The organism is Methylomonas sp. MgM2, from assembly GCF_054172045.1.
This window is the reverse complement of the sequence record NZ_JBSYXO010000020.1, coordinates 57,672-99,999: the sequence shown is the minus strand read 5'-3', so window position 1 is coordinate 99,999 and position 42,328 is coordinate 57,672. Positions and strand designations below refer to the sequence as shown.

The following is a 42,328-nucleotide window of genomic DNA, read 5'->3' as shown; positions in this document are numbered from 1 at the left end:
TGTTGAGCAACCCCATTGAGCTATTGGCCGGATTTGATGAGCAACCTGGCAACAAAGCGATGGGGATAGACGGCGTCAGCAAAGCGGCGTATGCGATTGATGTGGTAGAGCGGATCAAAGCGCTATCTCAAAGCCTGCGTAGCCTGAGCTACCGACCGAAACCGTCGCGGCGGGTGTACATACCCAAAAGCAACGGCCAGGTCAGGCCGCTAGGCATACCGAGCTTCGAAGACCGAATCGTACAACAGCAGCTATCTAAGATACTGCAGGCAATTTGGGAGCCGGAATTTCGGAACTGCTCCTATGGTTTCAGGCCACGGCGAAATGCCCATCAAGCGCTGGCCCGACTGGGCGATGTCATCCGCGATGAAAACACCCAATGGGTGGTTGAAGCGGACATCAAAGGCTTCTTCGATCATGTCAACCACGACTGGCTGATGAAATTTCTGGCTCACCGGATCAAAGACCCGGTGTTCCTGAGGATCGTCAAACGCTTTCTCAAGGCTGGCGTGATAGAGGATGGGCTATGGCGGCACGAAGACAGCGGAACGCCACAGGGCGGGCTGGTGTCGCCCGTGTTGGCCAACATCTACCTGCACTATGTGCTGGATATCTGGTTCGAAAAGAAATTCGCCACGACCTGTCGGGGTCACGCTCGACTGATCCGCTACGCGGATGATTATGTCGCCTGCTTCAATCGCGAGGAAGAAGCCAAGCGCTTTAGGGTGGAAATGCAGGCGCGGCTAGCGCAATTTGGCCTGGAAGTCGAACCGAGCAAAACGGCTGTCATACGCTTTGGTAGTCAAGCCGCCAAGGAATGCGGCAAAGATGGGCTCAAACGCCCTGCGACCTTCAACTTTCTGGGGTTCACTCATTATGTGGGTAAGAGCCGTAAGGGTTGGTTTAAGGTAGGGCGTACGACACAGCGAGAACGCATAACCAAGAAGCTCAAAGAGGTCGGTCGGAAGTTGGCAGCGCTTAGGGTACAGGGAGGCAAAGCCATGATGGGCTATGCACGGCAGCACTTACGCGGGCATCTGGCCTATTATGCTGTCAGCGGTAACACGAGGCAGATCGGCAACTACGCGCGATTGATAGGGAGCCTACTGTTCAAAATGGTTGAACCGAAGAAGTCAGAAGCGAAGTTGCAACTGGAAGAAATTCTGCCAAGTACTAAAAGCCTGGATGCCGTCTCTCAAGGTGCAGCATTACTTGTACCCTAAACCTTTGTGAATGACTTGAACTGGGAGCCGGATGGTGTAACGCTCCAAGTCCGGTTCTGCGAGGGTCGCGACGAGCAAGCGTCGCGACTACTCTCCAATCGCACGAATGTTACGAATTTCGTAGCTCCCATTATGCTCTCGCTAATCGGAGCTACGAGCTAGAAATAAGTCAATTGTTCTGGCCTTAACTTCAATTGAATCTAGCTGCCAGGAATTAACTTAGTTCGACACTGAATATAAATTATGGTATTAACAATCAATGCATGAGTGTAGGTCTAATTTGCCATTTCTACTATTTAATGGATACGAATATGTCTAATTTCGACGAAGATGAAAATAATAAAGTAAATTATGTTGTGATCTTCCTTATTGGTATATTAGGCTTATTCCTTTTAAAAAGTTGTATTGGAACCCCAAGTACAGGTCCTCGATTCGACCAAGAACTTAATGATCAACAAACGCTGAAAATTTTGGAAACGGAGCGGAAGCGAAGTGAGGATTTTTAGTCCGCGACAGCCATAGCACCGAGCGGGGTTTCATAGCGAAGCTGAGAAAACCCGCCCAAGCCATCGCGACACAACCTCAAGGTATGTGGAATCTACGTTCCAACCTCTTTGCTGGGTCGGAACGAGGTGACACGGACGAATTGGAGTCGCCGAATGAAATAATGGCCAGCTAATTGTTCGCGCTGAAATCGGATGGCACACCATTTCGACTTTATCGAAAAATATTGGTGCCCCCTGTTGAATAACTTAATTAGTAAATTTATTTATGCTGTATGTGAGTTTCCATGAAACTATTATCAGACTTTCTAAAAGATTATTACGAATTTAGTGGCATCGCCAGCAATGTTTCTAGGCAAGCAGCTTATGCTGCTATTGCAATAATATGGATATTTAATACCGACAAAACTATTCTACCAAAAGAATTATTATTGCCATCTTTATGTACGATAATTTGTCTAGCATCTGATTTACTCCAGTATGTTTGGGCTACAGCCGCTTGGGGTATTTTTCGTAGACTCAAAGAAATAGAATTAAATGGTAGGGATGAGCCTGTAGATGCACCACCACATTTAAACCTTCCAACATTATTTTTCTTTTGGAGTAAAATATTTTCAATAATTATAGCTTATTATTTGTTAATCCAATACGTATATCATGAAATAACTTTTATCGATTAGCGGGACAACGAGTCCCAATACAATTCAATTAAGCATTTAGCAGGTTAGATTAGACGTTTGCAAGCTATAATACGGAAGGCCGCGATAAATTAAGGAGACAAGATGCTGCGAACGCAGCTTTTACCGGTAAACAACCTTGCTATTGATTTACAGAACTTTCGCACCGTTCCACAGAAAAACGAAGTCGAAGCAATCAACGCCATGATTTCTATAAGCCCCGATTACTTTTGGGGACTCATGGAAAGTTTGCTTGACGATGGATATCTTCCAACGGAAAACATCATTGTTCTCGACGACCCTACAAACGGTTATCAGGTCAAAGAGGGAAACCGGCGCGTCGCGTCCTTGAAAATTATATTAGGTTTAGTTGCTGTAACCGATTTGGAACTTCCCGCGAAAGTCGTCGAACGTATCGGGCAACTTTCCGCGGATTGGGTTAGCTCGAATACTAAAATTCCTTGTACCATCTATCAATTATCCGAAGCGGCCGTTGTCGATAAAATCGTTACTCTTACGCATGGCAAAGGCGAAAAAGCGGGTAGAGACGCTTGGGAATCAGTCGCTCGCGCAAGGCATAACAAGGTCGTGAATCGCGCATCGGAACCCGGACTGGAATTGTTGGAAAAGTATTTAGTACATGGAACCAATCTTACAGACGAACAGAAGCTACGCTGGGCCGGAAAATACTATGTGACCGTTCTTGACGAAGCCATCAAAAAAATAGCCCAACGCTTAGGGGCGAGTTCAGGTGTCGAGCTGGCGAAACTATATCCCAAGATTTCTCATAAGAAACCGCTTGACGAAATTCTGTATGCCATCGGGACGGAGTCACTCGGTTATCGGGCAATTAGAGAGTCAACAGACTTTGCGTTGAGATTTGGCGTTCCGCCATTACCTCCTCCTTCGACCGGGCAAAATCCCACTGCAAGTTCCTTAAATGGAACAAGTGGAAGTGGAGGGGCACCAAATGCTGGCAGCAGTTCGGGAACGCAAGCCGCCACAAATCCTACGGCTAATCCGGTTAACACCGGAGGCCAGACTAATCCTAGCCCAACCACCCAGGGCAGCAGCACATCGACTACGGGGCGCAAACCATTAGCTGCGGCCACCAATAACGAGCAATCAGTAAGAAAGGCTTTACGTTCGCTAAAGCTCTATGGCACAAACCGGGACAAAGTTGTGACGCTGCGCAATGAAATTCTGAAATTAAAATTGAAGGATAATCCCATTGCCTTCTGTTTTCTGCTTCGCAGCATGTTCGAGATTTCGGCAAAAGCTTATTGCCAAGATCATGCTTCAGAACAGAATGCTCCAAAGTATTTAAAAAATGACGGTAGCGATCGGACTCTTGCTGATATTCTTCGAGACATTGTAAGTCATTTAACTCAAAACAAAACAGACAAACAAATGGTAAAATTACTGCATGGACCACTTACTGAAATTCAACGCCCAGACGGTATTTTGTCTATTACTTCAATGAATCATTTAGTCCACAATCCTAAATTTACAATCTTACCGAGCGATATTCCTACCTTGTTTTCGAATATTGTTCCGTTACTAGATCAAATGAATAAATAAGCGAATATTATCGATGGCTCAAAATCGCACACCGCTCCGCTATCCAGGAGGAAAACAAAAGCTGACTCCATTTATTTTGGAGATCATCTTGGCAAATGGTTTGGAAGGCGGCCATTATATCGAGCCTTACGCGGGCGGGGCCGGTGTTGCGATGGAATTATTGGTTGACGGGCACGTTGACCATGTACACTTAAACGATTCGTCCTATCACATATATTCCTTCTGGCAATCGGTATTAACACAGACTGAGGCGTTTTGTTCAAAAATATCCCGGTCGCTTGTTAATGTTGAAGAATGGCTTGGCCATCGTGAAATTCTTCGCCATCCAGATGAACACAGTCTTCTCGAAGTTGGTTTTGCGACGTTTTATTTAAACCGTACCAATCGATCCGGCATTCTTAACGCCGGTGTTATTGGCGGGTTTAAGCAAAATGGTAGGTGGAAAATCGATGCTCGTTTCCCAATGAATGACCTGATTAGAAGAGTTGAACTTATTGGATCGCTACGGGACCACATTACTGTGTGTAATTTGGACGCAGAACAGTTTTTTTTGACTCACTTTCCAACGCTACCAGAAAATAGTTTGGTTTATTGCGACCCTCCTTATTTCGAAAAGGGAAGTCGGCTTTATCTGAATCATTATAAACAAGATGACCACGAACGAATTTCTGAACTGATTCAGGGTTTAGATAACATTAAGTGGATAGTATCTTATGACGGTGCAGAGGAGATATTAGCGTATTACGCGGATCGCCGAAAATTTCTTTACGACCTTCAATATAATGCGTCTAGAGTTTATAAAGGGAGCGAGGTTTTTATATTCTCGGATGAGCTAGTTATTCCACGCATATCATCTGTGCCGTATATATCCCACGCTCTTAAATTAAACTCAAATTTATTGCATTCTGGGCTGCCAGAAACACGGGCTGGATTAGCATAATCTGGAATATTACGGTTATCGTTTTTCTGACTCGAACGCGCATGTTAACACCCGAAGTTCAACAAATATTTTTTACCATTGAGAAATTCTCTTCATCTCGGCGTAGCCCCATATTCGGAGAATCACGGCCCGAACGAATTCTATTAGCATTAGTTGTAATGTCTTTCGTTGCAACATTAAGCTTACTGTTCTACAAGCCTTTGCAGTTTTGGGCAATTGTAAGTGGCTTAGTTTTCCTTCTATCAATAGTATCGTTGGCCGTTGTCCAAGGCGTTTCTACACTGAATACTTTACGTACTCCGTTGAGAGGTTACGCGTCTAGATTAGAATCGAGGTTGAAGCACCGGATCGAGTACATTGAAAATCTCGCGGCCTTTAGCCCTGAGAGCTTACAAGTAGCCTGGCAGGCTCTTGAAAGCGACGCTACAAGAATACAGAAACGACTATATGGTTTAGTGGGGGCCGTGGACAAAGCGGGTATCATTCCGGCTGGACTAGCATTGTATTTCGCAGCAACAAAAATTGTCGCAGGAGCCTCAGATTTTTCGACTAACATATTTACAGCATTCATATTCGGATTATATGCAGGTGCCTTTGTGGGTCATCGTACTGTTGAGCTATTAGCTGTAAACATTAACTGTCTGCAGGAAGCCTATGACATTGCCAAGCGCCGGAGTGAGTTAGGAAGATCTAAATGACGACAAGCAAGTCAGCGTAGGGTGCACTTGTGATAGCAAAAGGTAGCTAATAATTGTTGCCTAGAACGTTGATTTATTCCGTCTGAATTGTGGCAATAAAAATCAACATGCCGCGAAAATGCTACCCATCCGCCACCTCCTCCACGCACCTTTCCCCGTCATTCCCGGGTTTGTTCACCCAACCGCTCACCGGCGTGGCTGTCATACCGCCGTATGCTTCATTAGCCAATAAGGCGAAAGCGGCGTCCGGGTCGGCGGTTTTGTCCAACCAGCTTTGGTAGCTTTGCGGCGGCGGGCGAAGGCGGCGCGGAACGAGGGCTTTTCCCGCACGGTTTCCATGCGGGCGTTGATCAGTTTCCAGCCGATTTTAACGTCCTTGGCCCACGACGGCACCAGGCCCCAGTGCAGATTGGTGCCTTTGCGCGAGCCGTCTTCCCGCTCGACGATGGTCAGTATCTTCCGCCCCGGGGCGATGTTGTAGCTGCGCTCGTATTTGGGCGCGCGCTGCAACGCAAAGTACTCGATTATTTGCTCGGCGTTGGCGGTTAGGTCGAAGCGGCCGCACATGATGAGTTGTGAAGGTTGGTTTCTGTCATCGTCATAGCCTAATACGCCCGCCGATAAAAACCAATGTCCGGCCCCGATTTATTGGCTGGACACGATCCTTTTTAACTTGTTTCCGCTTACCTGAAAGACGGAAAATCCCGCAAAAACGGATTGAAAGCCGGGCCCGCTAAATTCGCCGATGGTGACGGCATAGTCGCCGTCGACTAATTCCCTGACGAATGGCGACGGGTTCAGGCCGTTGGCGATCAAATGCACATGATGTCGTGCCCGCGTCAGAGCCACGTAAAACAGGCGGCGTCGGCATGTGCGAAGGCCTCGGCCTGAGGCAGCAATAATTCAAGCAAGGGAGGAGTGGCTTTTTCCGTCCTTATTTTCAAACGCCTTATAAACAAACCAGTGATTTTCGCTGAATAGTTACTAAGCTGGAATCGATTTTCCGTCAAATCGCCTCGTGCCTCTGGCCGCTTTTTAACCGTGAGGTCTAATGCCATTTCAACTGCTTCATTGGAATAATGGCTGCCCAATCCCTAAAGCCAGATCGAAATCCATGAACGGTCGGCTTCGGCTTTGGAAGCCATGCGCTTTAGTATAAGCTACAATCCGTGCTATAGAGGGGGGGTTAGTGATTGCGAGAATCGTATTTTTGATCTTGTTTTGGGGTTGGGATAGCGCTGTCGCTGTGATCGGCGGCGGCGACAGAATCGACTTAGTCCCGTTGCCCAACGAGTTTTGCAATAGCGATAGTATCCGCAAGCAGAACGAATTATTGAAAAAATTCCCTGAAGACGAAGGGATCATCAAGATTTACGCGCTTTATATCGGCTTGTGCCGCTTAGTCGACGACGGCAAGATCTCGGAATATACAGCGAATATTTTGTGGAGCGAACAGCGCAACAAGCTGATTAACGAAAGGAAAGGAGCACGCTGAATTGACTTTGATGACGGCAAGCAGGCTTAATTCCGGCTAGGATGACAAAAACGGAGCCCAGGCACCGCCTCTCTTGGCTTGGAACATGTTTTAATCGATTTCGGAGTGATTAAATCAATGCTTGTGAGATTTATTGTATTGTTATTGATCAGTCAATTGTGCGCCTGTGTCGGCCCATTGGCTGTGGGTGAATTTGTCATCCATGCCACCGCCCACCCGGCAACATTTGAAATCGCCCGGTTCCGCGATCAGACCACCGCCGTGCTGCCGTCCGTCACGCCCACCGCACAAATAGGTTATGCGCCCGACGTGGCCTTGGCGCTGGATAGAGCCATAAAGGATTCTTCCCGTGCCTTGCGCTATATCCCGCCGCACGTCTCCATTTCATTATTGAATCGGTACAATTTGACGGAAAGCTATAGTCAAATGATCAACGGCTACCGAAATGTAGGCATATTGAATAAAGCCGCTTTAAAGGCAATTGCTGAGGCGCTGAATGCCGATTATGTGTTGTTACCCGTGCTGGCAGGGTTTTCCCAACAGACGAATGACCGTTTGTCGCAAGCAATTACTTTAATCAGGACCTATAGTACCCAGGTCAATTTAACCTTGCAGTTATGGGATGCGCGTAGCGGCGAACTCGTTTGGCAAGCCTCTGGCCAGGCAACGTTGGCCAGCGAGAACATTGCGGCAATACCGGTGGCGTTTACCGACACCGTACATAGTTTGTGCAAAGGTATGCTGGAAGACTTATTCGAAGGAAGAATGAATTCGCGCTACTCTCCAGCCGCTGATTTCGTTGGCCTGCATTGAGCCGATTCCGCTCGGGACGAAAAGCCCGCCCCACCCTGCCCGACTGCGAAGGCTTGAACTCATTCGCCTGTTCGCCCCAGATACTTATCAAAGAACGAAAGTATCTTCCGCTCATAGGCTGCCGGGGCATACCGGTGAAAATTCTGATGGTGAGCGCCTTGAACCAACCATAGTTCTTTCGGTTCCGGCGCGGCCTGAAACAATCGCTTTGATTCCTCGGTCAATGTGTGTCGATCATCCGTACCTGCAATAATCAGTATCGGCGCTGGAAGTTCGCGTATAGCGGCGACCGGCGTCAATGATTCAGGCTCTATGCCCAAGCGCGGTTCAATCTGCCACACCAGCAGAGGTGAAAGCAGGCGGCCCGCCTTCCCGAATCGGATGGCCAATCGATTTTGGATGGCCTCTTGAATTGAGGTGTAAACGGCCTCCAATACGAAGGCGTCGGCAGCAATAGGCGCATCGCCTAGCAGTGCCGCCGCGCCGCCCAAAGAAACGCCAATTACCCCAACCTTTTGTCCATGCATTCGTGTTTTGAGATAATTCAGCGCGGAACCGGCATCGATAGATTCGCGGTAGCCAAAGGTGATTCGTTCGCCTGGCGTTTCGCCGTGCGCTTGCATATCGATCAATAGCAATGAATACCCCGCCAGATGCAAAAACTCCGCGCGCCCGATCATTTCCGAACGATTGGAACGGAGGCCATGCAGAAGCAAGATACCCGGTTTTCCGGCTTGTCCTTGAACGAACCAGGCGGCTATCCAATCGCCTTCTCCTTTCGGAATTCGGACTGATTCCAACTGAAGGCCCGTTGCAGGTTTTACAACGGCTCGCTGCTGGGGAGCCGTAAGGGCGCCGCCCAGAAGCAAAACAGCGAAAAACCCCAGGGCGGCAGCCGCCGGAAATATCCAAAGGAACATGCGTGACATGTTTGTGTAAGCGCCGGGACCATCCGGCTTCCCGGAAAGTTGATTCAAAAACATGACCTGGGCAAATCCGGGTTTGCTTAGTGTTCCGCCGGCAGGTATCCGATACCGGATATTACGGCAGAAACAAACAAAACCTGGCTCCGCCCAGGCGGCTTTGGTTGTCGATTCGAACTAAGCCGACTTTATCCCGATTCTTATGGAAACCGGCAATTGACGCGACAAAATAAAGGCCCAAACCCGTATTGCCGCTAATCCAATCCAGATCGGCCGGATCGTTTAAATCCGCGTTAAGTAAGGCCGCCGGATATCCTTCACCGTCGTCTTCGACGCAGAATTTTAGATAACCTTCCTCTTCATCGACCGAGATCACTATCGATTCCTTGGTGTAACGATGCGCATTATTTAAAATGTTGCCGATGGCATTACTGATTTGTTGATAATCGCAATAGCACATTAAGTCGGCGGCACATTCAACTTGCACGTTGATGTTACTGGTTTGCAACAGCCTATCCTGCTGCGCGACAGCCTCGTTGACCACGTCGATTGCGGGATATTCGTCCACGACCAAACCGAATTTATGGCTATCGATTTTATACATAACCAACAGTTGTATCAGGCTATGATTGATGCGATTAGCCTCGAATTCGAGCTGCCGCGAGATATCGCCATGTTCGGCCAACTGATTCAGCGACAAACCGTGAATCAACTCCAGCAGGGTACCGAGGGAATTCTTGATGTCGTGTACCGTTGACGCCAATATCATTGGGAACACACCGTCCTTCTGCCGGGTGCTCATCCGTTAACCTCGTTTGCGTTTTGCCGCAACGCCTTGGAAAACTCCATTTGCAACACGCCCAACTTATGTTGATCGACACCAATTTGCCTCGCGTATTTGAACAAACCTTGTAGTCTTAGTAATTTCTCTTCGCTGAGCTCATTGCTCTTTAATTCGTGGATCAAAATCTTGAGCATGTTAATGACGATGGTTTTATTGTCCGGCATCACGGCCATGGCCTTTTCAAACAACGCCATGGCCTCCTGAATCTTGCCCTGTTTAAATAACGCTACGCCTTTATTATTGGTCGCGACCAATGCGCGTTTGGTATTCTGAATGAGTTCCTCGGTGTGATTTTCCATCCCGATCTCGGTCTGCATACGTCGAATTTCGTTTAAGAAGCCGTCGTCCTCGATATGGGTTTTGATCAGTCCATTCAAGATTTGTTCGGCTTGACCGGTCCGATTTTGTAAAAAGCAGCTGCGCGCAATATCCAGCTGTAAGTCCTTAGGGGTCTTGCCGCCCAATTCCCCGTTCAGCGCCAGTACTTTTTGCAAACATTGATTTGCCGATTCATCGTCGCCGGCCTTCTTATGCAACTCCGCTTCAAGCGTGACGGCTCTCAATTCGGCTTCCGGGTTATTAGGGAACTCCCTGCGCATCTCTTTTAGCATAGCGAGAGCCTGCGCCGATGCATTGGTCTTGGCATAAAGTTTAGCCAAGTTGGTAAAATCGGCGCTCGATTTATAGATCGAATGCTTACTTAAGGTCACCGTGGCCTTGTATGCCTTTTCGGCCAGCTCGATATCGCCATTTTTTTCCGCGGTTTGAGCCAGCTTTTTTTGGCGTAGTATCGATTGCGGAGATAAATCGACCGCTTGATTCAACACTTGTTGCACCTCCTGCGGCTTATGTTGCGCCTCGTAAGTTTTCGACAGCCAATCGTAACCTTCCAAAAACATGGGGTTGTCTTTTAATAACGCTTCGAGAATGGCAACCGCACCGTCGAAGTTTTGTTGTCTATATTCGATGATGCCCAGTCCCAAACGCGCCCATGGCAAATCGCGTTGCTGTAGAATTTCCCGGTAGATTTTTTGACCGGTATCGAAATCGCCGACTAAAACCGCCAACTCCGCCCGCTTTTTCAACAAATGGGTACGGATCTTCTTGTTATCGCCGTTTAGCAATTGATCGCAAACGTGCACGGCCCGTAACAGGTTGCCTCGCCGGATTTCTTTTTCGATGCTTTGCATTTTTCGCTTGCGAATAAGATTACGTTCGATTCGGCTAAATAGTTGCTGAGCGTTAAACGGCTTGGCTAAATATTCATCCGGTTTGCTGTCCATCGCGCCCAAAACCATGCCGACACTTTGTTCGGCTGCGATGATGATAAAAATGCAACTATCCTTGATCAAACCGCGATGACGGGCTTCTTCCAAAACCTGCTGACCGTTCCGGCCGCTGCCGAGATTGTAATCGCATAGCACAATATCGAAATGAGTATTGGCCATTGCATTGATTGCGTTGGTTCCGTTATCCGCCTCGACTATCGAATCCGCTTCCAGCGAATACAGCATGTCGCGTATAGTCTTACGCATAGCCGGATAATCTTCCACGATCAAAATGTTTTTGCCTGCCAGAATCGACTTCATTATGTCTATCGGTCCTAAGCCAAATACAAAGATGCCGGTCTGAAAAATGTGTTAGCAGCGTTATTTTTCATCATGTTCCGCCTTGAATTTCAAAATCTCCGGTAAGGCTTCAATAAAAAGCGGTGTCAATTGCGGATCAAAATGTTCACCGGAATACTTTATTAACCAGTTTACCGCGTCTTCTACCGGCCAAGCTTCTTTATACGGGCGTTTGGAGGTTAAGGCGTCAAACACGTCGGCGATGGCTACGATACGGCCGACTCTGGGTATTTCTTCCCCCTTTAAATTTTTGGGATAGCCTTTTCCGTTCCATTTTTCATGGTGAGTCAGCGCGACTATTTTGGCCAACTGCAACAATTCCGATTCGTCATCGCCGATGATCTGCGCGCCGATTTCACAATGCATCTCCATGACCTTATATTCATGCGGATCCAGCTTGCCCGGTTTTTTTAATATACTGTCCGGTATACCAATTTTGCCGATGTCGTGCATCGGCGCGGCGTTCATCAACATGTCGGCTTGATCCTCACTCATGCCGGCGGCCAGACCGAGAATACGGGCGTAATAACTCATACGGATAACGTGCAACCCGGTCTCGTTATCCTTATATTCCGCGGCGCGGCCTAAGCGTTGAATAATTTGTAATCGAGTCTCATGCAGTTGTTTTGTCTGGACTCTGACTTTTCTATCGAGCTCCTTATTTTGGTCGTACAAAGCAAGCTGCGTTCTCACTCTGGCTTGCAAGATCGGCGGGCTTATCGGCTTGGCAATGTAATCAACCGCTCCCAGTTCCAGCCCTTTCAGCTCATCTTCCACGCTAATTTTCGCGGTAATGAAGATAATCGGAATATGCCTGGTCGTGTAATCGGCCTTGAGGCGCCGGCAGACTTCATAGCCGTCAATGCCCGGCATCATGATGTCCAGCAATATGATATCGGGAGGCCCGGCCCGGACTACTTTAAGGCCCATTTCACCGCTAATGGCCGCCTTGACGTTGTAATCGTGTTTGAGTGTTCCAACCAATACATCGATGTTCTCAGGCTTGTCATCGATCACCAGCACTGTTGGTTTTGTATCTGCCATTATCCCTTCTCCCACTTGATAAAGGATGATCCATTTGCAAACCCCGCTCGCTCGGAAATAAGGTGTTTTCACCGGTCGCTTGCGGCCCTCGCTTGAGCGGCCAAAAGCTGTTCGTTGCTCGGTCTAAGCGCATCGCCGCGGCTTTAAGTCCTGCGCCGGCATCAAATCCGTTTGGCCATAACCCGTGATCCGCCCCATGCAGCGTCCGACCTTGGTCCGAGGACGCCGAGGTTCCGGGTAATGCTTTCTTTTTGGTTTCACGCTGCTTGACTAGGTTTGAATGCATCCGGACCGAGGTGTTGTCTTGGACCAAGTCGGGTCCAAGTATAGTCGACTCCACAAACAGGTCGGATCATCGCTTAACCGTCAAGAAAAGTGCGCATTTTAGCCAGAGCGGCGGCGGCGGCTTCAAAGTCATACGCCTGCAGCGACTTTTCCAACAGCTTGAAGTAGGATTTTAATTGCCCGGCCGATAAGAAGCGGTAATGTCTATCAAGCGTCTCTAGCGCCGCCGTATCGTATTGACTGATCTGTTCAGACAACTTATCCAACACCTCATTGATCGGAATGCCCGCCGCCGTTTCTTCGGTCGATCCGGCCTGAATCCTATTCATGACGGAAACGGCCGCAATGACACGTTCAAGCTCTTCGCGAACGGTCTCGATAGCCGCCGCCCCTGCCGATCGGGTAATGGTTTGAGCCTCGAGATCCTCGCAAGCGACCTGAAGCGCGGCCGCGCCTAAATTACCGGCTATGCCCTTGAGGTTATGCACTAAACGCTCAGCTAACTCCCAATTGTCGGCCTCAGTCGCCGATTCGAATTGCTCCGTGAAATCGATATAGTCCTCGGATAATCGGGTCAATAGTTTGATATAAAGTTTCTGGTTATCCCGTATACGCACAAGCGCTTCATGAGTATTAATTCCATCAAAGGCCGGGAACGCTATCTCGGAATGTCGTTCCGGATCTTCGGTATATTCCTGAGTCGTCGGCTGCGATGGTGTAATCCACTTCGCCATAATATGAAACATTTCGTATACGTTGATTGGCTTGGCGATATGGTCGTTCATTCCTGCCGTTAGTACTTTTTCCTTATCCCCGGCCATCGCATTCGCAGTCATCGCCAGCACAGGCAAAGCTTTGTGCTTTTCTTGACTGCGTAAGCGGCGAGTGGCTTCGTAGCCATCCATCACCGGCATTTGGCAATCCATCAATACGCCGTCAAAATCTTCCTTCTCCAAGCACAGCAAAGCTTGCTTACCGTCTCTGGCGACTTCAACGGATAAGCCGTTAACGCTGAGGAGTTCGCGAGCAAGTTCTAGATTGATCTCATTGTCTTCTACCAACAAGATTTTAGCCCCCCTCAGTTTGGCTATGTCCGCCGCTTCGGCCTCTTGCCGTACCATATCGCGCGTCTTATTAGCCTCTTGGCGCCCCAGTGCGACCAAGATGGCATTGAGCAACGCGGACCGTGTAACGGGTTTAGTCAGAAAGCCTTTGACGTCAATATCGTTGGCCGCGTGTTTGGCCTCGTCACGTCCGTAAGCCGTGACCATGATCACCATCGGCACCTGAGCTTGTTTCGTATTCGTTTCAATTGCTTGAATGGTTTGCACACCGTCGGTTCCCGGCATTTTCCAATCCATCAATACTAACTCATAAGGATCGATAGCCGCCGCTTGCTTCAGCAGCGCCAAAGCCTTTTCGCCGGTGTCCGCTTGATCGACTCTAAGTCCGAGGCTAGTCAACATATGACTGAGAATTTCACGCGCCGCGGCATTATCGTCCACCACCAAGACACGCAATGCTCCAAGATCCGCGACTTTCGGCAAACGGTCGGAAACCGCTCCAAGCTGCTTGCTAAACGTCGAAGTAAAATAGAACGTACTTCCGATCCCAAGGCGGCTTTCACTCCAAATGCGCCCTTTCATCAGTTCCGCGAGTTTCTTACAGATGACCAATCCAAGTCCGGTGCCGCCGAACCTCCGCGTCGTCGAACTATCCGCTTGGGTGAACGATTTAAATAGTTTCTTTTTTTCGTCCGGACTCATCCCGATACCGGTATCCTGTATCGCGAATTGGAGCTTTATCCAGTCGACATCCTGATCGACGATTTTCACGGAAACCACAATTTCACCGTGTTCGGTGAACTTGACCGCGTTGTTACCCAAGTTCACCAGAATCTGACTCAAGCGCAAAGGGTCGCCTACCAGCGCGGTCGGTAATTCGTCCGGCAAATCGAACATCAGCTCCAAACCTTTCTCCTCGGCTTTTAGCCCGACTATGTTCGCTAAATTGTCGAACACGTCCTCCAAGCGAAAATTAATCTTTTCGATGTCCAGCTTGCCGGCCTCGATTTTGGAAAAATCGAGAATGTCGTTCAGGATGCCGAGCAATGCCACCGCCGATCGATTGACTTTTTCGATGTAATTGCGCTGCTTTCGGTTGAGATCGGTCTGTAGCGCCAGGTGAGACATGCCGATGATCGCATTCATAGGCGTGCGAATTTCGTGGCTCATATTCGCAAGGAAATCACTTTTGGCCCTGGTCGCCTCCTCCGCCGCCTCCCGCGCCTCGTTTGCCAGTGAAGCCAATTGGATCAGCTGTTCGTTGCTTTCCGCCAATTCGGTCGTACGGGCCTTGACTCGGGATTCCAGTTCTTCATTGTAGGTTTCCAATTGTTGCTTGTGGTCATTCAATTTTTGATTGATGTCGATCAATTCGCGGTCACGCGCCTCTATCGTCATCAACATTTCATTGAAGGCCTGAACCAGGGTTCCAAACTCATCATCGCTTTCCTGTCTGGCACGAATCGAAAAGTCTTTTTCGGTGGAAATCAAAGAGGCGATATTGGTTAAGTGATCGAGCGGCGCGGATAGAATGCGTTGTATGCGGACGGCTAAAAAGTAGCTGATCACGCTCGCGAATATCATCAGCAAAAATGAAGAAAAGGCCAAACGCAACGACAGCTCGCGTATTTCGTTCAGACTGGCGCGAATAAACACGATACCCAACATTTGATCGTCAAGCACAACCGGTTCGATGACAGTTAGGTAATCATCTTCGAAACGCACCACTTCACTACTCAGGTCGTCGGGAAAATCGGAAGCGTCTTCTGACGATTTATCATATTTGGCGAATACGTTTCCGCCGTCATCGTAGATCGCCGCCGACACGACAGACTTTTTAATGGCAAGGGAATCGAGCGAATCGGTAGCCGCTTTTTCGTCGTCAAACGCCAAAGCGGCGGTGCTACGATCGGCAATCACACGGGCAAGCGATCTGATATCGCTGGCCAACTCTTCCCTGATTCGATAATGATCGTTAACTACAAAACCAATGGTCTCCACCATCAACGCAACCATGCAAACCAACACAGTCAACGCAATTAATTTCGTTTTGAATGACAGCGCCTTGACTCTTAATTTGGGTTGTTCATTTTTCATTCAGATTTCAATGCGTGCAGATTTATCAAATTTTGACGCCGTTTCCTGTCGTACGTTCGGGTTTACGCCGCCGGTCGATATCCGAATCGCTGAATCCCGTTCAATGCCATTGAAACGTTAAAACCAAAATCGATCCATAGGCGATAGCGGACTGTATGAATTAAAGTAAACGACCGGTTCGGTCTGTCTGATTATAGTCGATTAACTTAAGTGCTCTGGTCACACTAGGCGCCGTAGCCTGTTGATTGCTTTTTGTTTCGTTACGATTTGCGCATGCATTTGCCATAAAATATCCACGGCCGCATCGTAGTCGTAGGCCTGCATCGATTTCTCTAACGGATTGAGAAACGATTGGAATCCGGCAGAGCAAAGTAATTCGTAATGTTTTTCCAGCGTCTCCTGCGACGCCGTATCGTAATTTCGCAATTGGTCTGCCAGTTTGTCCAACATCAGAAGAATTTTTTGATACGCATGAGCATCGCTTTCCTCAATTTCGGTTTCAGTTAAGGTCTCGAACGATGCAAGCAATTGCACCAATTCATGCCGGGCCGACATTACCGTTTCAGGCTCGACACGATGTTGTTGCGCTTGCAGTACTAGCCTTTCGCTGATGTCAATTAAGGACTCTGCATGAATAGCGTCCGCCGCTTGTTTAAGGTTTTGAGCTAAGAATTTCGCTCCGTCCCATTCGCCGTTTGAGATAAGAGACTCGAACCGTTCGGGGAAATCGGAATAACGCCGAATCAGATTGCCCGGCAGTTTGTCGCGATGTTGATCGCTTTCACAGACCGTACCGGTCTCGTTATCGATAGGGTCGTGTGTTCCATGGCTTCCTTCGCTTGTAACAGTTTCAGCGCCTGACAGGGCCGATGGGACTATCCACTTGGCCAAGGTATGAAAAATTTCATCGACATCGACCGGTTTAGCGATATGGTCATTCATTCCGACCTCGATCACCTTCTCTCTTTCGCCGGCCATTGCGTTTGCCGTCATGGCCAATACCGGTAAATCCCGGAGTTGCGCTTGCTTGCGTATCTGTCTGGTCGCCTCGTAACCGTCCATAACCGGCATCTGGCAATCCATAAGTACCCCGTCGAATTTTTGTTGCGCCAGTTTTTCCAACGCCTGCTTTCCGTTATAGGCGACTTCGATTATTAACCCGTTCGAGGTCAATAACTCTTTTGCAACTTCCAAGTTAATCTCGTTATCTTCGACCAGCAGCAACCGTGCGCCTTTGAGCTTGGCAATATCCGCATTTGCGGCTTTTATTGGCGAATCACTCTGCGGCAGATAACTGTCTTTAACATTCAGCGCCGACCTGACGGCGTTCAGAAGCGATGCGGTCGTTACAGGCTTAGTCAGAAACTCTCTAATCTCGGCTTCGACTCGCTGCGCCGACTGCCTCGCCTGTTCACGGCCATAGGCAGTCACCATGACAACGGCCGGCAAATTCATAAGCACCTGATTGCGCTGGACGGCACGGACCGTCTCTATGCCGTCCATGCCCGGCATTTTCCAATCGATAAGCAACAATTGGTAAGGATTACTATCGTGAGTTTGACCGATTTGTTCTAATGCGGTTTCACCGTTATCGGCCTGATCGACCTTGACTCCCAAGGCAGTCAGCATACCGGTCAATATGTCGCGCGCCGAGCTGTTGTCATCGACCACTAATGCCCGCAACGATTCGAATTCGGCCCTCATCGGACGGTGCGGCGAAACCTCACTTGCCTGTTTGCGGAACCGGGCGGAAAAGCAAAACGTACTGCCGACGCCCTCTTCGCTTTCCGCCCAAATTTCCCCGCCCATCAATTGAGTCAATTTATTGCAAATGGCCAAACCGAGACCGGTACCGCCGAATTTCCGGGTCGTTGAACTATCAGCCTGGCTAAACGACTGAAACAGCTTTGCTTGATGTTCGGCGCTCATACCGATACCGGTGTCGCGAACCGAAAAGAGCAATTTCACCCGGTCGTTGTCTTGTTCCAACACGCCGGCCGAGATGACAATTTCACCCTGAAAGGTAAATTTGACCGCGTTATTGCCCAGATTGATTAAAATTTGTCCTAATCGCAGCGGATCGCCGACTAATGCCGTCGGCAATTCCGCCGGCAGATCGAACATCAACTCTACCCCTTTTGCCTGGGCGCTTAGCCCGACCAAATTGGCAAGATTTTCGAATACATCCTCAAGCTGAAAATCGATCGATTCGATGTTGAGTTTGCCCGCCTCGATCTTAGAAAAATCCAGGATATCGTTAATAATCCCGAGCAAGGCCTCTGCCGAGCGATTAAGTTTTTCGATATAGTTGCGTTGCTTACGATTGAGATCAGTCTGTAACACCAAATACGACAGGCCGATGATCGCATTCATCGGCGTCCGGATCTCATGGCTCATATTGGCTAAAAAGTCGCTCTTGGCTTTGGTCGCTTCTTCCGCTATTTCCTTGGCTTTTATAACGGCTTCTTCAGCTGCCTTTTGTTCAGTCACATCTTGCACAACCCCATACATATAAAGCGCTTGATTGCCATCGTCACTAATGACGGTTCCGATGGCGTGAAGCCAAACGATCCGTCCGTCGCAAGGGCGCTTGTACGGAAAAGCCACATCGTATCGCGAGTTTTTGCCTTCCAATGTATTCTTGTATTCCGCATAAGCTTGTGCGGCGACCTCGGCATCTATTTCAGCAATGCGGCTATACCATTCATCCATCAAATGATAGCGAAACCCCGGCTTGTACTCTTCGCCAAATATCGCTACCGCGCGTTCCGAGCTGATTAGGTAATCGGAATCCGCATAATCGATATGCCAATAACCCGATCGAGTTAAATCCAGGGCGGAATCGCTCATGAAATTGATACGCCTAACCTCGTTTTCCGCGTTCTTACGATCGGTAATATCCAGCACCCAACCAAGAATGCCTTCCTCGCCCCGATAAACCAGCGGCGCATAACTGGCCAACATATCCCTCAGTTGCCGGTTGCGACCTATCATCTGTAACTCGTAGTTATCCAATCGGCCGTTCGTTGCCAGCTCTGACAACATAGAGGCCCTGTCTTGCGGGTCTACGTAGATATCAGGCGCCCGGCCGCCTACCGTTACGTCGAACATCTCCATGAATTTCGGGTTGGTAAATTTGAAAATACCTTCTTTATTGGAAAACGCTACGCCTATCGGACTGGAATCCAGGATCATTTGCAGTTGCTCGCGTTCGTTTGCAATGATTTCCCGTATCCGTTTTCGTTCACTTACGTCTCGCAAGGAACTGGCAATCAACACGCCGTTTTCGGTTTCGATAGGGCTTAGACTTACCTCTACCGGAAACTCCCTTCCGGACTTGGTCACGGCCAATAGCTCTCTTCCTTCCAAATTGCGAGCTAAATCCCCGTATGGATCCAGTAAATATTCCTGATGATCGACGTCGAGTTTTTGTTGTAAGCGGTCAGGCACCAATATCTCGATAAGCTGACCGATCACCTCGGTTCGACTGTAACCGAACACTTCCTCGGTTCGGCGATTGACCATAGTCACGATTCCCCGGCTATCGGCAATCACCATCGGATCAGGAGCCGACTCGATCAGCGTACGGAACTGTTTTTCCCTGGCTTTCAGCAAAGCTTCTTGAGCCAACCGCTCGGTAATATCCTGAAACATTATCACGGCACCGGCGAGTTGATCGTCTTGCCATATGGGTACCGCGCTATATTCGACAGGAAAAGGGCGTCCGACCTTGTCCAACAAGAATTCATTGCTGGCTGCGCGGGCTTTTCCGTCTCGAATAGTCGAATATAAAGGACAGCGATCGGACCCGGTCTCCTGTTCGTTTTGATGCAGTCTGCGTATCATTTTATGAATTTGGCGGCCGACGATTTCGTCGACTTCATATCCCAACATGGCCGCCGCCGCCCCATTTACAAAAGTGACTAAGCCGTCTGTATCAATACCCATTATTCCCTGGGTGACCGCTTCCAACACCAGGTCCGCCCGCCGCTCTATACTGGCGCTATAGGAACGCAAGTCCTCATCGTCCAACCGCCTTTCGATCGCCCGCCCCAATTGCTTGGACAATTCTTCGATCAACGCACGTTCTTCAGTCAGAAAAGGGGGGCCGGTCTTCTCCGGACCATATTCGAGGAGCACCACTTCGATTGAGCCGACTTGGTCGCCTCGTACGTTGAATACCGCGGTTTGAATCCATTCGGTACGGCTAAATCCCTTGGATTGGACCGATAAATCACCAAAGCTAATCTTGGCGCGGGTAATCTCAGGAAACCGCCAGCCTTTCGGCAGGATTGCAACCGCACGCGCAAACAGCAGTTCTAACGGCAAACCGCGTTGCTCCAGCAAAGAAGAAAAGCCGTAAAGACAGGTTTGTTCCTCAACTCGCTTGCGTAAATCGTGGGCTTGTTTGTTAAGAATTTTCTCGCGTTCGCTTACCTTACGATTAAGCTGCCGATTCCAAACGGAAACGATTGCGAGCAAGCTGATCAGCAAAACCGCCGCACTACCGCCCCAGACCAGTGCGCTATGCCAATCCAAACCAAACGCGTAGTGTACGTTAATCCAACGATTCTTAATTGCAGTACGTGTCGGTTCGTCAATATCCGCCAGCGCCTTATTTAAGATCGGTACGAGTTCCGGCCAGTCTTTGCGTACCGCCATTGCCAATTCAAAGCTATATTCGGTGGACGCGGCCACCTTGAGGCTATCCAAGCCCAGCCGTTCGATTTCATGCGTCGCAGCGGCCAGATTCAATAAACCCGCATCTATTCGCCTTTGGTCAATCGCCTTCAACACTTCCACGACAGAGTCAAAGGGCGCGTTCCGTATTTCCGGATGATCGCGGACTAAACCTTCGTGCGTAATATAACCGCGGACCGCACCGACTCGCCGGCCCGCCAAATCGCGCAAGCCGCTGATATAGTCGGCATCCTTGCGAGTGACGAGTATGGCCGGAAATGTAATATAAGGTTCGGAAAACAACAAATATCGACGACGTGCCTCCGAGGGCGACGCCATAGGTAAAATATCGAGCTCCTTTCTAGCGACTTTCTCCAACACTTCGTTCCGAAGAGCTTTCTCTTCTGCAAGCATCGTAACGTCCAGACGTTTTTCGACTTCGCTTATAAAACCGGCGGAAATGCCGCTGTAACGCCCTTGTTGATCGACAAACTCAAATGGCGGCCATACCGGATCGATACCCAAGCGCAAGGTTTTATGCCGACTCAGCCAGCCTGATTCCTCCGGAGTCAAGGTTCGAAGTCTACGATCCGCAAGGCGTTCGGGTCGAATGTCATCCACCGCTAGCAGCCATTTTCGGTAAAGCGCGTTACGTTGCTCCGGCGAAACGGCCGCTAAGCCTAAGCCAAGCACACGCAACAGCATAGGCCGTTTGCGTGTCACCGCCATGTGCAGCGTGGTCTCGTCCTTGGTCAGCAACGGAACCTCGCCGGCGACCTTGAGGTTCGGCATCGCGTTGGTTCGTAACACATAATTGATTACGGCAAAACTCTCGATAAAGCCGTCGGCTTGGCCGAACGAAACCGCTTTCAGGGCGTCTACGACATTCGCAACCCGATATTGCAAAATTTTCGGGTAGCGCTTGGCCATTAACTTGGTTATCGAATAGGTTTCGATCACTGCAACCCGGCGTCCTTCCATATCATGAAGTCGTTGGGCGGAATCGCCGTTACGCACGACCAACACGGTAGGATTTGCGATATAAGCCGGAGTTAATGCATATTGTTTTCGCCGCTCCGGCGTACTGTAGATAGCGGGCAAGATATCCAACTCGCCGGCATCGAATTGCCGAACCAGCTCTGTCCAGGTATAGCCTTGAACGAAGTCCAATTGAAGTCCGACTTTCGCGGCCGCCAGACGTAATAAATCGTTTGAATAACCGGATACGACCCCGTCATGGACGAAGTCGTACGGCGGCCAATCCGATTCGGCGCCTACTTTGAACGGTCCGGGATTTTGCGCCAGCCAGGCTTTTTCTTCCGCGCTTAAAATCAGACTTTCTTGCACCTCTTCATTTCCATCCACCCACCGGCTGAGTATTTGATGCATGCCGTCCTCGCCGACGGCATCCAAGGCGCGTTGAAGAATGTTCTTCAGTGTGGTCTGACCCTTTTTAACCCCTATCGCCAGTATGGGACCTTTTTTCCGCAAACGCCCATGTACTTTAAGATTGACCAGTACATGTTGTTCCATTAAATAGATCGCTACTGCGCGGTTACCGGCATAGGCATCCGCATGTCCGAGTGCTACCGCCTCAAGCGCTTCGGCCGTATTGGCATACTCTATGACTTTTACATCCGGAAAATTTTGCCGGAAATAAGCAACATTGCCGAATCCTCGCTCAAGTGCCAGGCGTTTTCCATGCAATGCCGATTCCGATTCCAGCCAAACTCCGCGTTTTGGCGCGACGATGACATGAGGTATCTCAAGATAGGGGGAGGTAAATTCGAACTGGTCTTCCCGTTCGGGGCGTGGGGTAATGTCCAATAAGGCATCGAGCTGTCCCGACTTTACCTGATTTTGAAGTTGCGGCCAGGAACCGGGTACGACTTCCAATGCCCCGTTTAAATAAAGATTGAGGCGTTTAACGAGATCGACCCCGATACCTCGTGCCTTACCTCGTTCGTCCACAAAATCCAAAGGCGGCCAGGCTTCCATGACCCCGACCCTTATGGTGGGATGCGCCTTCAACCATATCCGTTCTTGTTGGGTGAATATCGGCGAGGACGCGGTCGCGGTTCCTAACCAAGAAAGCAAAAACATTATCGTTACGCCTAGTAGACAGCACTCAAGGTTTCCTTTTTTTTGAGTGTTGTACGCTAACGCCATATTTCACCCTAATAACTTTATTGAGTCATGCTTGGATTTGCCATTCGCGCAACGAAATTCCTCGACAGAAAGTGCCGAAAATCACTAGCATCGAGATTAGTCTGCGCTAGGTACGAACGATTGTTACCGTTTGATTTAAGCATAGCCTTTAGGCATCGAAATGTAAGTTTTAATATCCGAGTTAAGCTTACTCGGCATTTTTCAAATGCCGAACACAATATACGCAAAGCGGTCATATTACGGTAGTTTGTGCTGGGTACAAGCGAAAATAAACAGACATTCAAGTTCTTGTAACGGTTAACATTTGCCGGATCAACCGAAACGACAACCCGTTTGCGTTAAAAGCCGTAATTTTTCGCTGTTAAAAACAAAAGTTGCAAATATCCCGGTTCGGCGCCTCGATTATGCTGCCGATTGTTCGCCCAAACGTTAAAATGGCGATCTGCAGCCACTATCAACTGTGGATAGGATGTTCGAAAATTTATTCAAATGGTCATTTATCGTCTGCGCCTCAGTAGCGGGCGTTTTACATTTTTACAAAGACGATTGGCCCGAGCCGGACTATTACGATATGAGTTTATTGTCGCCCCCGGTTCAATCGGAAACGGACAGGGAATCTTTTTCCATTGAAGCCAACCGGCTGAAGTACACCATTCACCCCAAATTCGATTACGATTTGCAAGGTGTCGTCGTCAGTTACAGCGATGCGGACGAATTGACTAATATCTGGCATTACAAACGATGGCAGGATTTTATTAACGTACGCGATTTATGTGTAATATGGGGAAAAAACGTCGAATCAGGTATTTACAAAAACATGAAGTTTCGAAGCGACAGTTGGACTTGCTGGGCGGCGTGGCCTGATCAAGCGACCGGTGCGGCATTTAAGATGAATGCGCTGTCAAACAATCACATTGTCGCAAATTACGACGCCGTTAAAAAAGCGTTGATGCAGGCCGAAACGGGCGATCTTATCCACATCAAGGGAATATTAGCGGAATACGTCAACCATGCGGCCGGATATACGCGCGGAACCAGCGTTACTCGTGAAGATACCGGACAAGGCGCTTGCGAAACAATTTATGTCGACGATTTTAAAATCGTCAAAAAAGCCAATCCCCGCTTGCGCGCGCTGGCAAAAACTTTCAACTGGCTGACTCTATCGAGCCTAATCTGTTTCGGCATCTGTTTTCTGATAACACCGCCCAAACCGCGTTATCATGCAACCGGTATCCGGTGAAAGTGGTTGAGCGCCGCGAGTTGCGAATGGAGGTCTACATGAACCGATGTTCTATTTCCTGCGAGTTACACGATTACATTGAGATCGCCTGCCTGTACGGCTATCGGCTTAGATTAATCCTGAGAAATCAAGACGTGCTGGAGGGCAAAGCCTTGGATACCAAGACCGATGCGGAGAAGCGCGAATATCTTGTCATGGACACCGGGCAAAAACAGCAAATCGAGCTGAATCAGATAAAAAGGCTACAAGTGCTAACGCCCGGCGCTGGATTTGACGAAGTCATCTTTTAGGCGAGTTTATTTCAGGCGACTTTAAAACCGACTGAAATGTCAAATACTTGCGTCCTTTCCCGGCGACCGGCCCAAACGCAAAGCTGGAGGTTATATGTTCGACCTGATCGTTTCGCCAAACAAGCCTTGGCACCAAGCCGTGCGGCTGTTAGTTACGTTGTTGATTGTGCTGCTGCTCGGAAAGCTGGTTTCCATGCTTTCCGTCATGCAGAAACTGGTGCTATTCCATACCATCAAAGCCGGAGACGCCGTCTGGTTTGTAACGGAGATTTCCGCGCTATATATGTTCTATTTCTTTGCGCGATTTACGATTGAATCACTCCCGAAGAAAGGCGCTTTTGTGCATTTTCTAAGAGGCATTGCTAATCCGTTAGCCATACTGGTTATGGTGATATTGATTCAGGATTTGATCTGGCAATTATTGGCCCCTTTCGTCAGCCATACCGGTAAATCGATCTACTTCGGCAGCGCGATTTTGCTGATCGTCGCGGTCAGCGTCTGGTTGGTAATCAAAGCTTACGAATATGCAAGCCACCTAGCCATTAGCCTCGACCAACTCGGCGATGCGGTCTCCAAACAACTTCAAGCTCGCAAAAGCATTTGCAGCAATTGCAAAGCGGAGGTTTCTTCCAAAGCGCACTTTTGCGACAAATGCGGACACAAAATGCCCGAGTCGCGTTATTGCCCGGAATGCGGTGTCGCGGTCGCTGACGATCAAAAATACTGCCGGGATTGCGGCGCTGATTTAAATTTTACGCAGCCGGCGGATTCGAGCGAATAAATGCAGACTGACCGCCGATGGCTCGCACAAACCGGAATATCGCGTTATTCGATGCGAAACGGAGGCCAAACCGCGTTACCGCGCCGAATGTATCATCTCTTGTAATCTCCGCAACTCCTGCTCCAATGTGTTATCCGGCATCACTGCTCCTGCTCGCCTATACCAGTAGTCGGCATTGCTCAAATCACCCTCAATCCGATGCAGATACGCATGAATTAAGCAAGACAGTTCATCGGAAAACGGCTGTACCATTTCGTGCGCCTCGACCCAATGGCCGCTTGCGGCCAGATTTAGCGCTGTTGCGTGATCAATTGTCATAAAAATGCGGTGGATTCAGGCGACGGTTCGAACAATAACACATGGCTTTAAGGTAATCGCCAAGCGATTAACCTAAAAACGGCAGTAGTCCACGAAAAGCACGAAATACACTAAATAAATCAATCGCTTTGAGTGTTGTCGTTGAATGTCATAACGATTTGAAATTTCACGAGTAACGCCTGTTCCGCGCGTATATCCGGCTACATGATTGTTGCGCTATTGCGGTGTCGGTTAGCTTGGAAATACGATTGGTATCCGCTAGTTTGGATAGGTCATCCGGGTTTAGATCAACTGCCATAAGTCCGCCTCATAAATGGTGATTCGATATGCGCAGATGGAGGGTCTCTTTCATATCTGTACACAACGTTACAGCTTACAGTTCGACCAAAGGAGTTTTCCAGCGCATTGCCGTTAATTAGGGCTAGCTTCAAACCTATCGGGCTTACCCGGCAAGCGGAATGACTATAATCCAAAGTTCATGCGCTATTTCAAAAAACACTTGACAGTGCAGCTCAAGCTCAACGCCCGGCTAGGCCTTAATGACTGAAAGAATTCGGCATGTTATCGAGCCACCGCATTCCGGCCTGCGATGACCTGACTGACAACCGGCCGCAACCGAGGCTAACCGGCGCCAAAATCGTTTAGCCTACCCATGCTCTGGCATTCCTGAACATTCTAAGCCAAGCCGCGTTTTCCGACCAGTCATCGGGATGCCAGGAATTTTGCACCGTCCGGAAGCAACGCTCGGGGTGCGGCATCATGATCGTGAAGCGGCCGTCCGTGGTGGTCAGGCCGGTAATGCCTAACGGCGATCCGTTCGGATTGGCCGGAAAGGCTTCGGTTTCCTTGCCGTAATTGTCCACATAGCTTAACGCAACCGGTGCGTTTAACGGATCTTGGTCACCGAACTCGGCGCGGCCTTCGCCGTGCGCGACGACCACCGGCAACATCGAGCCGGCCATGCCGGCGAAGAAAATGGACGGCGAATCCTGCACTTTGACCATCGCGACCCTGGCTTCGAACTGCTCGGACAGATTGCGTTTGAAGGCCGGCCAATGTTCGGCGCCGGGAATGATGTCTTTCAATCCCGACATCATCTGGCAGCCGTTGCAGACGCCCAGGCCGAAGGTGTCTTGGCGAGCGAAAAATGCGGCGAACTCGTCGCGGGCCTTGGCGTTGAACAAGATCGATTTGGCCCAGCCGCCGCCGGCGCCCAGCACGTCGCCGTACGAAAAGCCGCCGCAAGCCGCCAAACCGCTGAACTCCGCCAGCGATACGCGTCCCGAGATGATGTCGGTCATATGCACGTCGATGGCTAGAAAACCGGCCCGGTCGAAAGCCGCCGCCATCTCGACGTGGCCGTTGACGCCCTGCTCGCGCAGAATAGCCACTTTCGGGCGCGCGGCATCGGCAAATCGGGCGCAAATATCTTCGTCGACATCGAAACTGAGAGAAACCGACAAGCCCGGATCCTTGTCGTCGGCGATGCGTTCGAACTGCTGGCGGGCGCAATCCGGGTTGTCGCGCAGCGCTTGCATCCGGTAGCTGACTTCGGACCAGGTTTGCTGCAATTCGGCGCGGCCGGCGCTGAATAACTCGCGTCCGGCTTTGAAAATCCGCAGCTGTTGGCCATTGACGACCCGGCCGACCACATGCGAGCAATCGTCCAGACCGGCTTCATCCAATAACCGGGCGACGTGATGCAGTTCGTTATTCTTGATTTGCAGCACCGCGCCCAACTCTTCGTTGAACAGCACGGACAAGGGATCGCCCGTCAAATCGGAAATATCCAGATCGACGCCCCTGCGTCCCGCGAACAGCATTTCCGCCACGCTGGCCAGCAAGCCGCCGTCGGAACGGTCGTGGTAGGCCAGTATCAGACCTTTGTCGCTCAGGTTTTGTATGGTGTTGAAGAAGGATTTCAACAAGACCGGGTCGTCCAGATCCGGCGCTTCGTTGCCGAGTTGATTGTAAACCTGGGCCAGCACCGAACCGCCGAGACGGTTTTTGCCCTGCCCCAGGTCGATCAGCAACAACACGCTGTCGTCCGACCCGCAAGGACCTGGGGAATGCGGCAAATTGTCGGGAACGGTTGCCGCGTTTTTTAATTCCGGCGTCAAGGTCTTGCGCACGTCCAGCACTGGGGCGAAAGCCGTGATGATCAACGACAGCGGCGCCGTCATCTGCTTGTCGGCGCCGCCGTCCTTCCAGACGGTTTTCATCGATAAGGAATCTTTGCCGACCGGGATCGCGATACCCAATTCCGGGCACAACTCCATGCCGACCGCCTTGACGGTATCGAACAAGATCGCATCTTCGCCGGGACTGCCGCATGCCGCCATCCAGTTCGCAGACAGTTTGACGTCGTTCAATCGGCCGACACGGGCCGCCGCCAAATTGGTCAGCGCCTCGCCGATCGCCATGCGGCCGGAGGCCGGTCCGTCGATCAATGCTAGCGGGGTGCGTTCGCCCATCGCCATCGCTTCGCCGCTATAGGCGTGAAAACCGGATGCGGTGACGCCGACGTCGGCCACCGGCACCTGCCACGGGCCGACCAATTGGTCGCGCGCAACCGAACCGGTCACCGAGCGGTCGCCGATATGGATCAAAAAACTTTTGTCGGCCACGGCCGGGAAAGCCAACACTCGCTTGACCGCTTCGGCCAATTCGACTTTATCCAGTTGCAAGGCAGGCAAAATTTTAGAGATGTGCTCTACGTCGCGGTGCATCTTCGGCGGTTTGCCGAACAGCACCGACATCGGCAGATCGACCGGCTCTCCCCCAAGCCATTCGTCGCTCAAGGTCAAATGTTGGTCATCGGTGGCTTGGCCGATCACCGCATACAAGCAATGCTCGCGTTTACAGAAAGCTTCGAACAGTTCCAATGATTCCGGTTTGATCGCCACGACGTAGCGCTCTTGCGCCTCGTTGCACCAGATTTGCATCGGCGACATGCCTTTGTCGGCATTTTGCACCTTGCGCAGCTCGAAACGGCCGCCGCGCTCGCAATCGTGAATGATCTCAGGCACCGCGTTGGACAAACCGCCGGCGCCGATGTCGTGTATCGAAATGATGGGCGTGTTTTCGCCCAGCGAGTTGCAGTGGTTGATGACTTCCTGGCAACGCCGCTCCATTTCCGGGTTTTCCCGTTGCACCGAAGCGAAATCCAGCTCGGCCGCGCTTTCGCCCGAGGTCTGCGACGAAGCCGCGCCGCCGCCCAGGCCGATCAGCATGGCCGGTCCGCCCAGGATCACGATCAGCGCGCCGGCCGGAATCGGTTGCTTCTCGACCAGCATCGGCCGGATGTTGCCCATGCCGCCGGCGATCATGATCGGTTTGTGGTAACCGCGATACTGGTTAATTTCTCCGCTTTCCGCTGCTTGTTCAAAACTACGAAAATAACCGGCGATATTGGGCCGGCCGAATTCGTTGTTGAAGGCCGCGCCGCCGATCGGCCCTTCCAACATGATGTCCAGCGCCGAAGCGATGCGGTCCGGCTTGCCGTAATCGGCTTCCCAAGGCTGCTCGAAACCGGGAATTTTCAAATGCGACACGCTGAAGCCGGTCAGGCCGGCCTTGGTCGCCGAGCCGCGTCCGGTCGCGCCTTCGTCGCGGATTTCGCCGCCGGAACCCGTCGCCGCCCCCGGATGCGGCGAAATCGCGGTCGGATGATTGTGGGTTTCCACCTTCATCAGGATGTGAGCTTCCTCTTCGACATAGGCGTATTCGCGGGTATCGGCGTCGCGAATGAAGACCCGGGCCGTCGGCCCTTTCATCACGGAAGCGTTGTCTTTGTACGCCGATAGTATGTTGTGCGGGTTTTCGTTGTAGGTGTTGCGTATCATTTGGAACAAGGATTTGGCCTGTTCCTCGCCGTCTATGGTCCAGCTGGCGTTGAAGATTTTATGTCGGCAATGTTCGGAGTTGGCCTGGGCGAACATCATCAGCTCGACGTCGGTCGGATTGCGGCCCAGTTGCACGAAACTCTCGGTCAAATAGTCGATCTCGTCGGCAGACAAGGCCAGGCCCAGTTCGGTGTTGGCTGCCACCAGCGCATCGCGGCCACGCTCGACGATGGCCACGGTCTGCAGCGGTTTGGGCTCGTGTTCGGCGAACAAGTCCGGCTCGGCTGCGTCGAAAACCACTTGCTGGGTCATGCGGTCGTGCAGCAAGGCGCTCAACTTATGCAGATCGTCGCTACCCAGTTCGGCCTCGGCGTCGATGCGATATTCGATACCGCGCTCTATGCGTTTGACCGCCGCCAAACCGCAACGCTCGGCGATTTCGGTTGCCTTGCTGGACCAGGGCGATATGGTGCCCAGGCGCGGAACCACCCGCAGTTTGACGCCATCGGCGGATCCGCTTGCCGAAGTCCCGCTGCCGTAATCCAGCAAACGCCTCAACATGGCGGTTTCATCAACGCTCAGTTGGCCGTTAAGCTGAACGAAATGCACAAAACCGGCATCCACGCTTAGAATGCGGCTATCCGATGCCCGCAAGCGGCTGAGTAATTTTTCTATGCGAAATGGCGAAAGGGCTGGCGTTCCAGGTAAGATCAACATGGTCATTTTGAAATTAGTGGTAAAGCGATTTCAGAATTGATCGGGAAATCTCGGATTGATCATCTATCGGTTCAAACGGGTTCCGATCATAGTTCGAAAGAATTCTATTCCTTCGTGCCGGGCGATTCCTGGTCATTCTGCTCGGTTGCATCTGCAGATTCATCCTCATTGATACCATCGGTGATCGATTTCAATAAAGCATTTGCCACGGAATCGGACAGCGTGTTACCGCCGCTATCCTGCACGGTCACTTCGCTGAGGTGGTCGTTAATTTGATGCACGGTGATACGGTACTCCTTTTCCTGGCTCGGATCGTCGCCGAACAAAAAGGTCAATTCGTCCCAAATGCTCTCGTCCTTGGCTTCAACCGCATTCGGATCGAAATTGACGTAAAAATACCCTTTCTCGATGTTGCGTTCGACAACCTCTATATGTTTGCGGCTAAGCGCCCGGCCGACCATACGGGTCGCCTGCGTTTTCGCCTGGTCTATGGTCAAGCTACTGACATTGCCTCCGGCAGGCGAGGGCGCTTGGGCATGCTCGGTTTCATCGGCGCTTGGTGCTTGAGGCTCGGACTCTGGCGCCGCCGCAACCTCTTGCCCGGGCGAAACGTTTATTGAATCGCTTGCCGGAGCGGAGGATTCCGGCTCAGCGGACGCAACCGGCTCTCTGGATTGAGGAGATAGGCTCGATAAACCTTTATTTTTCAAGTCTTCCGGTATGATTAACTCGGGAATTTCCGAAGTGAACTGATAGTCCCGTTCTTTATCAGGAAACCAACTTTTGATGGTACTACAACCAGTAAGCGTCGACGCCAATAAACCGATAGACATCCAACGCAGGATGCGTTGAATTTTCATATTTATAATACGCCCGCTTGCTGCATCGCGGCACGCACAGATGAAACACAATCATCGCTTAACCACGTCAGTGGCAAGCGTATGCCCTTACCTATCAATCCCATTTCGGCGACGGCCCATTTGACCGGAATCGGATTGGACTGAATAAACAATTGCCGATGTAAACCGCTTAGTTTGACGTCGATCCGTTCCGCGCCGGCACGGTTGCCTTGCATCGCGGCGGCGATCATCTCGTGCAATAGTTTAGGTGCGACGTTTCCGGTTACGGTAATACTGCCGTTGCCGCCCAGCATGCAGAATTCCAAGCTCGTCGCATCGTCACCGGTATAAAGCGCGAAATCGTTTCCACACAGATCGCGGATTTGCTTGACCCTCTCCAATTTACCGGTGGCTTCCTTGACACCAACGATATTATCGATTTTAGCCAAGCGTCCGACTGTTTCCGGCAGCATGTCGACGCCGGTACGACCGGGCACGTTGTACAGAATCTGAGGAATATCGACCGCTTCGGCAACGGCCTTGTAATGCAGATATAAACCTTCCTGGGTCGGTTTGTTATAGTAAGGCGTGACCAAAAGACAGGCATCGGCGCCGACTTCTTTTGCTTCGCGAGTCAACTCTATCGCTTCTCGAGTACAATTGGCACCGGTGCCTGCAATAACGGGAATGCGCCCAGCCACGCAGTCGACGACCGTTTTGATGACGTGGCAATGCTCGTCTTCGTCCAATGTTGCCGACTCTCCGGTAGTACCGACAGCAACGATTGCATCCGTACCTTGCTCGACATGAAACTCCACTAGTTTTTTAAGACTAACGTCGTCAATTGCGCCGTCATCGAACATTGGGGTAACCAAAGCAACGATACTACCTTGAATCATGCAAATCTCTCGTCATAATTATTCGAAAAAAGATTGGGCATTATAGCAAGGTCGGCAGTAAAACCCAGCCTGTTAATTGACGTGTTCCGTTGAAATTAAACCGAGTCGTGATAAAAGCGGCGCTTGTTTTCCGAGTACCGCATCAATAAGCCTAAGCGGAATTTTCATGGTCGGGCTTGGAATCGGGCGCGAACCTGATAAACCAACCGTAATACAACGCAAAAGCCACTAAAAACACCAAGTAACCCGACCATAGAATGTCCGAAACAAAATGCGAACCCGAGGTCATACGCGTAATGCCCATGGTCCAGGCTAAGGCCAAGGTCAAAATAAAATAAGCTTGCTTATGATTTTGCGATAGAAAATACAGTGCGAAGAACGCATAAGCTACCGAACAATGACCGCAAACGAAGGACTTGTCCGGCGTATGCCCGAGTTTTAAAGGCGGAACGTAGGCGTACTCTCCGCCGAACTGCTGTACGTGCAGCGGTCGCGGACGCCCCCAATGGTCTTTGAATATCAAATTAACCACAACACCGGGCCCTACGGCAATGACCAACAAAATATATAGGGCTTTTCGCCGAAAACGCCCGACGGTATCGTGAAAATAGCCGACGACGTAGATGGTGAAAGCGCTCAATCCCGCAATCACAGTAAACGGGAATGCATAGTCATATAAGATATGAACGAAAACGTCGTGTTGATACGGCCAATCGCTACCGGAAAGCTCCGGTTGATAAAATAATTTAGCTAACCGAATATCCAAATCCGTTAACCAAAACAACAAGGTAGTGGAAACGGCCAAAAATAGCAGCACCGCCAATTCGGTCAGTGCGCGTGTCAATGTTCGATGCGGCATCTTATTCCTCTAGATCGAGCTTCGGCCAGTCAATTAGACGCTCGCCCAAGTAAATTTTATACGGCGACTTGGCGTTATTCGGATTTGCAACTTGGGCCAAGAAGTTAAAACGAGCAAAGGCATTTTTCAGTTTGTTCGGTACATCCTGCTCCGAACCTTCGGCAACGATGAAGGCGTTCTTGCCAATGAATTCATTGGGTCCCGGCCACACCTCGTATTGGCTGATCACTTGGCCGGATTCCTCGAAACGATAGACTTTGGGATGGTCCGGCAAATAGAACGCCAGTTGGCTAGCCAAATAACGGTGGCCGAGCGCCACGACAAAGGTATCGGACAAATCGGGTTGAACCGACAGCCTTTCCGCATGCAGGCCGAGCGCCGTATCCTGCCAGCTTTTGAAACGCTTGGTCGGATCGAGGGCACTGTCTTTCAAGCCCGACAGTTGCAACAGCAAGGGCAACATATAGGTGGTAGCCACCATCAGATAGCCCAGTCCTAAGGCGTATCCGATAGCCCGACTCCACGCTCCGGCGGTAAAGTGACCAACCAATAAGATGAGCGCACTGATATAGAACGGCATCGGCCAATTGCCTTGCGCCTTCTGTAAAAAGCTAAGTAATAATACCGCCAATATCAGTGCCGGCCCCATCAACCACAAGAATTGTTGTTCCGCCGCCAAGCGCCTGAAATCGAACGCCCCCTTGATGCTAACGATCAGGGTTAATACGAATGTGACGGGCGACAGCAATAACAGCTGATACAACAGGAAATCGCGAGCGTTTTTTAAATGCTTTAGCACGCTAACCGGCTCGGGGTTGCCGAAATGGCCCTTGCTATGGCCGAACATGACCCAGTCGTGCTGCTGGTTCCACCATAATAGCGGCAGCGCCGCCAACAATATCGGCATCAGATATAGCCGGTATTCCCGTTTAATATGGTGGCGCCGCTTGCTGTCGACCAGCAGGAAAACCAACAGCATTGCCGGTAAGGCCAAGGCCGCCTGCTTGCTCAGCAACGCGGCCGCGCTGGCGCAACCCGCCCAGAGCCAGGCTTTGGCATCGCCGTCGAACAGCGCTCTGCGCAGGTAGTACAGCGCCATGATCCAAAAGCAATAGAGCGGCGGATCGATCGTCATCAGAAAATTGGCCAAGGTATTGATGGGCGTAGCCAGAACCAATAACAGCGCCAAGGCCGCCGCGCGCGGCCCGTAGAAGGCCCTGGCCGTCGCGTGGAAATAGAACAGAAACGCGGTGCCCAATAGCAACGTCGGCAGACGCACCACCGGCGTGTAATCGCCGAATAGCCATGTCGCGGCTCCGATCAGCCAAGCCACCATAGGCGGTTTACTGTAATAACACCAATCCGGCCGCCGTGACCAATCCCAGTAATAACTTTCGTCGCCGATCAGATCAAAACCGTTGCTCCAAAGGAACACGCCGCGCAACACCAACAAAGCGGCCAGCAGGCTGAACAAATGCTTATCGATCCGGTTCAAGGCTTTTTCGAACATTTTGTACGCTACTCCACCTTTTCCATGTATTGCAGTTGCAACTGCAAACTGCGCTGGCCACGATATTCGTTGACATCCAATCGATACAGCGCATTGATCTTGCGGCATCCCAACCAGCTTTCCGGCTTATCGGCAAAAAAGGCGATGGCGTCGATCAATAAGCCGCTAAACGGCAGTTTCAATACCAATTTCAGATGCTGACGACCGACTATACGGCACTGGTATACGTCGAACACACCGTCGAACGCCGGCTCCGGGAAGGCTTGCCCCCAAACGGCGGCCTTTTGCAGCTGCTCGGCAAACTCCAAAGTCAGATGATTCTGGTCGAGCTGGCCGTCGCTGAAGGCCTTTTGCTCCAAATCGACTTCATCCAGGCGAGCCGCCACCGCATCGGCGAATAACAGCGCGAAATGCGGATAATCGCGCAACTTGATGCTCAAGCCCGCCGCCATCGCGTGGCCGCCGAACTTCGTCAATATCTGCGGATGATCGGCGGCGATATCGCTCAGCACATCGCGTATATGCACGCCGCTGATCGAGCGCGCCGAGCCTTTGAGTTCGCCCTGATCGGCCGGCGCGAAGGCGATGACCGGCCTATGCAGCCTATCCTTGATCCGCGAAGCGAGTATGCCGATAACGCCTTGATGCCAATTCGCATCGTACAAGCACACGCCGGCCGGCACATGCCGTTCGTCCAAGGCTTTCATGTCGGCCAACAATGCCATGGCCTCGGTCTTCATTTGCCCTTCGACTTCCTTGCGGTCCTGATTGAGGACCTCGAGCTGCCCGGCAATATCGCGGGCCAAGTCCGCGTCTTCGGTCAGCAGGCATTGAATCCCCAAGGACATATCGTCCATGCGGCCGGCCGCATTCAGCCGCGGCCCGAGCGCAAAGCCCAAATCGGCCGCCTGTATCGTGTCGAGCCGGCGTCCCGACACCTCCGCCAAAGCCTTGATGCCGTGCTGGCACTGGCCGGAACGCATACGCAACAAGCCCTGATGCACGAAAACCCGGTTGACTTGATCCAGTGCTACCACGTCGGCAACGGTACCGAGCGCCACGTAGTCCAGCAATTGCGCCAAATTCGGCTCGGCCAGCTGATTTTTCTCGAACCAATGCAACTCGCGCAAGCGTATGCGCAAGGCCATCAAGATGTAAAACATCACGCCGACGCCGGCGATATGCTTGCTCGGAAATTTATCGTCGGCTAGGTTGGGATTGACGATGGCGTCGGCCTGCGGCAATTCATGCCCCGGCAAATGGTGATCGGTAATCAAGACTTTGATGCCGGCCGCTTTGGCGGCCTTGACCCCCGCCATGCTGGAAATGCCGTTATCCACCGTCAGGATCAAGTCCGGTTGTTGCTGCTTGACCAATTCGACGATTTCGGGCGTCAAACCGTATCCGTATTCGAATCGGTTGGGCACGACGAAATCCAGGCGTTTTGCTCCCAGCAAAGCCAAGCCTTTGACCGCTAGAGCGCAACTGGTCGCGCCGTCGGCGTCGAAGTCGGCCACGACCGTGATGGCTTGCCGGGTTTCGATCGCCTCGATCAAGTGTTCGACCATGGCTTGCATGCCGTTCAATAACCAGGGCGACGGTAATTTCCCCAGACTCCTGTCCAGCTCGTCCGCTTGATGAACGCCCCTGCCGGCAAATACACGCTGCAATACCGGATCGATATTACCCAATTGCGGTAGCGCCGGCGGCACCGACCGCTGTACGATGAGTTTTTTTACACCTTGCAAATACATATCCGGCAATAAAAAAGCCGGCGTTCGCCGGCTTTCGTAAATCCGCAAAACTTACATCGAATCCAGAATGGACTTTTTCACGGCATCCAAGGTCGCTTCCACCGTTTCGGTCGGCGCATCCTTGCATTGCATGATGGCGGTATCCGGGTCTTTCAAACCGTTGCCGGTCAGCGTGCAGACGATTTTACTGCCCTCCGGAATCTTGCCCATGCCGATATCGTGCAAGGCGCCGGCCAAGGATGTCGCCGAAGCCGGCTCGCAGAATATCCCTTCGTAGGCCGACAGCATTTTTTGCGCGGCCAGGATCTGCTCGTCGCTGAACGACTCGAACCAACCGCCGGATTGTTTTTGCGCGTTCCAGGCACCGTCCCAGGACTGCGGATTACCGATGCGTATCGCGGTAGCGATCGTTTCGGGATTTTCCACCGGATGGCCGGCCAGAAACGGCGCGGCGCCGGCCGCCTGGTATCCGCACATCACCGGGCGTTTTTGCGTGACCGCTGGATGGCTGGCGGTATCGGTCGAATATTCGGTGTAACCTTTCCAGTACGCCGTGATATTGCCGGCATTGCCGACCGGCAGACAGTGGAAATCGGGCGCGGCGCCCAAGGCGTCGACGATTTCGAACGCCGCGGTTTTCTGTCCTTCTATACGGTAGGGGTTGATCGAGTTGACGATGGTCACCGGCGCATGGTCGGCGATTTCCTTGACGATGGCCATGCCGGCGTCGAAATTACCTTTGATCTGAATGATTTTGGCGCCGTACATCAAGGTTTGCGCCAATTTGCCCAACGCGATTTTGCCTTCCGGAATCAACACGAAAGCGCGGATGCCGGCTCTGACCGCATAGGCGGCGGCGGAAGCCGAGGTATTGCCGGTCGACGCGCAGATGATAGCCTGGCTGCCCTCTTCCACCGCCTTGGTCACGGCCATGGTCATGCCGCGGTCCTTGAACGAACCGGTCGGATTGAGGCCTTCGAACTTGACGTAGATATCGACGTCCTTGCCGATCAGGCGCGGAATGTTCCGCAATTGAATCAGCGGGGTATCGCCTTCGCAAAGACTGATGAATCGGGTGCTGTCCGAGACCGGCAAGCGGTCTTTGTAACGTTCGATCAACCCGGTGTATCGTTGTGCTGTTGCCATTGTTTATCCTAAAGTTTCCAGACGAATGCGGGCGACCTTGCCACTGACGGAAGCCAGCGTTTCGATCTCGGCGATCGCCGCGTTCATTTCTCTTTCCAGTGTTTGCTGAGTCAGCATGATGATGGGCACCGAGGTTTCGCCTTTCGGCGGCTCTTTCTGAATCAACGCTTCGATGCTGATTTGATGCGCGGCCAATATCTTGGAGACGTCGGCCAATACCCCCGGCTTGTCGGCGGCGGTCAGACGCAGATAATAAGCCGTCTTGACGGCGTCCGCCGGCAACACCGGCGTATCGACGATGGCTTCCGGCTGGAATGCCAGGTGCGGCACCCGGTTTTCCGGGTCGCTGGTCATGGCTCTGACCACGTCGACCAAGTCGGCTACCACCGCCGAGGCCGTCGGCTCAGCGCCGGCGCCGGCGCCGTAATACAGGGTGGGACCGACCGCGTCGCCGCAGACCAATACCGCGTTCATCACGCCGTCGACGTTGGCGATCAGGCGGCGTTTGGGGATCAAGGTCGGATGCACGCGCAATTCGATGCCTTCCTCGGTCTTGCGGGCGATACCCAAATGCTTGATTCGGTAGCCCAGTTCTTCCGCGTATTCGACGTCGGCACGGGTGATTTGAGTAATACCTTCGGTGAAGACTTTGGCGAATTGCAGTGGTATGCCGAAGGCAATCGAAGCCAGAATCGTCAGTTTATGGGCCGCATCGATGCCTTCCACATCGAAGGTCGGGTCGGCTTCGGCGTAACCCAAGGCTTGGGCTTCTTTCAACACATCGGCGAAATCGCGGCCTTTGTCGCGCATTTCCGTCAGGATGAAATTACCGGTGCCGTTGATGATGCCGGCCAGCCAATTGATCCGGTTGCCGGCCAGCCCTTCGCGAAGCGCCTTGATGATGGGGATGCCGCCGGCGACCGCGGCTTCGAACAAAACCATGACGCCTTTCTTGCTGGCTTCCGCGAAAATCTCGTTACCGTGCAACGCAATCAGAGCTTTGTTGGCCGTCACCACATGTTTCCCATTGGCAATGGCCGCCATAACCAACTGTTTAGCCAGATCGTAACCACCAATCAGTTCGACTACGACGTCAATTTCCGGATCGTTGACGATCTCGAACGGATCGGCCGTCAGCGCAATATCGCCGGTGTCGCAGATACGCGGCTGCGAAAGATTGCGTGCCGATGCGCGGCTCACCACGATTTCCCGGCCGGCACGGCGAGCAATTTCCTCGGCATTCCTTTTCAGGACGTTGACGGTTCCGCCGCCTACGGTCCCGAGTCCCAACACACCAATTTTTACCGGCTTCAAACCTGACTCCTCGCGTTTAACCCAAAATGTGGGCCATTATAAACTAACGTTGTCTTTCTTCAGCATATTCCGGATGCTGCGCAAAGCCTGCCGCGTTCTGTGTTCATTCTCGATCAAACTGAAACGGATGTGGTCGTCGCCGAATTGTCCGAATCCGATGCCGGGCGACACCGCGACTTTGGCATCGATAATCAGCTTTTTGGAAAACTCGATTGACCCCATCTCTCTATACGGTTCCGGAATCGGAGCCCAGACGAACATCGTGGCTTTAGGCCTTTCGACCGTCCAGCCCATTGCATTCAAACCGTCGCACAACACGTCCCGGCGATTTTTATACATGTCGCAGATTTCCTTGACGCAATCTTGCGGTCCTTCAAGCGCAGCGATGGCGGCCACCTGAATAGGGGTAAACGTGCCGTAGTCCATATAAGACTTTATGCGAGTCAATGCCGCCACCAGCGTCGCGTTGCCGCACATGAAACCGACTCGCCAGCCCGGCATGTTGTAACTCTTGGACAAGGAAAAAAACTCGACGGCGATGTCCTTGGCACCCGCCACCTGCAGGATCGACGGCGCGACATAGCCGTCGAATACGATGTCGGCATAGGCGATGTCGTGCACGATCCAAATGTTATGCTCCTTGCAGATCGCGACGATTTTCTCGAAAAACTCCAGTTCGACGCATTGCGTGGTCGGATTGCCCGGAAAATTCAGGATCAGCATTTTAGGCTTGGGCCAGCACTCGGAAATGGCGCGGTTCAACTCGTCGAAAAAATCCACGCCGGGCGTCAACGGCACATGGCGAATGTCGGCTCCTGCGATGACTACACCGTAGGGATGTATCGGATAAGCCGGATTGGGCACTAATACGACATCGCCCGGACCGAGCGTAGCCAAAGCCAAATGCGACAGACCTTCCTTCGAGCCTATCGTTACAATGGCCTCGGTATTAAAATCCAAATCGACGCCGAAGCGGTTTTTATACCAATTGCAAATGGCGCGGCGGAGCCTGGGTATGCCTTTGGAAACTGAATACCGATGCGTATCTTCGCGGCTCGCGACCTCCACCAACTTTTTGACGATATGGGGGGGCGTCGGTTGATCCGGGTTACCCATGCCGAAATCGATAATGTCTTCACCTTCGGCTCGCGCCTTGGCTTTCAGCTCATTGACGATGTTAAAAACATAAGGCGGCAGGCGACTGATACGATGAAATTCTTCCATTAATGACTCTTAAGGATTCAGGATTAAAGGTGGCTGGCGGATAAACCCGTTAAGTTACTGTCGTTACCGAAAGTTGTCAATTTCGGCTAAGCGGGTTGGCAGCAAAAATTGAGTTTAACGTTAACCGAGTAGTCTGCATTATGAGCAAAACCGGTATTGGAATGTTTATTAAATCATTACGATTGCCACGTTTTCATGGGCCGGCCCGATTTAAACCGCGGCCAATTCAGACGCCGCCGATTCCGGAGCGGAAGCGATCAACTTGGAGCTTGATGGATAGAATGTAATAATCGCTTGGACAAACGCTACAATAGTCCTGAAAGCTTCTCGAAAAGACACATAACCCGATCATTAAAACCTTTGTCCAACAATAGCTACTTATTTACCCGGGCCCCGCGCTGGAAAACACGGAGGGGTCCCGGACTACAGCCGCCGACAGACTTACACCCATGGTTAAACGATACCGGTTCATTAACGAAGCGCTTGCGCCGCTTTTTCGGCAATCGTTTAAGCGTGCGGCTGTTATATCACCGTTGGAGACCGGCTTTCGCAGAGGAATGCCGGGAATTGAAGATACCGCATCACCGCTACCAATTAACTCGGGAGGTGCTGCTGCATGTGGATGACAAGCCCTTGGTACTGGCCCGTACTATCCTGCCCGAACGCACCATACGCGTCGCCCATCGCAATCTATCTCATCTGGGCACTCGGCCTTTGGGCGAAGTGATATTTGCTTATCCGGATTTAGAGCTGCGAAGGCGCTACTTCAGCCTGGCGCCGGAACGGGTTTGGTCGAGCAACGTGCAAGCGAATTTCCAAATCGAACAAGCCATATGGGGACGGCGCACCTTGTATGCGATTCATGACGAACCGCTGCTGGTCAGCGAGTTTTTCTTGCCGACGATGCAAAAAGCCCTGTCTAGTCGAATAACCTGAAAATTAGGCTGGATACGGTTTCAAACAGGTCGCTTTCATGGCCTTGTTTATCGTAGCGCTGTATCAGACTCTCGATTTCCGGCCTAACCGGGGCGGGACGCCGTTGTTTTTCAGCCTGCTTTTGCTGGTGTAATAACTGTCCGCCGGCCTTTTTCCATTCCAACAAATGCGTGATTTCGCCACCGTCCAACCAAACGCCGTGGGCTCTACATTGATCGACCACCACGCCGCTACGGTGGCCGAACGCCACTCGGCTCATCATGTTCAGACAAACGGGGCATTCCAAATATTTAACCGGTTTATTTTTTTGATATCGGTCTTTGTTGATATTGCCCAGCAATTCCCGATTTACCGTAAAAACCGGGGATACCAGATTCTCCAATAGCGCTTCAACTTCGCCCGGATCGAAAAACAAACCGAAACACTGTTCGCAGCGCTCGATTTGCATGGGCGGATTGATCTCCAAGGCGATAGTCTGCATCGCGATGTTGCATTCGGGGCAAATTCGATCGGTTTCCCGGGTCACGACGTGATAATCGTGCTTGCCGCGTATATCAACATCGTTACGTATGCCGCAATAGCTGCAATATTGGGTATTGGGCGGTAAAGGCGCCGAACAGCTATGACATCTGGCCATGATTAAAACTTATCCAGCAGCTCTTGCTTTTTTGCGCTGTATTCGGCTTCGGATATGAGTTCCGCTTCGAACATTTTTTTCAATTGAACCAACTTGGCGGTAATGTCGTCCGTGGCGGCATGCCGCCCTAAATTATTCATGCCTTGCGCCATGTTTTGCCCCAACGCCACGCCGGCGCCCAGTCCCATGCCCGCGCCGGCGGCGCCGCTTTCGTTGCGCGCGGCATCGCGCATCGCATCCAGTTGCTGCACGCCCGCATAATCCAAGCCTACGGCTTTCGCCGCTTGCGCCTCGGCGGTCAAATCGGCGATACGGTTGATGCGCCGCCGGGTGTCGTCGTCGAAATCGGCGCCTTCGATACGAAAGTCGCCGACTTCGAACCCCAGCTTGCGAAAGGCGATAGCCAATTTGATCGCGATACTACGCGCAATTTCATCGCGATTGGCATCGATCTCGGCATAGCTGTAACTGCATTCCGCTAAATAATCGCTAATGGGCTGCACGATGCGGGCCGAAATGATTTTTCGAAATTCCTGTATGCCGATGCGGTTGTGGCTGCCGACGATATTGACGAAAAAAGCATTGGCGTCGGCTATTTGATAGCTATAGTTTCCGTAGGCTTTGAGGCCGACAGGGAAATGATATTTAGGATCCTGGTATTTGATCAGCGAGGTCGTACCCCATTTCTGGTCGAGTATCCTGGTTTTCCGAAAAAAATAAATACCGACCTTATGCTCACTTTCAAAAAACTGCATGAATTTCTTTATCGTCGTCCAAAACGGGATGTTATCGGTTTCCAGATTGACCAGACATTGATCCTCAATGACCGCCTTAACCTGGCCCTGATAGACAAAAATACAACCCTGCCCCGGACCGACGATTAACTTGGAAGCGTTTTTGATCTCGTCGCCGTTTTCGGTCCATTGCTCCAACAGAGCATCCGGATCGGGATTTTGCCACTCGATCACCGAGCGCAATTGGCGTCTTATACCATCGATAATTGCCATCGTAACCTCATTAAATTCTGGTGAACCCTAACGCAATTGCGTAATATCGCTCGATCAATTATGGCAAAAATCGGGAGTTATTGTGGCGATTAGAACATTTAAAAATAAACACCCTGTCATCGGGAACCATGTCTACATCGATCCGGCAGCCGTCGTAATCGGTGATGTAACGATCGGAGACGATGTATCGATTTGGCCCGATTGCGTCGTCAGAGGCGATGTGGAGTCGATCGCCATCGGGAACGGAACCAACGTGCAAGACGGCTCCGTGCTGCACGTATCGCACGCAGGCGGTTATTCGCCGACCGGACATAAACTGATCATAGGACAAGGCGTCACTATAGGCCA

The 42,328-nt window shown here is 51.3% G+C and carries 31 protein-coding genes (1 of these 31 running past the window's edge); 12 read left to right on the top strand and 19 right to left on the bottom strand.

All coding sequences use genetic code 11. From position 1 onward, the window contains the following. The 5 genes from ltrA to ACW73I_RS15235 all read left to right on the top strand — a co-directional run. Nucleotides 1-1,223, top strand: a 1,223-nt coding sequence (gene ltrA, locus ACW73I_RS15255) for a group II intron reverse transcriptase/maturase (protein ID WP_458030272.1), incomplete at its 5' end; no start/stop codon positions are given. 790 nt (nt 1,224-2,013) lie between these two features. Continuing rightward, entirely contained in the window at nt 2,014-2,406 is a 393-nt protein-coding gene (locus ACW73I_RS15250; protein WP_458030271.1) for a hypothetical protein, read from the top strand. Between the two features lie 102 nt (nt 2,407-2,508). Further along, nucleotides 2,509-3,984: a hypothetical protein gene (locus ACW73I_RS15245; protein ID WP_458030270.1), complete on the top strand. Its 1,476-nt coding sequence runs from the start codon at nt 2,509-2,511 to the stop codon at nt 3,982-3,984. A 13-nt stretch (nt 3,985-3,997) separates the two neighbouring features. Continuing rightward, nucleotides 3,998-4,924 carry a DNA adenine methylase gene (locus ACW73I_RS15240; protein ID WP_458030269.1) on the top strand — a complete coding sequence of 309 codons (927 nt, stop codon included), beginning with the start codon at nt 3,998-4,000 and terminating at the stop codon, nt 4,922-4,924. 41 nt (nt 4,925-4,965) lie between these two features. After that, nucleotides 4,966-5,622 carry a hypothetical protein gene (locus ACW73I_RS15235; RefSeq protein WP_458030268.1) on the top strand — a complete coding sequence of 219 codons (657 nt, stop codon included), beginning with the start codon at nt 4,966-4,968 and terminating at the stop codon, nt 5,620-5,622. A gap of 201 nt (nt 5,623-5,823) precedes the next feature. Here ACW73I_RS15235 and ACW73I_RS15230 read toward each other — a convergent pair whose 3' ends face one another. Further along, a complete protein-coding gene (locus ACW73I_RS15230) occupies nt 5,824-6,189 on the bottom strand; it encodes an SOS response-associated peptidase (RefSeq protein ID WP_458030267.1) in 366 nt (121 codons plus the stop codon). Between the two features lie 622 nt (nt 6,190-6,811). Here ACW73I_RS15230 and ACW73I_RS15225 point away from each other — a divergent pair. Next, on the top strand, nt 6,812-7,117 hold the full coding sequence (locus ACW73I_RS15225) for a hypothetical protein (RefSeq protein ID WP_458030266.1): 306 nt from the start codon (nt 6,812-6,814) through the stop codon (nt 7,115-7,117). Nucleotides 7,118-7,234: 117 nt separating this feature from the next. Continuing rightward, nucleotides 7,235-7,930 (top strand): hypothetical protein, encoded by a 696-nt coding sequence (locus tag ACW73I_RS15220; RefSeq protein WP_458030265.1) that lies wholly within the window; start codon nt 7,235-7,237, stop codon nt 7,928-7,930. Nucleotides 7,931-7,989: 59 nt separating this feature from the next. Here the strand turns inward: ACW73I_RS15220 and ACW73I_RS15215 are convergent, their stop codons facing one another. The 6 genes from ACW73I_RS15215 to ACW73I_RS15190 form a co-directional block, all read right to left on the bottom strand. Then, nucleotides 7,990-8,859, bottom strand: coding sequence for an alpha/beta hydrolase (locus ACW73I_RS15215; protein WP_458030264.1), 870 nt, complete (start codon nt 8,857-8,859; stop codon nt 7,990-7,992). Between the two features lie 112 nt (nt 8,860-8,971). Next, nucleotides 8,972-9,655, bottom strand: coding sequence for a sensor histidine kinase (locus ACW73I_RS15210; RefSeq protein WP_458030263.1), 684 nt, complete (start codon nt 9,653-9,655; stop codon nt 8,972-8,974). Further along, nucleotides 9,652-11,286, bottom strand: a complete 1,635-nt coding sequence (locus tag ACW73I_RS15205; protein ID WP_458030262.1) for a tetratricopeptide repeat protein — start codon at nt 11,284-11,286, stop codon at nt 9,652-9,654. The genes ACW73I_RS15210 and ACW73I_RS15205 overlap by 4 nt, the downstream gene beginning before the upstream one ends. Before the next feature lie 60 nt (nt 11,287-11,346). Then, nucleotides 11,347-12,369 (bottom strand): response regulator, encoded by a 1,023-nt coding sequence (locus ACW73I_RS15200; RefSeq protein ID WP_458030261.1) that lies wholly within the window; start codon nt 12,367-12,369, stop codon nt 11,347-11,349. A gap of 359 nt (nt 12,370-12,728) precedes the next feature. After that, nucleotides 12,729-15,815: a response regulator gene (locus ACW73I_RS15195; RefSeq protein ID WP_458030260.1), complete on the bottom strand. Its 3,087-nt coding sequence runs from the start codon at nt 15,813-15,815 to the stop codon at nt 12,729-12,731. Between the two features lie 219 nt (nt 15,816-16,034). Beyond that, complete coding sequence (locus ACW73I_RS15190) at nt 16,035-22,598, bottom strand: transporter substrate-binding domain-containing protein (protein ID WP_458030259.1); 6,564 nt, start codon at nt 22,596-22,598, stop codon at nt 16,035-16,037. A gap of 535 nt (nt 22,599-23,133) precedes the next feature. Between ACW73I_RS15190 and ACW73I_RS15185 the strand changes: the two genes are divergently transcribed. The 3 genes from ACW73I_RS15185 (at nt 23,134) to ACW73I_RS15175 (ending at nt 24,975) form a co-directional block, all read left to right on the top strand. After that, entirely contained in the window at nt 23,134-23,904 is a 771-nt protein-coding gene (locus ACW73I_RS15185; protein ID WP_458030258.1) for a hypothetical protein, read from the top strand. A gap of 38 nt (nt 23,905-23,942) precedes the next feature. Beyond that, nucleotides 23,943-24,194 (top strand): Rho-binding antiterminator, encoded by a 252-nt coding sequence (locus ACW73I_RS15180; RefSeq protein WP_458030257.1) that lies wholly within the window; start codon nt 23,943-23,945, stop codon nt 24,192-24,194. A 94-nt stretch (nt 24,195-24,288) separates the two neighbouring features. Next, nucleotides 24,289-24,975 carry a zinc ribbon domain-containing protein gene (locus ACW73I_RS15175; protein WP_458030256.1) on the top strand — a complete coding sequence of 229 codons (687 nt, stop codon included), beginning with the start codon at nt 24,289-24,291 and terminating at the stop codon, nt 24,973-24,975. Nucleotides 24,976-25,050: 75 nt separating this feature from the next. Here ACW73I_RS15175 and ACW73I_RS15170 read toward each other — a convergent pair whose 3' ends face one another. From ACW73I_RS15170 to alaC, 10 genes are all read right to left on the bottom strand, one after another. Beyond that, nucleotides 25,051-25,293, bottom strand: coding sequence for a hypothetical protein (locus tag ACW73I_RS15170; RefSeq protein ID WP_458030255.1), 243 nt, complete (start codon nt 25,291-25,293; stop codon nt 25,051-25,053). 641 nt (nt 25,294-25,934) lie between these two features. Continuing rightward, on the bottom strand, nt 25,935-29,855 hold the full coding sequence (gene purL / locus ACW73I_RS15165) for a phosphoribosylformylglycinamidine synthase (RefSeq protein ID WP_458030254.1): 3,921 nt from the start codon (nt 29,853-29,855) through the stop codon (nt 25,935-25,937). 104 nt (nt 29,856-29,959) lie between these two features. Then, complete coding sequence (gene bamC / locus ACW73I_RS15160) at nt 29,960-30,715, bottom strand: outer membrane protein assembly factor BamC (RefSeq protein WP_458030253.1); 756 nt, start codon at nt 30,713-30,715, stop codon at nt 29,960-29,962. Nucleotides 30,716-30,717: 2 nt separating this feature from the next. After that, nucleotides 30,718-31,593 (bottom strand): 4-hydroxy-tetrahydrodipicolinate synthase, encoded by an 876-nt coding sequence (gene dapA, locus ACW73I_RS15155; RefSeq protein WP_458030252.1) that lies wholly within the window; start codon nt 31,591-31,593, stop codon nt 30,718-30,720. Nucleotides 31,594-31,744: 151 nt separating this feature from the next. Then, a complete protein-coding gene (locus ACW73I_RS15150; RefSeq protein ID WP_458030251.1) occupies nt 31,745-32,452 on the bottom strand; it encodes a phosphatase PAP2 family protein in 708 nt (235 codons plus the stop codon). A gap of 1 nt (nt 32,453) precedes the next feature. Then, nucleotides 32,454-33,962 carry an ArnT family glycosyltransferase gene (locus ACW73I_RS15145; RefSeq protein ID WP_458030250.1) on the bottom strand — a complete coding sequence of 503 codons (1,509 nt, stop codon included), beginning with the start codon at nt 33,960-33,962 and terminating at the stop codon, nt 32,454-32,456. Nucleotides 33,963-33,970: 8 nt separating this feature from the next. After that, nucleotides 33,971-35,716 (bottom strand): single-stranded-DNA-specific exonuclease RecJ, encoded by a 1,746-nt coding sequence (gene recJ / locus ACW73I_RS15140; RefSeq protein WP_458030276.1) that lies wholly within the window; start codon nt 35,714-35,716, stop codon nt 33,971-33,973. A gap of 51 nt (nt 35,717-35,767) precedes the next feature. After that, nucleotides 35,768-36,862, bottom strand: a complete 1,095-nt coding sequence (thrC, locus tag ACW73I_RS15135) for a threonine synthase (RefSeq protein ID WP_458030249.1) — start codon at nt 36,860-36,862, stop codon at nt 35,768-35,770. Between the two features lie 3 nt (nt 36,863-36,865). Next, nucleotides 36,866-38,176, bottom strand: a complete 1,311-nt coding sequence (locus tag ACW73I_RS15130) for a homoserine dehydrogenase (protein ID WP_458030248.1) — start codon at nt 38,174-38,176, stop codon at nt 36,866-36,868. A 36-nt stretch (nt 38,177-38,212) separates the two neighbouring features. Further along, nucleotides 38,213-39,400, bottom strand: coding sequence for an alanine transaminase (gene alaC, locus ACW73I_RS15125; protein ID WP_458030247.1), 1,188 nt, complete (start codon nt 39,398-39,400; stop codon nt 38,213-38,215). 294 nt (nt 39,401-39,694) lie between these two features. Here alaC and ACW73I_RS15120 point away from each other — a divergent pair, with 294 nt between their 5' ends. Next, complete coding sequence (locus tag ACW73I_RS15120; RefSeq protein WP_458030245.1) at nt 39,695-40,336, top strand: chorismate--pyruvate lyase family protein; 642 nt, start codon at nt 39,695-39,697, stop codon at nt 40,334-40,336. Here ACW73I_RS15120 and ACW73I_RS15115 read toward each other — a convergent pair. Together ACW73I_RS15115 and ACW73I_RS15110 are read right to left on the bottom strand one after the other, a co-directional pair. Beyond that, entirely contained in the window at nt 40,320-40,973 is a 654-nt protein-coding gene (locus tag ACW73I_RS15115; RefSeq protein WP_458030244.1) for a zf-TFIIB domain-containing protein, read from the bottom strand. The two genes, ACW73I_RS15120 and ACW73I_RS15115, sit on opposite strands and share 17 nt — an antisense overlap. Before the next feature lie 2 nt (nt 40,974-40,975). After that, the gene (locus ACW73I_RS15110) at nt 40,976-41,980 is read right to left on the bottom strand and encodes an SPFH domain-containing protein (protein WP_458030242.1); all 1,005 of its coding nucleotides are present in this window, start codon (nt 41,978-41,980) and stop codon (nt 40,976-40,978) included. Between the two features lie 82 nt (nt 41,981-42,062). Here ACW73I_RS15110 and ACW73I_RS15105 point away from each other — a divergent pair, with 82 nt between their 5' ends. Then, nucleotides 42,063-42,328, top strand: partial view of a gamma carbonic anhydrase family protein gene (locus ACW73I_RS15105; RefSeq protein WP_458030240.1) — the start only. It continues 271 nt past the right edge of the window; the window shows 266 of its 537 coding nt (coding positions 1-266); it begins with the start codon at nt 42,063-42,065; its stop codon lies off the right edge, out of view.

Coding starts and splice junctions, on each gene's coding strand:
- ACW73I_RS15210 (WP_458030263.1), bottom strand. CDS start 9,655: ATGAGCACCCGGCAGAAGGACGGTGTGTTCCCAATGATATTGGCGTCA.
- ACW73I_RS15115 (WP_458030244.1), bottom strand. CDS start 40,973: ATGGCCAGATGTCATAGCTGTTCGGCGCCTTTACCGCCCAATACCCAA.
- ACW73I_RS15230 (WP_458030267.1), bottom strand. CDS start 6,189: ATGTGCGGCCGCTTCGACCTAACCGCCAACGCCGAGCAAATAATCGAG.
- ACW73I_RS15240 (WP_458030269.1), top strand. CDS start 3,998: ATGGCTCAAAATCGCACACCGCTCCGCTATCCAGGAGGAAAACAAAAG.
- ACW73I_RS15235 (WP_458030268.1), top strand. CDS start 4,966: ATGTTAACACCCGAAGTTCAACAAATATTTTTTACCATTGAGAAATTC.
- recJ (WP_458030276.1), bottom strand. CDS start 35,716: ATGTATTTGCAAGGTGTAAAAAAACTCATCGTACAGCGGTCGGTGCCG.
- ACW73I_RS15220 (WP_458030265.1), top strand. CDS start 7,235: ATGCTTGTGAGATTTATTGTATTGTTATTGATCAGTCAATTGTGCGCC.
- ACW73I_RS15190 (WP_458030259.1), bottom strand. CDS start 22,598: ATGTTTTTGCTTTCTTGGTTAGGAACCGCGACCGCGTCCTCGCCGATA.
- bamC (WP_458030253.1), bottom strand. CDS start 30,715: ATGAAAATTCAACGCATCCTGCGTTGGATGTCTATCGGTTTATTGGCG.
- ACW73I_RS15150 (WP_458030251.1), bottom strand. CDS start 32,452: ATGCCGCATCGAACATTGACACGCGCACTGACCGAATTGGCGGTGCTG.
- purL (WP_458030254.1), bottom strand. CDS start 29,855: ATGTTGATCTTACCTGGAACGCCAGCCCTTTCGCCATTTCGCATAGAA.
- ACW73I_RS15110 (WP_458030242.1), bottom strand. CDS start 41,980: ATGGCAATTATCGATGGTATAAGACGCCAATTGCGCTCGGTGATCGAG.
- ACW73I_RS15200 (WP_458030261.1), bottom strand. CDS start 12,369: ATGGCAGATACAAAACCAACAGTGCTGGTGATCGATGACAAGCCTGAG.
- ACW73I_RS15215 (WP_458030264.1), bottom strand. CDS start 8,859: ATGTCACGCATGTTCCTTTGGATATTTCCGGCGGCTGCCGCCCTGGGG.
- ACW73I_RS15195 (WP_458030260.1), bottom strand. CDS start 15,815: ATGAAAAATGAACAACCCAAATTAAGAGTCAAGGCGCTGTCATTCAAA.
- alaC (WP_458030247.1), bottom strand. CDS start 39,400: ATGGAAGAATTTCATCGTATCAGTCGCCTGCCGCCTTATGTTTTTAAC.
- ACW73I_RS15205 (WP_458030262.1), bottom strand. CDS start 11,286: ATGAAGTCGATTCTGGCAGGCAAAAACATTTTGATCGTGGAAGATTAT.
- ACW73I_RS15185 (WP_458030258.1), top strand. CDS start 23,134: ATGTTCGAAAATTTATTCAAATGGTCATTTATCGTCTGCGCCTCAGTA.
- ACW73I_RS15245 (WP_458030270.1), top strand. CDS start 2,509: ATGCTGCGAACGCAGCTTTTACCGGTAAACAACCTTGCTATTGATTTA.
- ACW73I_RS15170 (WP_458030255.1), bottom strand. CDS start 25,293: ATGACAATTGATCACGCAACAGCGCTAAATCTGGCCGCAAGCGGCCAT.
- ACW73I_RS15180 (WP_458030257.1), top strand. CDS start 23,943: ATGAACCGATGTTCTATTTCCTGCGAGTTACACGATTACATTGAGATC.
- dapA (WP_458030252.1), bottom strand. CDS start 31,593: ATGATTCAAGGTAGTATCGTTGCTTTGGTTACCCCAATGTTCGATGAC.
- ACW73I_RS15250 (WP_458030271.1), top strand. CDS start 2,014: ATGAAACTATTATCAGACTTTCTAAAAGATTATTACGAATTTAGTGGC.
- thrC (WP_458030249.1), bottom strand. CDS start 36,862: ATGGCAACAGCACAACGATACACCGGGTTGATCGAACGTTACAAAGAC.
- ACW73I_RS15175 (WP_458030256.1), top strand. CDS start 24,289: ATGTTCGACCTGATCGTTTCGCCAAACAAGCCTTGGCACCAAGCCGTG.
- ACW73I_RS15145 (WP_458030250.1), bottom strand. CDS start 33,962: ATGTTCGAAAAAGCCTTGAACCGGATCGATAAGCATTTGTTCAGCCTG.